General features: G+C 67.2%; 56 protein-coding genes, 2 tRNA genes and 2 riboswitches (2 of these 60 only partly in view). Of the genes, 31 read left to right on the plus strand and 27 right to left on the minus strand.

The window, feature by feature from the left end; genetic code table 11:
* The 4 genes in view from G7B69_RS09145 to G7B69_RS09160 are tightly spaced (at most 10 nt apart) and all read right to left on the minus strand, a layout consistent with a single transcriptional unit that may run on beyond the window.
* A protein-coding gene (locus G7B69_RS09145) for a cation efflux transmembrane domain-containing protein (protein ID WP_166178424.1) crosses the window boundary here: on the minus strand, positions 1–9 show its start. 600 nt of this gene lie to the left of the window's left edge; 9 of the gene's 609 nt are visible here — the first part of the coding sequence; the start codon lies at positions 7–9; its stop codon lies beyond the left edge, outside the window.
* Positions 10–13: 4 nt separating this feature from the next.
* Positions 14–1,417, minus strand: a complete 1,404-nt coding sequence (gene pgmG, locus G7B69_RS09150; RefSeq protein ID WP_166178426.1) for a phosphoglucomutase/phosphomannomutase PgmG — start codon at positions 1,415–1,417, stop codon at positions 14–16.
* Between the two features lie 10 nt (positions 1,418–1,427).
* On the minus strand, positions 1,428–1,706 hold the full coding sequence (locus G7B69_RS09155) for a J domain-containing protein (RefSeq protein WP_166178428.1): 279 nt from the start codon (positions 1,704–1,706) through the stop codon (positions 1,428–1,430).
* Between the two features lie 3 nt (positions 1,707–1,709).
* Complete coding sequence (locus G7B69_RS09160) at positions 1,710–2,516, minus strand: division plane positioning ATPase MipZ (RefSeq protein ID WP_243415098.1); 807 nt, start codon at positions 2,514–2,516, stop codon at positions 1,710–1,712.
* Positions 2,517–2,594: 78 nt separating this feature from the next.
* Here G7B69_RS09160 and panC point away from each other — a divergent pair, with 78 nt between their 5' ends.
* The 4 genes from panC (at position 2,595) to G7B69_RS09180 (ending at position 6,065) form a co-directional block, all read left to right on the plus strand.
* Positions 2,595–3,455 (plus strand): pantoate--beta-alanine ligase, encoded by an 861-nt coding sequence (gene panC / locus G7B69_RS09165; protein WP_166178432.1) that lies wholly within the window; start codon positions 2,595–2,597, stop codon positions 3,453–3,455.
* Positions 3,456–3,555: 100 nt separating this feature from the next.
* Positions 3,556–4,365: a heme-dependent oxidative N-demethylase family protein gene (locus tag G7B69_RS09170; RefSeq protein ID WP_166178434.1), complete on the plus strand. Its 810-nt coding sequence runs from the start codon at positions 3,556–3,558 to the stop codon at positions 4,363–4,365.
* A gap of 12 nt (positions 4,366–4,377) precedes the next feature.
* Positions 4,378–5,136 (plus strand): electron transfer flavoprotein subunit beta/FixA family protein, encoded by a 759-nt coding sequence (locus G7B69_RS09175; protein ID WP_166178436.1) that lies wholly within the window; start codon positions 4,378–4,380, stop codon positions 5,134–5,136.
* Positions 5,136–6,065, plus strand: a complete 930-nt coding sequence (locus G7B69_RS09180) for an electron transfer flavoprotein subunit alpha/FixB family protein (protein WP_166178438.1) — start codon at positions 5,136–5,138, stop codon at positions 6,063–6,065. The genes G7B69_RS09175 and G7B69_RS09180 overlap by 1 nt, the downstream gene beginning before the upstream one ends.
* A gap of 263 nt (positions 6,066–6,328) precedes the next feature.
* On the opposite strand, the gene gcvPB is transcribed toward G7B69_RS09180, so the two are convergent.
* The 13 genes from gcvPB to pepN form a co-directional block, all read right to left on the minus strand.
* Positions 6,329–7,885, minus strand: coding sequence for an aminomethyl-transferring glycine dehydrogenase subunit GcvPB (gcvPB, locus tag G7B69_RS09185; protein WP_166178440.1), 1,557 nt, complete (start codon positions 7,883–7,885; stop codon positions 6,329–6,331).
* Positions 7,882–9,243, minus strand: coding sequence for an aminomethyl-transferring glycine dehydrogenase subunit GcvPA (gene gcvPA, locus G7B69_RS09190; protein ID WP_166178442.1), 1,362 nt, complete (start codon positions 9,241–9,243; stop codon positions 7,882–7,884). Before gcvPA ends, gcvPB begins: the two co-directional genes overlap by 4 nt.
* Before the next feature lie 10 nt (positions 9,244–9,253).
* Positions 9,254–9,625, minus strand: coding sequence for a glycine cleavage system protein GcvH (gene gcvH / locus G7B69_RS09195; RefSeq protein ID WP_166178444.1), 372 nt, complete (start codon positions 9,623–9,625; stop codon positions 9,254–9,256).
* Positions 9,626–10,786 (minus strand): glycine cleavage system aminomethyltransferase GcvT, encoded by a 1,161-nt coding sequence (gene gcvT / locus G7B69_RS09200; RefSeq protein WP_243415099.1) that lies wholly within the window; start codon positions 10,784–10,786, stop codon positions 9,626–9,628. It abuts the gene before it with no gap.
* A 34-nt stretch (positions 10,787–10,820) separates the two neighbouring features.
* Positions 10,821–10,921: riboswitch (glycine riboswitch) on the minus strand.
* Positions 10,922–11,011: riboswitch (glycine riboswitch) on the minus strand.
* 55 nt (positions 11,012–11,066) lie between these two features.
* On the minus strand, positions 11,067–13,100 hold the full coding sequence (locus tag G7B69_RS09205; RefSeq protein ID WP_166178446.1) for a PQQ-dependent dehydrogenase, methanol/ethanol family: 2,034 nt from the start codon (positions 13,098–13,100) through the stop codon (positions 11,067–11,069).
* A 7-nt stretch (positions 13,101–13,107) separates the two neighbouring features.
* The gene (locus tag G7B69_RS09210) at positions 13,108–14,667 is read right to left on the minus strand and encodes a carotenoid oxygenase family protein (protein WP_166178448.1); all 1,560 of its coding nucleotides are present in this window, start codon (positions 14,665–14,667) and stop codon (positions 13,108–13,110) included.
* A gap of 76 nt (positions 14,668–14,743) precedes the next feature.
* A tRNA-Gly gene (locus G7B69_RS09215) sits at positions 14,744–14,817 on the minus strand.
* Between the two features lie 46 nt (positions 14,818–14,863).
* Complete coding sequence (locus G7B69_RS09220; protein ID WP_166178450.1) at positions 14,864–15,400, minus strand: adenine phosphoribosyltransferase; 537 nt, start codon at positions 15,398–15,400, stop codon at positions 14,864–14,866.
* 34 nt (positions 15,401–15,434) lie between these two features.
* Positions 15,435–16,307, minus strand: coding sequence for a cytochrome c1 (locus G7B69_RS09225; protein ID WP_166178453.1), 873 nt, complete (start codon positions 16,305–16,307; stop codon positions 15,435–15,437).
* Positions 16,308–16,337: 30 nt separating this feature from the next.
* Positions 16,338–17,630 (minus strand): cytochrome b, encoded by a 1,293-nt coding sequence (locus G7B69_RS09230; protein WP_166178455.1) that lies wholly within the window; start codon positions 17,628–17,630, stop codon positions 16,338–16,340.
* Positions 17,631–17,646: 16 nt separating this feature from the next.
* Positions 17,647–18,216, minus strand: coding sequence for a ubiquinol-cytochrome c reductase iron-sulfur subunit (gene petA, locus G7B69_RS09235; protein WP_166178457.1), 570 nt, complete (start codon positions 18,214–18,216; stop codon positions 17,647–17,649).
* Between the two features lie 170 nt (positions 18,217–18,386).
* The gene (gene pgeF, locus G7B69_RS09240; RefSeq protein ID WP_166178459.1) at positions 18,387–19,148 is read right to left on the minus strand and encodes a peptidoglycan editing factor PgeF; all 762 of its coding nucleotides are present in this window, start codon (positions 19,146–19,148) and stop codon (positions 18,387–18,389) included.
* Entirely contained in the window at positions 19,141–21,795 is a 2,655-nt protein-coding gene (pepN, locus tag G7B69_RS09245; protein ID WP_166178461.1) for an aminopeptidase N, read from the minus strand. Before pepN ends, pgeF begins: the two co-directional genes overlap by 8 nt.
* A 48-nt stretch (positions 21,796–21,843) precedes the next feature.
* On the opposite strand from pepN, the gene G7B69_RS09250 reads away from it, so the two are divergent.
* Positions 21,844–22,629, plus strand: a complete 786-nt coding sequence (locus tag G7B69_RS09250; protein WP_166178463.1) for a Rossmann-fold NAD(P)-binding domain-containing protein — start codon at positions 21,844–21,846, stop codon at positions 22,627–22,629.
* Here G7B69_RS09250 and G7B69_RS09255 read toward each other — a convergent pair.
* Positions 22,610–23,521, minus strand: coding sequence for a DMT family transporter (locus tag G7B69_RS09255; protein ID WP_243415100.1), 912 nt, complete (start codon positions 23,519–23,521; stop codon positions 22,610–22,612). The genes G7B69_RS09250 and G7B69_RS09255 overlap by 20 nt on opposite strands.
* A complete protein-coding gene (locus tag G7B69_RS09260) occupies positions 23,518–24,513 on the minus strand; it encodes a threonine aldolase family protein (RefSeq protein WP_166178583.1) in 996 nt (331 codons plus the stop codon). The genes G7B69_RS09255 and G7B69_RS09260 overlap by 4 nt, the downstream gene beginning before the upstream one ends.
* Before the next feature lie 53 nt (positions 24,514–24,566).
* On the opposite strand from G7B69_RS09260, the gene G7B69_RS09265 reads away from it, so the two are divergent.
* A complete protein-coding gene (locus tag G7B69_RS09265; protein ID WP_166178465.1) occupies positions 24,567–24,863 on the plus strand; it encodes a GNAT family N-acetyltransferase in 297 nt (98 codons plus the stop codon).
* Positions 24,864–24,908: 45 nt separating this feature from the next.
* Here the strand turns inward: G7B69_RS09265 and G7B69_RS09270 are convergent.
* Positions 24,909–24,983: transfer RNA gene (locus G7B69_RS09270), tRNA-Thr, on the minus strand.
* A gap of 73 nt (positions 24,984–25,056) precedes the next feature.
* On the opposite strand from G7B69_RS09270, the gene G7B69_RS09275 reads away from it, so the two are divergent.
* The 10 genes from G7B69_RS09275 to G7B69_RS09320 all read left to right on the plus strand — a co-directional run bounded on the left by G7B69_RS09275 (position 25,057) and on the right by G7B69_RS09320 (position 34,094).
* Entirely contained in the window at positions 25,057–25,200 is a 144-nt protein-coding gene (locus G7B69_RS09275; RefSeq protein WP_166178467.1) for a hypothetical protein, read from the plus strand.
* 34 nt (positions 25,201–25,234) lie between these two features.
* Positions 25,235–25,921 carry a 2,3-diphosphoglycerate-dependent phosphoglycerate mutase gene (gene gpmA / locus G7B69_RS09280; protein WP_166178469.1) on the plus strand — a complete coding sequence of 229 codons (687 nt, stop codon included), beginning with the start codon at positions 25,235–25,237 and terminating at the stop codon, positions 25,919–25,921.
* Position 25,922: 1 nt separating this feature from the next.
* Positions 25,923–26,420, plus strand: coding sequence for a 5-(carboxyamino)imidazole ribonucleotide mutase (gene purE, locus G7B69_RS09285; RefSeq protein WP_166178471.1), 498 nt, complete (start codon positions 25,923–25,925; stop codon positions 26,418–26,420).
* A complete protein-coding gene (locus G7B69_RS09290; protein ID WP_166178473.1) occupies positions 26,417–27,472 on the plus strand; it encodes a 5-(carboxyamino)imidazole ribonucleotide synthase in 1,056 nt (351 codons plus the stop codon). Before purE ends, G7B69_RS09290 begins: the two co-directional genes overlap by 4 nt.
* Positions 27,469–27,954, plus strand: coding sequence for a dihydrofolate reductase (locus G7B69_RS09295; RefSeq protein ID WP_166178475.1), 486 nt, complete (start codon positions 27,469–27,471; stop codon positions 27,952–27,954). The genes G7B69_RS09290 and G7B69_RS09295 overlap by 4 nt, the downstream gene beginning before the upstream one ends.
* A 72-nt stretch (positions 27,955–28,026) precedes the next feature.
* Positions 28,027–28,917, plus strand: a complete 891-nt coding sequence (locus G7B69_RS09300; RefSeq protein ID WP_166178477.1) for a retropepsin-like aspartic protease — start codon at positions 28,027–28,029, stop codon at positions 28,915–28,917.
* A gap of 39 nt (positions 28,918–28,956) precedes the next feature.
* Entirely contained in the window at positions 28,957–29,883 is a 927-nt protein-coding gene (locus G7B69_RS09305) for a bifunctional riboflavin kinase/FAD synthetase (RefSeq protein ID WP_166178479.1), read from the plus strand.
* 289 nt (positions 29,884–30,172) lie between these two features.
* Positions 30,173–33,148 (plus strand): isoleucine--tRNA ligase, encoded by a 2,976-nt coding sequence (locus tag G7B69_RS09310; protein ID WP_166178481.1) that lies wholly within the window; start codon positions 30,173–30,175, stop codon positions 33,146–33,148.
* Positions 33,145–33,684: a signal peptidase II gene (lspA, locus tag G7B69_RS09315; RefSeq protein ID WP_166178483.1), complete on the plus strand. Its 540-nt coding sequence runs from the start codon at positions 33,145–33,147 to the stop codon at positions 33,682–33,684. The genes G7B69_RS09310 and lspA overlap by 4 nt, the downstream gene beginning before the upstream one ends.
* Complete coding sequence (locus G7B69_RS09320; RefSeq protein ID WP_166178485.1) at positions 33,684–34,094, plus strand: DUF3035 domain-containing protein; 411 nt, start codon at positions 33,684–33,686, stop codon at positions 34,092–34,094. The genes lspA and G7B69_RS09320 overlap by 1 nt, the downstream gene beginning before the upstream one ends.
* A gap of 127 nt (positions 34,095–34,221) precedes the next feature.
* Here the strand turns inward: G7B69_RS09320 and G7B69_RS09325 are convergent, their stop codons facing one another.
* A complete protein-coding gene (locus G7B69_RS09325) occupies positions 34,222–35,517 on the minus strand; it encodes a hemolysin family protein (protein WP_166178487.1) in 1,296 nt (431 codons plus the stop codon).
* Between the two features lie 49 nt (positions 35,518–35,566).
* Positions 35,567–36,355, minus strand: coding sequence for a 3'(2'),5'-bisphosphate nucleotidase CysQ (locus G7B69_RS09330; RefSeq protein ID WP_166178489.1), 789 nt, complete (start codon positions 36,353–36,355; stop codon positions 35,567–35,569).
* Positions 36,356–36,451: 96 nt separating this feature from the next.
* Between G7B69_RS09330 and sucC the strand changes: the two genes are divergently transcribed.
* Positions 36,452–37,651: an ADP-forming succinate--CoA ligase subunit beta gene (gene sucC / locus G7B69_RS09335; protein ID WP_166178492.1), complete on the plus strand. Its 1,200-nt coding sequence runs from the start codon at positions 36,452–36,454 to the stop codon at positions 37,649–37,651.
* Between the two features lie 7 nt (positions 37,652–37,658).
* Here the strand turns inward: sucC and G7B69_RS09340 are convergent, their stop codons facing one another.
* Positions 37,659–39,314, minus strand: coding sequence for a peptide MFS transporter (locus tag G7B69_RS09340; RefSeq protein ID WP_243415101.1), 1,656 nt, complete (start codon positions 39,312–39,314; stop codon positions 37,659–37,661).
* A gap of 155 nt (positions 39,315–39,469) precedes the next feature.
* Between G7B69_RS09340 and G7B69_RS09345 the strand changes: the two genes are divergently transcribed.
* Complete coding sequence (locus G7B69_RS09345) at positions 39,470–39,811, plus strand: GntR family transcriptional regulator (RefSeq protein WP_166178494.1); 342 nt, start codon at positions 39,470–39,472, stop codon at positions 39,809–39,811.
* Positions 39,812–40,001: 190 nt separating this feature from the next.
* On the plus strand, positions 40,002–40,283 hold the full coding sequence (locus G7B69_RS09350) for an integration host factor subunit beta (RefSeq protein WP_166178496.1): 282 nt from the start codon (positions 40,002–40,004) through the stop codon (positions 40,281–40,283).
* Between the two features lie 141 nt (positions 40,284–40,424).
* On the opposite strand, the gene G7B69_RS09355 is transcribed toward G7B69_RS09350, so the two are convergent.
* Positions 40,425–43,247: a TonB-dependent receptor gene (locus G7B69_RS09355; RefSeq protein WP_166178498.1), complete on the minus strand. Its 2,823-nt coding sequence runs from the start codon at positions 43,245–43,247 to the stop codon at positions 40,425–40,427.
* 332 nt (positions 43,248–43,579) lie between these two features.
* On the opposite strand from G7B69_RS09355, the gene G7B69_RS09360 reads away from it, so the two are divergent.
* Together G7B69_RS09360 and G7B69_RS09365 are read left to right on the plus strand one after the other, a co-directional pair.
* Positions 43,580–44,833 (plus strand): MFS transporter, encoded by a 1,254-nt coding sequence (locus tag G7B69_RS09360; protein ID WP_166178500.1) that lies wholly within the window; start codon positions 43,580–43,582, stop codon positions 44,831–44,833.
* Positions 44,830–45,639 carry a CmcJ/NvfI family oxidoreductase gene (locus tag G7B69_RS09365; RefSeq protein ID WP_166178502.1) on the plus strand — a complete coding sequence of 270 codons (810 nt, stop codon included), beginning with the start codon at positions 44,830–44,832 and terminating at the stop codon, positions 45,637–45,639. The genes G7B69_RS09360 and G7B69_RS09365 overlap by 4 nt, the downstream gene beginning before the upstream one ends.
* Here G7B69_RS09365 and G7B69_RS09370 read toward each other — a convergent pair.
* Complete coding sequence (locus G7B69_RS09370; RefSeq protein WP_166178504.1) at positions 45,636–46,820, minus strand: FAD-dependent oxidoreductase; 1,185 nt, start codon at positions 46,818–46,820, stop codon at positions 45,636–45,638. The two genes, G7B69_RS09365 and G7B69_RS09370, sit on opposite strands and share 4 nt — an antisense overlap.
* 116 nt (positions 46,821–46,936) lie before the next feature.
* Between G7B69_RS09370 and G7B69_RS09375 the strand changes: the two genes are divergently transcribed.
* The 10 genes from G7B69_RS09375 to G7B69_RS09420 are packed head-to-tail and all read left to right on the plus strand — an operon-like array spanning position 46,937 to position 54,232.
* Positions 46,937–48,166, plus strand: a complete 1,230-nt coding sequence (locus G7B69_RS09375) for a serine hydrolase domain-containing protein (protein WP_166178506.1) — start codon at positions 46,937–46,939, stop codon at positions 48,164–48,166.
* A 10-nt stretch (positions 48,167–48,176) separates the two neighbouring features.
* Positions 48,177–48,575, plus strand: coding sequence for a carboxymuconolactone decarboxylase family protein (locus G7B69_RS09380; protein ID WP_166178508.1), 399 nt, complete (start codon positions 48,177–48,179; stop codon positions 48,573–48,575).
* Positions 48,575–49,051: a nuclear transport factor 2 family protein gene (locus G7B69_RS09385; protein WP_166178510.1), complete on the plus strand. Its 477-nt coding sequence runs from the start codon at positions 48,575–48,577 to the stop codon at positions 49,049–49,051. The genes G7B69_RS09380 and G7B69_RS09385 overlap by 1 nt, the downstream gene beginning before the upstream one ends.
* Positions 49,048–49,461, plus strand: a complete 414-nt coding sequence (locus G7B69_RS09390; protein ID WP_166178512.1) for a nuclear transport factor 2 family protein — start codon at positions 49,048–49,050, stop codon at positions 49,459–49,461. Before G7B69_RS09385 ends, G7B69_RS09390 begins: the two co-directional genes overlap by 4 nt.
* Positions 49,461–50,210: an SDR family NAD(P)-dependent oxidoreductase gene (locus tag G7B69_RS09395; RefSeq protein ID WP_166178514.1), complete on the plus strand. Its 750-nt coding sequence runs from the start codon at positions 49,461–49,463 to the stop codon at positions 50,208–50,210. Before G7B69_RS09390 ends, G7B69_RS09395 begins: the two co-directional genes overlap by 1 nt.
* A gap of 4 nt (positions 50,211–50,214) precedes the next feature.
* A complete protein-coding gene (locus G7B69_RS09400) occupies positions 50,215–51,360 on the plus strand; it encodes a serine hydrolase domain-containing protein (RefSeq protein WP_166178516.1) in 1,146 nt (381 codons plus the stop codon).
* Positions 51,361–51,370: 10 nt separating this feature from the next.
* Positions 51,371–52,933 (plus strand): phytoene desaturase family protein, encoded by a 1,563-nt coding sequence (locus G7B69_RS09405; RefSeq protein WP_166178518.1) that lies wholly within the window; start codon positions 51,371–51,373, stop codon positions 52,931–52,933.
* Positions 52,930–53,145 (plus strand): hypothetical protein, encoded by a 216-nt coding sequence (locus G7B69_RS09410; protein ID WP_166178520.1) that lies wholly within the window; start codon positions 52,930–52,932, stop codon positions 53,143–53,145. Before G7B69_RS09405 ends, G7B69_RS09410 begins: the two co-directional genes overlap by 4 nt.
* A complete protein-coding gene (locus G7B69_RS09415; protein WP_166178522.1) occupies positions 53,142–53,927 on the plus strand; it encodes an SDR family NAD(P)-dependent oxidoreductase in 786 nt (261 codons plus the stop codon). The genes G7B69_RS09410 and G7B69_RS09415 overlap by 4 nt, the downstream gene beginning before the upstream one ends.
* A gap of 41 nt (positions 53,928–53,968) precedes the next feature.
* Entirely contained in the window at positions 53,969–54,232 is a 264-nt protein-coding gene (locus G7B69_RS09420) for a DksA/TraR family C4-type zinc finger protein (protein ID WP_166178524.1), read from the plus strand.
* A 6-nt stretch (positions 54,233–54,238) separates the two neighbouring features.
* On the opposite strand, the gene G7B69_RS09425 is transcribed toward G7B69_RS09420, so the two are convergent.
* Complete coding sequence (locus G7B69_RS09425) at positions 54,239–55,114, minus strand: ABC transporter substrate-binding protein (RefSeq protein ID WP_166178526.1); 876 nt, start codon at positions 55,112–55,114, stop codon at positions 54,239–54,241.
* Between the two features lie 23 nt (positions 55,115–55,137).
* Positions 55,138–55,173: the end of a FadR/GntR family transcriptional regulator gene (locus G7B69_RS09430; RefSeq protein WP_166178529.1), read on the minus strand. It continues 723 nt past the right edge of the window; only the last 36 of its 759 coding nucleotides appear in the window; its start codon lies beyond the right edge, outside the window — the gene reads right to left on this strand; the stop codon is at positions 55,138–55,140.

Genomic DNA, 55,173 nt, shown 5'->3' on the forward strand with positions numbered 1-55,173 from the left:
CCGGGTCATCCCATCAGTGCCCCGCTTGCGCCCCGCGCTCGAGGCCCGAAGCGGCGAGCTGATCGTCGATCTGGTGCAGCAGGCGCTCGAGGCCCGCCTGGCTGTCGCTTTCGGCGCGGGCGACGAGCACGTCCTGGGTGTTCGAGGCGCGCAGCAGCCACCAGCCGTCCTTCGTGGTGACCCGCACGCCGTCGGTGTCATTGACGTCGGCGTCGGTGCCCGCAAGACGCTGCTTGACCTCGTCGATCGCGGCGAACTTGCGGCTTTCGTCGACCTGGAAGCGCATTTCGGGCGTGTTGATCACCGGCGGCATCGCGCCGCGCATCTCGGTCACCGATTTGCCCAGCCGCGCGGAGGCGGCGATCAGCCGGATCGCGGCATAAAGCGCGTCGTCGTAGCCGTAGTAAGTGTCGGCGAAAAACACGTGGCCGCTCATCTCGCCGGCCAGCGGCGCATGAGTTTCCTTCATTTTGGATTTAATCAGGCTGTGCCCGGTCTTCCACATCAGCGGCTTGCCGCCGAGCTCGGCGACGCGCTCGAACAGCGCCTTGCTGGCTTTTACGTCGGCGATGATAGTCGACCCCGGGCGATTACCTAGCAAGTCTTCCGCATAGATCATCAGCAGCTGATCGCCCCATATGATGCGGCCTTCGCCGTCGATCGCCCCGATCCGGTCGCCGTCGCCGTCGAAAGCGATTCCGAAGTCGAGGTTCTTCTCGGCGACAAGCTTGCGCAGGTCCTCCAGGTTTTCCGGGACAGTGGGATCCGGATGATGATTGGGAAAATTGCCATCGACTTCAGTATAGAGCGTGAAATGCTCCCCCGGCAGCCGCGCGGCGAGCAGCTCGAGCGCCGGACCGGCGGCGCCGTTGCCGGCATCCCAGCCGACCCGCAGGCCGGAGAGCTTGTCGGCAGGAAGGCCCTCGAGGCCGACCAGCAGACGCTCGACATACTCCTCGAGGATCTCGCGCGTCTCGACGGTGCCGGTGCCGTCCAGCCACTCGCCGGCAGCCGCCAGGCGGCCGATCGTCTGGATGTCTTCCCCGAAGAACGGCCGACCCTGAAATACCATCTTGAAGCCGTTATAATTGGCGGGATTGTGGCTGCCAGTTATCTGAATGCCGCCATCCATCTGTTCGGTTGAGGCTTCCGCGTAATAGAGCATCGGTGTGGGCCCCATGCCGATATCGACGACATCGCAGCCGCTGGCGGTGAGCCCTTCGCACAGCGCATGGGCGAGCATCGGCGAACTGATCCGGCCGTCGTAACCGACCGCGACTTTCTTGCCGCCCGCCCGGCGCAACAGCGTGGCGAACCCGCGGCCGATCGCGCGGGCGTCGTCGGGCCCCAGCGTTTCGCCGATGATTCCCCGGATATCGTACTCGCGCAGAACGGTCGGGTGAAACGTGTGGCTCATGAAGGCTCCTTTAAGCGTCGGGTAGTTCGTCCAACAGCAGGTCGCGCGCGGCGGTGGCCTCGTGCACCTGGTCGTTGGTCCCGCCCCGGTCGGGGTGGACCATGGCGAGCAAACGCCTGTGGGCATCGATTATTTCCGCGCGATCGGCATTGGCGCGCACGCCAAGCAGCTTGCGCGCGCGGAACAGCGCCTGCGCGCGCGTCGAGACCTTCGCTTCCCAGGGCCAGCGCCCGCTGGCCATCTTCCAGACGATCAGCGCCAGCACGGCATAGACGATCAGCCGGCCCACGGCTCAGGCGGCCTCGGCGCGATTGGAGAAGCCTGGCAGGTGCAGCTTGGCGACCAGCTCGCGCAATTCCTGCCGCGCGACGAGGTGGCTGGTGCCGAGCTCGCCCAACTGGCCTTTGTCGAGCAGCGTCAGGCCCGAGGGAAACAGCTCGCGGTAGATCACCCGCTCGCTGAGACCCTGCGCCACGCGGAAGCCGACGCGCTTGGAAAGCTCGGTCAGCGCGTCATCGATGCGCCGTTGGTTGCGCGCGTCGACGTGGTGCACCCGGTTGCGCACGACCACCCAATCCATCTCGCGCCGTTCCTTGATCGCTCGCGCCTTGCGCGCCTCGAAGATCAGCTCGGCGTAGAACGACAGGCGGCGGACCTTGAAGGTCTCGGCGTCGACCTGGCCGATCAGGTCGAAATCGACGAAACTGTCGTTCATCGGGGTGACCAGGGTATCGGCGCGGGTGGCGGCGTGGCGCGCGAGCGGGTCGTCGCGCCCTGGCGTGTCGAAGATCACGAAGTCGGCCGGTCCCGCAAGATCGCCTGTAGCGAGCTTGTCGATCGCCGCTTCGAGTTCCTCGACCGAGCCGCCCTCGAACACGGCGAAGTTCACGCCCGGAAGCGTGATGCCGCGGCGGTTCTCGGTCTCGGCGCGGTTCTCGAAATAGCGATAAAGCGTGCGCTGGCGCGGATCGAGATCGATCGCCGCGACGCGGGCGCCCCGATAGGCGAGCGCGACCGCCACGTGCACCGCGGTGGTCGACTTGCCGGTGCCGCCCTTCTCGTTGGCGAATACGATGCGGTGAGGAGCGGGGCTCGGCACGTGCGGAGTGGCTTTCTCTGATCGTTGCGGGCGGCTAGGGGCCGTGTTCCCGTTCGCTCTTATCCAAGGGGTGCGCCCGTGCATACCGTCAACCGCCTCGCTGCCTTGCGCGAAGCTGTGGACACTCTGCGCGGGAAAGGCCCGGTGGCGCTCGTCCCGACGATGGGCGCGCTCCACGAAGGGCACCTGACGCTGGTGCGCGAGGCGCGGGCAAGGGCGGCTTCGGTCGTCGTGTCGATCTTCGTCAATCCAACCCAGTTCGGCCCGAACGAGGACCTCGACGCCTATCCGCGCCAGCTCGAGGCGGATTCGCGGCTGCTCGAGGGCGAAGGCGTCGAGCTCTTGTGGGCGCCGCCGGTCGAGGAAGTCTATCCCGAGGGCTTCGCCACCACGATCTCGGTCAGCGGCGTGAGCGAAGGGCTGTGCGGGGCGACGCGGCCGGGGCATTTCGACGGTGTCGCCACGGTCGTCGCCAAGCTGTTCAACCAGGTGCGCCCCGACCTCGCGCTGTTCGGCGAGAAGGACTGGCAGCAGCTCGCGGTGATTCGCCGGATGACGCGCGACCTCGACCTGACCCGGCCCCATGTCGCCGCGATCCATGGCGTGCCGACGGTGCGCGAGGCGGACGGCCTCGCGTTGTCGAGCCGCAACCGCTACCTCTCGCCCGACGATCGCCAACGCGCGGCCGCGCTGCCGCGGGCGATGCGCGAGGCGATCGCGCGGATCGAAAGCGGCGACCAGGTCTCGGCCGTCCTGCTGGCGCTCAAGCAGGCGCTCACCGGCAGCGGTTTCGCCAGCGTCGACTATGCCGAGCTGGCCGACGCTGAGACCTTGGAGCCGCTGGGACAACTCGGCGATAGCGCGGCCCGCTTGCTGGTCGCCGCGCGGATCGGTGGCACCCGGCTGATCGACAACATGGCGGTCGGCGCGCGCGCTTGAACCGCGCGCCAATCTGCGCTTCACCACGGCGCTGGCATTTCGCGTCGGCTTCGATTAGTTGCGCGCGAAACTTGTTTCGGCAGGAAGGACGCCAAGGCCCGTGACACTCGGCTTTTCGGTCGATGAACTGTTGCCGCGAGCGCGCGGCGGCGGGCCGCTGAAGATCGGGCTGGCTGTACTGACCGAAGGCGAGTGGCTGCAGCCCGAGCCCGATCTTGCGGCGCGCAACGCGGCCTTCGATGCCCATCCCGAGAGCACCCAGGTTACCCCCGACGCCATGGCAGCCGGGGATGAGCTGGCGGCCATGCGCGGAACGACAGGCGGCCTCGAAGGCGCGGCCCGCTCGGCGTGGGAAGACATCTGCCTGCTCACCCGCAGGCCCGACGAACCGGCCTATCGCCTGACCGGCGCGGCGGTCGCTTTCCCAACCGACTGGCGCATCGCGGACAAGCTCGGGCACCCGATGATCGCGCTGCACACGCCGATCCACGGCTATGCCGAGAAGCTCGGCGGGGCGGTCGACCAGTTCATGAGCAAGCTCAAGCCCGGGCGAATCTACGGCCGCTGCAACTGGTTCGTCAGCCCGACGCCGGCCCTGCGCTGGCTCGCCGACGAGCCGGCCGAGGCGCAATTCGCCCACATCACGCCTGAGAACGCCGGCGATACGCTGTTCGTCCGCTCCGAGCGGCAGACGCTGCGCAAGCTGCCCGAAACCGGCGCGATCGTCTTCACCATCGGCATCTACCTCGCCCCGCTCGGCACGCTTTCGCCGGAGAACATGACGCGCATGGCGGAATCGCTCGCGACCATTCCCGAGCCCGAGGCGAAGCGCCGCGGCGCCCCGTACTTCGCACCTCAACTACAGGCCTATGCCGAGCGCCACGGTGCGGCTATCGGCCAAGCGGCTTAGAAGGAGCCCAAGATGAAGGTCCTCGTCCCCGTCAAGCGGGTGATCGATTACAACGTCCGCCCGCGGGTCAAGGCCGACGGCAGCGGGGTCGATCTCGCCAACGTCAAGATGAGCATGAACCCGTTCGACGAGATCGCCGTCGAAGAGGCGATCCGGCTGAAGGAAAAGGGCGTGGCGAGCGAGATCGTCGCCGTCTCCATCGGGCCGGCCAAGGCGCAGGAAACGCTGCGCACCGCGCTGGCGATGGGCGCCGACCGGGCGATCCACGTGCAGACCCCAGAAGATGTTGGCTCCGAGGTCGAGCCGCTTGCGGTGGCCAAGATCCTCAAGGCGATCGCCGACGAGGAGCAGCCCGGGATCGTGCTGATGGGCAAACAGGCGATCGACGACGATTCCAACCAGACCGGCCAGATGCTCGCCGCGCTGTGGGGCCGGCCGCAGGGGACCTTCGCCTCAAAGGTCGAAGTCGCGGGCGACAGCGTGCAAGTCACCCGCGAGGTCGACGGCGGGCTCGAGACCGTCTCGCTCAAGCTGCCGGCGGTGGTCACAACCGACTTGCGCCTCAACGAGCCGCGCTATGCCTCGCTGCCGAACATCATGAAGGCCAAGTCCAAGCCGCTCGCGGCCAAGACACCGGCCGATTACGGCGTCGACACCGCGCCGCGACTCAAGGTCACCCGCGTGGTCGAACCGCCGGTGCGCCAGGCCGGGATCAAGGTCGGTTCGGTCGACGAGCTGGTCGCCAAGCTCAAAGCGCTGGGAGTCGCCTGATGAAGACCCTCGTTCTCGTCGAGCACGACAACGTGCACCTCAAAGACGCGACGCTCGCGACCGTCACCGCCGCCGCAAAGCTGGGCGAAGTTCACCTGCTCGTCGCAGGCAAGGGCTGCCGCGCGGTCGCCGATGCCGCCGCGAAGATCGCCGGCGTCGGCAAGGTCTACCTCGCCGACGATGCCGCCTACGAGCACCAGATGGCCGAAAACGTCGCGCCGCTGGTGGTCGGCCTGATGGACAGTCACGACGCCTTCCTCGCGCCCGCCACCACGACCGGCAAAAACGTCGCCCCGCGCGTCGCCGCGCTGCTCGACGTGATGCAGGTCTCCGACATCGTCTCGGTCGAGGGTGAGCGCACCTTCACCCGGCCGATCTACGCCGGCAACGCCATCGCCACGGTCGAGAGCACCGACGCCAAGCTGGTCATCACCGTGCGCGGCACCACCTTCGACAAGGCCGCGAGCGAAGGCGGTTCGGCGAGCATCGAGGACGTGTCCGGCCCGGGCGACAGCGGCCTTTCCAGCTTCGTTAGCCTCGCCGCCGAAGAGAGCGAACGCCCCGAGCTGACCAGCGCCAAGGTGATCGTCTCGGGCGGCCGCGCACTGAAGGACGCGGCGACCTTCGAGCAGCTGATCGTGCCGCTAGCCGACAAGCTCGGCGCGGCGGTCGGCGCCAGCCGCGCGGCGGTCGATGCCGGATACGTGCCGAACGATTACCAGGTCGGCCAGACCGGCAAGATCGTCGCCCCGCAAGTCTACATCGCCATCGGCATTTCGGGGGCGATCCAGCACCTCGCCGGAATGAAGGATTCGAAGGTGATCGTTGCCATCAACAAGGACGAGGACGCGCCGATCTTCCAGGTGGCCGACATTGGCCTGGTCGGCGACTTGTTCCAGATCGTGCCGGAGCTGACGAGCAAGCTGTGATAAAAGACCTCCCCTGGACGGGGAGGGTCGGGGGGTGCTCGACGCCAGCGTAGCCGTCCCAAAAAAAAGCCTTTCCTACAAGACGTTGCTTGTGGCTTATACTGGGGATGGCCGAATCCAACATCCAACGGCTGCTCGTCTGGCTTTCAGCCGTGCAGGAAGCCGCGCCGTCCAGAACAAGTGTCACCCGTCGCCCGTGCTCGAAAAGTCAGGATTTCCGCGGCTTTCCGAGGCGACACCTGGGTGACAGGGTCCGTAAAGTGTCACCCGCCAACTTCGTAGGCCAGTACCGGCTGCCGCGCCGCCCGCGTTTCATCGAGCCGGCGGCGCGGCGCGAGTTGCGGCGCCTGGTGCAGGCTCTCGTCGCCCGCACGCGCCCGCTCCGCGATGCTCCGCAGCGCCATGATGAACTGGTCGAGGCTCGCCTTGCTCTCGCATTCGGTCGGCTCGACCAGCATCGCGCCGTGGACGACGAGCGGGAAGTACATCGTCATCGGGTGGAAGCCCTCGTCGATCAGCGCCTTGGCGAGATCGAGCGTGGCCACCCCCTCGGCGAAGCCACGATCGCTGAACAGCGCCTCGTGCATGCACGGGCCGGTCTTGCCGAAAGGCGCGTCGAGCACGTCCTGAAGGCTGCGCAGAATGTAGTTGGCGCCGAGCACCGCGTCGCCCGAGACCTGCCGCAGCCCGTCGGCGCCGTGGCTGAGGATATAGGCGAGCGCGCGGGTGAACATGCCCATCTGGCCGTTGAAGGCCGCCATCCGGCCGAAGCTGTGAGGGGCCGCGGCGACGCCGTCTTCTTCCTCGATCAGCTCGAAGCCCCCTGCCACCTTGCGGACGAACGGCAGCGGCGCGAACGGCGCCAGCGCTTCGCTGAGCACCACCGGCCCCGAGCCCGGCCCGCCGCCGCCGTGCGGAGTGGAGAAGGTCTTGTGCAGGTTGATGTGCATCGCATCGATGCCAAGGTCCCCGGGCCGCACGCGGCCGACGATGGCGTTGAAGTTGGCCCCGTCGCAATAGACCAGCGCGCCTGCGGCGTGGACCGCGTCGGAAATCGCCTTCATCTCGCGTTCGAAGAGGCCGCAGGTGTTCGGGTTGGTGATCATCACCGCGGCGACGTCCGAGCCGAGTCGGGCCTTGAGCGCGGCGAGATCGACGCGGCCTTCGGGGGTCGCGGGGATGTTCTCCACTTGGTAGCCGGCGAAAGCGGCTGTGGCCGGGTTGGTGCCGTGCGCGCTTTCCGGCACGAGGATCACCGAACGCGCATCGCCGCGCGCCTCGAGCGCGGCGCGAATGCACAGGATGCCGCACAGCTCGCCGTGCGCGCCGGCCTTGGGGCTCATCGCCACGCTGTGCATGCCGGTGAGCGCGAGCAGCCAGTGCGCCAGCTCGTCGATCACCGCGAGCGCGCCCTGCACGGTCGATTCGGGCTGCAACGGGTGCAAATCGCCAAACCCCGGCATTCGCGCGACTTTCTCGTTGAGCCGCGGGTTGTGCTTCATCGTGCAGCTGCCGAGCGGGAATATCCCGCAGTCGATGGCGTAGTTCTGCCGGCTAAGCCGCGTGTAGTGCCGCACCGTCTCGGGCTCGGACAGACCGGGCAGGCCGAACGGCTCCGAGCGCGCGAGGCCGCCGAGGCGGTCCGCGCCGCCCGAAGGCTCGGGCAAGTCGACACCGCAGGTATCCGCGCCGCCGATCTCGAAGATCAGCGGCTCTTCGAGCATCAACCCGCGGTTGCCGGTGACGGTGACGATCCCGCTTTCTCCGGTCGGCGCGTCGGGCGTGCCGGGCTTCCACCCGCTGGTGTTGGGCGCGTTCATGCCAAGGCCTCCTGCAAGGCCGAGGCCAGGGCCTCGATATCCTCCTCGGTGACGGTCTCGGTCACCGCGATCACGATGCCCTTTTCGCGGCGGTCGCCGTCGGGATAGAGCCGCCCCAGCGAAACGCCGGCGAGGACGCGTTTGTCGGCGAGATCGCGAACGAGCTGGCGCGCGTCGCCGGGCACGACGATCGTGAACTCGTTGAAGAAGCTCTCGTTGAGCACTTCGACGCCCGGCACCTTCGCCAGCCGGTCCGCAGCCGCGCAGGCCAGCCGATGGTTCTCCGCCGCCAGCGCCCGCAAGCCCTTCTCGCCCAGCAGCGTGAGGTGGATCGAAAACGCCAGCGCGCACAGCCCGGAGTTGGTGCAGATGTTGCTTGTCGCCTTCTCGCGGCGGATGTGCTGCTCGCGGGTCGAGAGCGTGAGTACGAAGCCGCGCTTGCCCTCGGCATCGACCGTCTGGCCGCACAGCCGGCCGGGCATCTGCCGCACGTGCTTCGGGTCGCGCACCGCAAACAGGCCCAAGTATGGCCCGCCGAACTGCAGCCCGACGCCGATCGATTGGCCCTCGCCGACGACGATGTCGGCGCCCATCTCGCCGGGCGACTTGAGCGCGCCGAGCGCGACCGGTTCGGTCACCACCGCCACCAGCAGCGCGCCCGCCGCGTGGCAAGCTTCGGCGAGCGCGGTCATGTCGCCGATGCGTCCGAGGATGTCGGGGTACTGCACCACGACGCTGCCGGTTTCGCTGTCGACAGCTTTGGCCAGCGCGGCAAAGTCCGTCTCCGCTAGCAGCTTGGGCTCGGCGTACACGATGATATCGCCGTTGAACTTGCCCATCGTCTTCGCAGTCGAAACGTAATGCGGGTGCAGACCATCCGACAGCAGCGCCTTGCTGCGCTTGGTGACCCGCCCGGCCATCGCGATCGCTTCCCAGCACGCCGTGGATCCGTCGTACATCGAGGCATTCGCCACCGCGCAGCCGAACAGCCGCGCGACCTGGGTCTGGAACTCGAACAGCATCTGCAGCGTGCCCTGGGCGATCTCGGGCTGGTAGGGCGTGTAGCTGGTGAGGAACTCGCCGCGCTGGATCAAATGGTCGACGCTCGCCGGGACATGGTGGCGGTAAGCCCCCGCACCGAGGAAGAACGGCGCGTCGGCGGCGGCCAAGTTCATCTTCGACAGCCGCCGCATGTGCCGCTCGACCGCCATTTCGCCGGCATGCATCGGCAGGCCTTCGACCGGGCCGGTGAGATAGTGCTCACGCGGCACGTCGGCGAAGAGGTCGTCGATCGACTTCGCACCGATGACGTCGAGCATCGCCGAGCGGTTGCCGTCGGTCAGGGGGAGGTAACGCATTATGTGATCCTCAGAGCGACGCCACGAAGGCCTTGTACTTTACCTCGTCCATCAGCCCGTCGAGCTCGCCCTTGTCGGCAATCGTCAGCTTGAAGAACCAGCCGTCGCCTTCAGGCGCGGTGTTGACCAGCGCCGGATCGTCTTCCAGCGCGGCATTGCCTTCGATGACCGTGCCGCTGACCGGCGCGTAGACGTCGCTGGCGGCCTTGACGCTTTCGACCACCGCGGCTTCCTTGCCCTTGGCGACCGTGGCGCCGGCGGCGGGGACTTCGACGAAGACGATGTCACCGAGCTGGCCTTGCGCATAGTCGGTGATGCCGATCGTGGCGCTGTCGCCGTCGACCTCGATCCATTCATGCTCTTCGGAGAAGTAACGCGGCATCTAGGCGGCTCCTTTGCGGTGGTAGCGGTGGGGGACGAACGGCATTGGCACGACGCGCGTAGGCAGGCGCTTGCCGCGCACCTCGAGTTCGAGCTCGGTGCCTTCGGATGAATGAGCGGAGTCGACATAAGCCATCGCAATCGGATGGCTGAGCGTTGGTGAGAAGCCGCCCGAGGTGACGGTGCCGATCCTGGCTTCGCCAGCAAAGACATCCGCGCCCTCGCGCGCGGCCATGCGGCCTTCGAGCGACAGGCCGACGCGGCGGATTGGCGCGCCGGAAGCGAGCAACGTGAGGATGCGTTCGGCGCCCGGGAACCCGCCGGACTGGCGGCGTGCCTGGCTGATCGCGAATTCGAGCCCGGCGCTGACCGGGTCCGTCTCCGCAGTCATGTCATGCCCGTAAAGCGGCAGCCCGGCCTCGAGCCGCAGCGAATCGCGCGCCCCGAGGCCGATGGGCTTGACCTCCGGCAGGGCGCATAGGGCATCGGCGAGCGCCGTGACGTCTTCGGCGCGGACCGAGATTTCGAAACCGTCCTCGCCGGTGTAACCCGAGCGGCCGACGCCGAGCGGACGGCCATCCCAGAAGAACGGACCGGCTTGCATGAAGCCGAGCTCATCCAGCGACGGCATGCCCTCGAATGCGGGCGTCAGCCCCAACCGGCCGAGCGCCGCGGCCGCTTCGGGCCCCTGCAGCGCCAGCAGCGCATGGTCGGCCAGGTGGTTGAGCGTGACCTCGTCGGGCAAGCGCTCGCGCAAATGGCCGATGTCGTCCCACTTGGTCGCGCCGTTGACCACCAGGTAGAACTCGTGGCTGCGGTTGGTGACCATCAGGTCGTCGAGAATCCCGCCGTCCTCGGCGAGCAGCAGCGAATAGCGGATACGGCCCGGCTTGAGCGAAGCGACGTCCGCCGGTAGCAGCGCCTCGAGCGCCTCCACAGCGCCCTCGCCGCTAATGGTCAGCTGACCCATGTGGCTGACATCGAACAGCCCGGCATGGGTGCGGGTCCATTCGTGCTCGGCAAGGATGCCCTCGTACTGGATCGGCATCTCGTAGCCGGCGAAACCGACCATCCGCGCGCCATGTGCGCGGTGCCAGGCGTCGAGCGGCAGCTTGTCGAGAGTTTCGGCTTCGGCGTCTTCGCTCATCTTGCGTCCCGACATGCGATGGCGAAGCCCGGCGTGGGCCTCGTTCTCCATCGCCCCCTCTGTCGGGAAACCTGAGAGCCTGGCCCGGACCTGATCCGGGCGTACACCTTCGGTGGCCTCCTTGCGGAGACGCTTTCCAGAGTGCCCGGCTACCGAACCGCGGTCCGTTGGCCTGAGAGATTCCGGGGCGGTTGCTCCTTCGGCGGCCTGGCTAACCAGACACTCTCCCACGGCTCGGCCGGGGCGAACCCCGGCGGGCGGCAGCCGTTTCGCGCGAAACGATTTGGGGGTCAATCTATTTCGGAGCGTCCCAATCCTGGTTGGCCCGCGCGACGAGGTACTGGTGGACGGCTTCGGCCTGATCCGGCGTGATCACATCGGCGAAGCTCGCCATGCCGTTTGCCGCGCGCTTGCCGCCGAGCACGATGGCGAGGAAATCGGCGTGGGTCTGCGGCGACATGTGGCGCAAGTCCTTGACCCCGCCGCGCGCGGCGACGCCGTGGCAAAGCGCGCAGTTCTGACCGTAGAGTTGCTCGCCCTTTGCCACGACATCGGCGCCGGCCGTCAGCTTGGGCGGCGGAGCCAGCTCGGGCACCTCGATCGACTCTTTCGGCATCGGCGGCAGCTTGGCGTTGCCGCCGAGCTTGAACACCAGCAGGCGCGGCTTGCCGATGAAGAGCTTGGCGTAGTTCGAGCGCTCGACGTGCGCGAGGCCGCCGCCCCAACCGGCGTTGACCGCGATGTATTGCACGCCGTCGATCATGTAGGTGATCGGCGCGGCGATCGGCACTTGCTGAACGGGCATCTGCCAGACCTTCGCCCCGGTGTCGGCGCGATAGGCGGCGAAGGTGGTGCCGATGTTGCCCTGGAACACGAGGTTACCAGCGGTGACCAGAACGCCGCCGCTGCCCTTCTGTTCGTCGGGGGTGCGCCAGACTTCCTTCTGCGTCACCGGGTTTCGCGCCGAGAGCCAGCCGCGCGAATGGGCGTCGGCATATTCGGCGATCTTCTTGCGTTCGGCGTCATAGCCCGAGAAGCTGGTGCCGAGACCGGGTTTGGCCGGATCAAAGCTGTCCGCCGCGGCGTAGGCCATGTAGGTTTCGCTGACCGGCACATAGACCAGTCCGGTGCGCGGGCTGTAGGCCATCGGGTTGAAGTTGTGCGCCCCGCCTGCGCCCGGCGAAACCATGACGGGCACCTTGCCGTAGCGCACGGCGGGGTTCTCGATCGGACGACCGGTCTTCATGTCGATACCGCTGGCCCAGTTGATCGGCACGGTCGCCTTGGCGCTGAGCAACTCGCCCGTCCGGCGGTCGAGCACGTAGAAGAACCCGTTCTTGGGCGCCTGCATCAGCACCTTACGGAGCCTTCCGCCGATCCTCAGGTCAGCGAGGATCATCTGCTGGGTGGCGGTGTAATCCCACTCCTCGCCTGGCGTGGTCTGGTAGTGCCAGACGTATTCGCCGCTATCGACGTTCAGCGCGACGATCGAAGCGAGGAACAGGTTGTCGCCCCCGCCCGGGCTGCGGAAAGTCTGCGCCCACGGCGATCCGTTGCCGACGCCGATGTAAACGAGGCGCAGCGCGGGATCGTAGGCCATAGAATCCCAAACTGTGCCGCCGCCGCCGGCCTTCCACCATTCGCCGGTCCAGGTCTTGGCGGCCATCGCCATGGTCTTGTCGAAACCATCGGCGGGGTTGCCGGGGACGGTGAAGAAGCGCCAGGCCTGCTTGCCGGTCTCGGCGTCGTAGGCGGTGACGTAGCCGCGCACGCCCATCTCGGCGCCGCCGTTGCCGATCAGCACCTTACCGGCATAGACCCGCGGCGCGCCGGTGATCGTGTAGTTCTTCGAGTTGTCGACCGTCAGCACCGACCAGACCGGCTTGCCGCTCCTGGCGTCAAGTGCGATCAGCCGCCCGTCGAGCGTGGCGACGTAGATCTTGCCGTTCCACGCCGCGAGCCCGCGCGAGACGATATCGCAGCAGGCCAGCTTGCCGAACTTGAGCGGCACTTGCGGATCGAACCGCCACAGGACCTTCCCGCTCGCTGCGTCGTACGCGGTCACGATGTTCCACGGCTGCACGTTGTAGAGCACGCCGCCGATCTCGAGCGGACTCGCTTCCATCCCGCGCTCGGTCTGGAGGTCGGCGTACCAGGCGAGTCCGAGCTTTCCGACATTCTTGTCGTTGATCTGGCTGAGCGGACTGAAGCGCTGCTCGTCGAACGTGCGGCCGACCATCGTCCAGTCGGCAGACGGCGCCTGACCGGCGGCGGTCAGCATGAGCGCGAAGGCGACCGCCAGCGCGCGGGCGAAGTGCTTTCGGATCATCGGCGGCTCAGACGGCGGGCAAGTCGCGGGCGTCGGCCCAGAAGCCATGCACCTGGCCGACGACCTTGAAGGGCATCTTGACCCTCGCGACCGGCCCCGCGGCGACATCCTTGGTGTCGACCAGAATCAGGTCGGAGCGGCCAGCCTCCTTGATGCTGCTGCCGACGCCGATCAGGTAGCCATCCCCTTCCGGCGCGTCGTGCTTGCGCGGCACGAAGGTCATTTCCGACAGCGCGTAATCCGGCACGGTGACCATCTGCGAGGTCTTCGTCGCGTGGTCGAAGATCGCCCACCCGCGCCCGGCATTCAAATAGCCCCAGCGGTACGGCAGCGTGTGGAAGCGGTCGTCCTGCCGCGAGAGCACGCCGGTGATCTCGGGATAGAGTGTTTCGACCTGGTAGGTGTCGTTGCTCTTGCGGCTGAGGTCGATGGTGAAGCGGCGGATGCGGCCCTGCGCCTTCACCGGATCGAACGGCTCGTGGACGCTGGGGAAGAACGGGAACTGGTTGCCCTCGCCGCCATCCATGTCGAGCGTCACCTTCTCGCCGTCGGACCAGGCGCCCATCACGTGAGTGCAGAACAGGTTGGCGCCCTTGAACCAGCGCACATCCTTGCCGTCGCCGCCGCGGCGCAGCACGCCGATATAAACCGGCAGCGTCGAATCGTAGGCGAAGTGGACGCCGCCGGCCTGCATCTGCGGCAGATTGGCGGCCATCTGCGTGACCATCAGCACGACGTGGCGCTGGGTGACCGCGAAGTCGTGCATCATCGCCGCGTACGGCGCCTGTACCGTGACGCCCCAGTTGACGTTGCCGTCCCTGTCCGCGCTGAACACGCGGACGTCCTTGCTGGCGAGCCCGTTCGCCTCGTAGCCGAAGCTGACGTACTCGCCGGTCATGGGGTCGATCTTCGGGTGCGCGGTGTGCGTCTGGCTGCCGAGCTTGCCGCCGAAGGTGTAGTAATCGTCCTTCGTCTCGAGCGTCCACGGATCCATGTAGACCGGCGGGCTGTCCTCCTTGAACACCAACAGCTTCTTGTGGTGCACGAACAGCTGGGTGTTGGCGGTGCCGCGGCTGAGACCCTTGACGCTCGGATCGTCGGTCATCGGGTTGCGGTACATCCCGAACAGGCTGGCCCGCGCCTCATGCTGCGCCTTCCACCGCTGGGTGCGAGCGTAACGAGTGCGGTAGTCGACGTGGCCGGCCTTGATGCGGAACATCGAGACGTGGCCTTCGCCGTCGAACGGGATGTCGCCGGAATACTGCGCAGGCTTCGGATACTGCGGATCGGGCCCGACGCGGTAAAACACGCCGTCCAGGTCGGTCGGCAGGTGCCCTTCGACCTCGCAGTCGTAGAGGTCGATTTCGGCGCGGTTGTTGGCGCTCGGCGCACCGCCGCCGAAGGCGCGCGGGTCGGACGGAAAGTCGACCTGCGGGCTGGGGGTGGCGGCCATGGCCGGAGCGGATACGCCGGCCAGCGCCGCGCCGGTGCCGAGCGTCGCCGCGCCCAGAAAGGCGCGCCGGCCGAGCTCGGGGCCCATGTTCGCTTCGTCGGGATTGTTAGCCACGGTCGTCTCCTCGTCCGCCGACATTGTTGTCGGAATCAAATGGCCGCGCAAGGCGTCATTTGGCGGGCGGAGGAGATGGAGCGGGTAAGGGGAATCGAACCCCTCTAGCTAGCTTGGAAGGCTAGTGCATTACCACTATGCTATACCCGCTTAGGGGGCGCCAGTGCCACCAAGCACGGCGCGGCGTCAAGCGCCCTCAGTGCCCTTCGAAGTCGATCAGCGCCCACGGTTCGACCCCCGCCGCGCGAAGTTGCGCGCCGCCGCCGAGCTCAGGCAAGTCGATCACGAACAGCGCGTGCTCCACCAGCGCGCCGGCATCGCGCAGCAGCTGCGCCCCCGCAAGCGCCGTGCCGCCGGTAGCGAGGAGATCGTCGACCAGCAGCACGGGCTCGCCATCGACGATCAGGGTTGGATCTAGCTCGATCCGCGCCTGGCCGTACTCGAGCGCATAGTCGACGCCGATCGTCGCCACCGGCAGCTTGCCCGCCTTGCGCAGCGGCACGAAGCCGAGCCCAAGCCGGGCGGCGATTGCCGCGCCGAAGATGAACCCGCGCGCCTCGATCCCGGCGACGGCCGAGGGCTGCATCGGTCGCGCCGCCGCGACGAGGTGATCGATGGTCGCCGAAAGCCCCTCGGGGTGCGCGATCACGCTTGTGATGTCGCGGAACATGATGCCGGGCGCCGGGAAGTCCGGAACCGTGCGCACCAAGGCCTTGATCTCGGCCGGAGTCATCGGCGCGGCGCTCCCGGCGGGAAGCGCGGCTCGATCAATCGCGGCGGACCCGGGCCCGGGCCCAGACCTGCTTCTTGGCGAGGAAGGCCAGCACCGTCGCGAACAGCAGGAAGCCGAGCACCGGCCAGCCGGTCTGGTGGCGCTTGCCGAGCGAAGGTTCGGCCGTCCACACGAGGAAGGCCGCGACGTCGGTGGCCATCTGGTCGACTGTCGCCGGGGTGCCGTCCTTGAAGGTCACCTGACCGTCGCTGGTCAGCGGCGGCGGCATCGCCAGGTTGAGATTGGCGAAATACGGATTGAAATAGAGGCCCGGCGGCGTCTGGAAGTCCGGGAACTCCTGCTTCAGCGACTTGCCGTCCTCGTTCTTGTAGGTCGCCGGGTCGGTGAAACCGGTCAGCAGCGAATGAATATAAGCCGGCCCCTCGTGGCGGGCCTTGGCCATCAGCGACAGGTCCGGCGGGATCGCGTTGTGGTTGGCGGCGCGCGCAGCGATGTCGTTGGCGAAAGGCTTGGGGAAGTAGTCGGTCGGCGTGCCCGGCCGGGTCGTCTCCTCACCGGTGTTCGGATCGATCCCAGGAACGGTCCACGAGGCCGCTTCGGCCTTCACTTCGGCTTCGCTGTAGCCGAGCTCGGCCAGGTCGCGGAAGGCGACGTGGTTGAGCGAATGGCACGCCTTGCAGACTTCCTTGTAGACTTGGTAGCCGCGCTGGAGCTGGCGGTTGTCGAACTTGCCAAAGGGACCGTCGCTGGAAAGATGCAGCGCGGCGGGGTGCCGGTGGAACTCGGTCTCCGCCGTTTTCTCCTTGAGGTACCCTTGCGACGCGACGGTGTAGGCGCCGGTCGCAAACGCCCACAGGACGCCGACGGCGAAGAACAGTCCGACAAAGAACCCGATGATACGGACCATGATACGTGTCTTTCCCCTAAATCCGTTCGCTTACGTCGCCGGCGTGGTATTTTCGCCGAGCACCGCCTTCTTGTCCGAGCCGAGCACCGCCTCGGTGATCGAGAACGGCAGCGGCTCGGGCCGCTCGAATGCCGAAACGAGCGGGATGATCACCAGGAAGTGCAGGAAGTAATAGGCGGTGGCGATCTGGCTGATCATCACGAAGGGCTCTTCAGCCGGCGAGCCGCCGCAGTAGCCGAGCACCAGCAGGTCGATCACGAGCACCCAGAAGAACTTGCGGAACGTCGGCCGGTAATGCCCCGAGCGGACCGGCGAACGGTCGAGCCAGGGCAGGAAGAACCACACCAGGATCGAGCTGAACATCGCCATCACGCCCATCAGCTTGGCCGGGACGAAGAAGAAGTCGGCGGTGAACGCGCGCAGGATGGCGTAGTATGGCCAGAAATACCATTCGGGTACGATGTGGGCCGGCGTCGCCATCGGGTTGGCCGGGATGTAGTTGTCGGGGTGGCCGAGCGCGTTGGGCATGAAGAACAGGAAGGCGCAGTAGAGGATCAGGAACACACCCAGCCCGAAGCCGTCCTTCGCCGTGTAGTAGGGGTGGAACGGCACGGTATCGCTCTCGCTCTTCACCTCGACCCCGGTCGGGTTCGACGAGCCGGGAATGTGAAGCGCCCAGATGTGCAGGATGATCACGCCGGCGATCACGAACGGCAGCAGGAAGTGCAAGCTGAAGAAGCGGTTGAGCGCGGCATTGTCGGGCGCGAAGCCGCCGAGCAGCCAGATCTGCAGCGGTTCGCCGACGAACGGGATCGCGCCGAACAGCCCGGTGATCACCTTGGCGCCCCAGAAGCTCATCTGCCCCCACGGCAGCACGTAGCCCATGAAGGCGGTCGCCATCATCAGCAGGAAGATCGTCACGCCGAGCAGCCAGACCATCTCGCGCGGCGCCTTGTACGAACCGTAGAAGAAGCCGCGGAAGATGTGCAGGTAGACAACCACGAAGAAGGCCGAGGCGCCGTTGGCGTGGGCATAGCGCATCAGCCAACCCCAGTTGACGTCGCGCATGATGTGCTCGGTCGAATCGAAGGCGACCAAGGCGTTGGGCGCATAATGCATCGCCAGGATCACCCCGGTGACGATCTGCAGCACCAGGCAGAAGCCGGCGAGAACGCCGAAATTCCACGCGTAGTTGAGGTTGCGCGGCACCGGATAGCCGCCGCCGATCGCGTTGTAGACGAGGCGCGGAAGCGGCAGCTTTTCGTCCAGCCAGCGCATGAACGGCGCCTTGGGTTGATAGTGCTGGGCCCAGGGGAAGCTCATCTTTGTTTCTCTCGCCTCAGCCGACCACGATCTTGGTGTCGGTTTCGAATTTGTATTCCGGCACTTCGAGGTTCTTCGGCGCCGGGCCTTTGCGGATACGCGCCGCGGTGTCGTACTGCGAGCCGTGGCAGGGGCAGAAATAGCCGCCGAACTCGCCACGGTTCTCGCCTTCGCCGGCGCCGAGCGGGACGCAGCCGAGGTGGGTGCAAACGCCCATCGTGATCAGCCAGTTGAGCTTGCCGTCCTTGGTCCGCTCCTCGAGCGACTGCGGATCGCGCAGATCCGACAGCGGCACCGCGTTGGCGGCGGCGATTTCTTTCGCCGTCAGGTTGCGCACGAACAGCGGCTGCTTGCGGAACATCGCCTTGATCGCCTGGCCGGGCTTGATCGGCGTCAGATCGACCTCGGTCGTGCTTTCCGCGAGCACGTCCTTGGAAGGCGCCATCTGGCTGACCAGCGGGACGAGCGTGATGACAGCGCCGGCGCCGGCCGCGCTGACGGCTGCGATATTGATGAAATCCCTGCGGCGAACGCCGTCTTCGGTGGCCAGCGTCTCGGAATCCGCGGTGCCGGTGTCAGTCGCCATTTTCCTGCCTTGCCTGCGGCCCCGCGCGAGATGGTGGCGGAGCCGGAAATCCGATGCGTCACGCGGCCGGAAGATGCCCCCGGGCCGGCGACTTGGCGCGGCTGATAGACGACGCTGTCGGCGATGCCAACAGGCATTTTGGCAGCTTTGTGACGGCTGAGGAAATCGCCTTAGAGCCGCAGCCCGATCAGCGAAATCTGCCGGCCGTAAGCCGGCTCGCCGCGATGGGTCGCGCGGCGGTAGGAAAAGAACCGCTCCGCGTCCGGATAGGTGTCGAGGCCGAGGCGATCGACAGCAGCGATCCCGGCGCGTTCGAGGCGGGCGTTGGCATAGCCTTCGAGGTCGAACTGCCAGTGGCCGGGCCGGCCGGGAGCGAAGAACGACTCGTCCGCTTGGGTAAAATGGCTCCGGAACGCATCGTCCACTTCGTAGCTGGCCTGGCCGATAGCCGGGCCGATCGCGGCGACGATACGCTCCCGGCGCGCGCCGAGGCCGGCCATCTCGCCGACGACCGCCTCCAGCACACCGGCATGCGCGCCGCGCCAGCCGGCATGCGCCGCGCCGACCACGCCCGCCTCGACGTCCGCCAGCAGCACCGGCGCGCAGTCGGCGGTGACCACGCCGAGCAGCACGCCCGGCCGGTCGGTCGCCAGCGCGTCGGCGCGTGGGCGGTCGGCCTGCGGCCACGGACGGACCACGGTGACCGCGTCCGCCGAATGGACCTGGTAGACCGTCGCCAGCGCCGTGCCGGGAAGCACCGCGGCAATGGCACGCCGGCGGTTTTCGGCGACCGCTTCCGCGTCGTCGCCCGCGCCATGGCCGACGTTGAGGCCGGCGACCACGCCCTCGGACGCCCCGCCGCGCCGGCCGAGGAAGCCATGCGGGATTCCGCCGAGGGCGGCCGACCGGATGACCTCGACCGGGTCAGCCAAGGCTGCGGGTCACCTGCTCGTAGGTGTCGCGCGACAGCTTGGGCGCTGCGGCGATGCGCTCGAGCTCGCCGCGCATCAATGCCGCGCGGCCCGGCTCGAGCCGGCGCCAGCGTCCGAGCGGCGTGACGAAGCGCGCCGCAGTCTGCGGGTTGAGCGGGTCGAGCGCGAGAATGAGGTCGGCGATGATCCTGTAACCCTCGCCGCTCGCCGCGTGGAAACCTTGCGCGGTGCCGGTGAACGGCATGTAGAGGGATCGCACGCGGTTGGGGTTCTTGAGCGTGAAGTCGGGATGTTCGGCCAGCGCCTTGACCTGTTCGAGCACGCTTGGGTGGAGCGAGCTCGCCTGTAGCGCGAACCACTTGTCGATCACCAGCGCGTTGCCCCGGAAGCGGTTGTAGAAGTCGAGCAGCTTGTGAGTGCGCTCGGGGGTTTGCAGGCCGGTGAGGACCATAAGCGCACCTTGGCGGTCGGTCATGTTGTCGGCCGCATCGTATTGCGCCGCCGCCATCTCCGCGGCTCGCCCGGGCACGCCGGCGGCGAGGTAGACCAGCGCCTGGGTCTTGACCTTGCGCGCGCCCTTGGCGGCCGCATCGCGCGTGGTCGGCACGGCGCTCGCCCCGGCGTGCAGCGAGGCGAATTCGCTTTCGAGCCTGGTGCCGAGCCAGGCCTTGAGACCCTCGCGCTCGGCCCGGATCGCCGCCGGATCGGCGACCAGCATCTGCTCGGCGAGATAAGTCTCGCCCGGCAGGATCAGCAGCTCCCCGCGCATCAGGTCGTCGAGTTGGCCGTCGCCGAGGACCGCCGCGAACGCGGCCCCGATCGCCTCGCGCCCCGCGTCGCGTGCCTTGTCGTCGAGCGAGCCGCTCAGCAGGGCGCACAAGTGCCGCACGACGAGGTCCTGCATCGCCTCGTAGCGGGCGAAGGGGTCATCGTCGTGAGCGGCGAGGAATACCAGGTCGTCGTTCGAGACCTCGCGCTCGATCGCCACGGGGGCCGAGAAGGTGCGGTTGATCGACAGCACCGGCGGTTCGGTGAACCCGGTGAAGCTGAAGCTTTGTTGAGCTTCGTTCAGGGTAACCAGTTGTTCACCATGATGTTTCCCGGTTTTCCTGTCGAACAGCGCCACCTTGAGCGGAATCGGCATCGGCTTCTTGTCGGGCTGGCCGGGCGTCGGCGGCACCGTCTGCGACAGTATCAGCGTGGCCGTATCGCCGCCATGTTCGAGCACGACCGAAACCTTCGGCGTGCCGGCCTGCGAGTACCACAGGCGGAATTGCTTGAGGTCGAGTCCCGCGCCTTCCTCGATCGCCTCGATGAAATCCTCGCAGGTCGCGGCCTCGCCGTCATGGCTTTCAAAGTAGTGGTCGGTGCCCTTCCGGAAGCGTTCCGGCCCGGCGAGCGTTCGCATCATGCGGATGACTTCGGCGCCCTTGTTGTAGACCGTGGCGGTGTAGAAGTTCGAGATCTCCTGGTAGCTGTCGGGCCGGATCGGATGAGCGAGCGGTCCCGAATCCTCGGGGAACTGGACCGAGCGCAGCACGCGCACGTCCTCGATCCGCTTGACCGGCTCCGAGCCCATGTCGGCGCTGAACAGCTGGTCGCGAAGCACGGTGAAGCCTTCCTTCAAGGAAAGCTGGAACCAGTCGCGGCAGGTCACCCGGTCGCCCGACCAGTTGTGGAAGTACTCGTGCCCGATCACGCCTTCGATGCCGTCGTAGTCGCCGTCGGTGGCCGTCTCGGTGTCGGCCAGCACGTACTTGGTGTTGAAGATGTTGAGGCCCTTGTTCTCCATCGCACCCATGTTGAAATCGCTGACGGCGACGATGTTGAAGGTGTCGAGATCGTACTCGCGGCCGAAGGTCTCCTCGTCCCACTTCATCGAGTGCTTGAGCGACTGCATCGCGTGGTCGGTTCGCTCGAGATCGCCGTCGCGAACCCAGATGCCGAGATCGACCTTGCGCCCGCTCATCGTGGTGAATGTGTGGCGGTTGGCGACGAGATCGCCGGCGACCAGCGCGAAGAGATACGAGGGCTTGGGCCACGGATCGTGCCACTCGGCCCAGTGGACGCCGTCGTCGGCTTCGCCAGTGGCCACTTCGTTGCCGTTCGACAGCAGCACCGGGAACTGGTCTTTCGGCCCTTCCATGCGGACCTTGTAAGTCGAGAGCACGTCGGGCCGGTCGGGAAAGAACACGATTCGGCGGAAGCCCTCGGCCTCGCACTGAGTGCAGAGCATGCCGTTCGAGGCGTAGAGGCCCATCAGCTTGCTGTTGGCCGATGGATCGATCTCGGTGGTAACCTCGAGCAGATGGCTGTCGCCGGGAAGCGGCACCATCAGGTCGTCGCCGTCCATCGACCATGAGTTGATCGGCTGACCATCGACGAGCACCTCGAGCGGGGTCAGCCCATCGCCGTTGAGGCGGATCATCGGGTTCGGCTCGGCCTTTGCGTTGCGATGGACGGTGAGCGTCGCTTTCACCCGTGTGTTCGCCAGCCCGAGCCGGAAGTCGAGGCTCACCTCGGGGACGAGCCAGGGGAACGGCCGGTAGTCCGCGCGGCGGATCAGCGGCGGCTCCTTCGGCTCGGGCGCGGCGTCGGCCATCTGCGGATTGCCGTCGGGCGTGGCGGGGGTGCGGGCGATATCCATAAGGCGTTCGGGTCTTCCTGCTTGACGTTATCCGGCTAGAACGCGGGCGTGGCACATCTGTTCATATTCGGCCTCGGCTATTCTGCGAAGCGGATCAAGCGTTCGTTGGAACGCATGGGCTGGTCGGTCGAAGCGAGCGGCAGCGAGGCCGATATCGACTTCGCGGACGACGCGGCGGTGCGCGCCGCGCTCGGCCGGGCGAGCCACGTGCTGACGTCGGTGCCGCCGAGCGATCATGCCGATCCGGTGCTCGCAAGCTATGGCGACGCGCTGGCGCACGAATGGCTCGGCTACCTCTCCTCGACCGGCGTCTACGGCGACACCGGCGGCGCCTGGGTGGACGAAAGCGCCGCGACCGGCAGCGGCCGCCGCTCGGCGCGCGCCGAATGCGACGCCGCGTGGCTCGCTCGCGGCGCGCGCGTGTTCCGCCTGCCGGGCATCTACGGCCCGGGGCGCAGCGCCATCGAGCGGGTCCGCGACGGCAAGGCGCACCGGATCGACTTGCCAGGGCAAGTCTTCAGCCGCATCCATGTCGACGACATCGCCGCAGGCGTGGTCGCCGCCCTCGACGCGCCCCCCGGCCCATACAATCTCGCCGACGACCTCCCGGTCAACCAGAACGCGGTGATCGAGGAGGCCTGCCGCTTGCTCGATGCGGCACTGCCGCCGATGCAATCGCTCGAAGAGTCCGGACTCTCGGCGCAGGCGCTGGCTTTCTATTCGGAGAACCGCCGCGTCGCCAACGGCAAGGCAAAACGGGTGCTGGGCTGGTCGCCGCGCTTCGCCGACTACCGCGCCGGGCTGCGCGACTGCCTCAGACGCTCTTTGCCCTGAGCGCGACCAGCAACCCGACAAGCGACAGCGCGCTGCCGGCGACCGCCAGCGTGGTCCACTGATAGCCTTCGAGCAAAGTCGAGATCAGCATTGCGACGATCACTACCAGCACGTTGTGGTAAGCCGCTCGGCCCGCGCCGATCTCGCGAATGAGACCGTAATAGAGCGGGAAGGTGACGACCGACCCGGCGAACGCCAGATAAGCGGTGCCGAACCAATAGGCCTCACCCGGCATCGGCGGCGGAGGCCCCGCCATGATCCATGCCAGGCCAATGTCGAACGCGGTACCGTACAGCATGCTCCACGCGATCAGCGCCAGCAGCGGGACCGAGCGGCCGGTCTTGTTGGCCTGGATGATGTTCGAGACCGACGCCGCAAGCATCGCCCCGATGGCCAGCCAGACGCCCGCGCCGACGTTGCCGCCGACCCGCGCCCCGCGCGCCTCGTTGACCAGCAACAGCGCGATTCCCGCCATCGCCACCGCGCTGCCTAGTGCGAAGCGGCGGGTGATCGGCTGCTCGAGCACAAGCCGCCCGAGCACGGCGTTGGGGACGATCATGATGCCGACCATAACCGCGACGATCCCCGAGGTAAGGTGCCGCTCGGCCTGGTAGACGAGGCTGTAGTTCCCGGCGAACTGGCACAATCCGACCGCCACCGCGAGCAGGTGCGCGCGCGCCGGCATCGCCAGCCGGCTGCGCGTGGCCATGGCCAGCCCGAACATCGCCGGCGTCGCGAGCATGAACCGGTAGGCGACCGACCATTGCGGCGGCACACCGTGGATCTGCCCGGTGATGACGAACCAGGTCGAGCCCCAGATCAGCGAGATCGTCAGGAACGGCAGCGCGACGCGCGGCCGCAGCAGCGCGTGCGGGGGGGCGGGAGCGCTCACAAGCCGGCGATGGCCTGCCCGAGCAGCTCGGCATGCTCGGCGCGAGTATCCCACGAGGCGACGAAGCGCGCCGCGTCGGGTCCCCAGTCGTAGAACCCGAAGCCTTGGCTGCGCAGCGCCGCGCGCTCCTCGACGGTGCAGGCGAGGAAGACCTCGTTGGCCTCGACCGGGTGCAGCAGGCGCTCGCCCGCGCCCGATGCGATCGCGTGCGCAGCGGCATTGGCGGCGGCGGCGTTGTGCAGCCAGGTGTCGCCGTCGAGCATGGCGAGGATCTGCGCGGCGAGGAAGCGGCCCTTGCTCTGCAGGTGCCCGGCGCGCTTGCGGCGGTAGCGAACCATGTCGGCCAGCGAGGGGTCGAAGAATACGATCGCCTCGGCGTTCATCGCCCCGTTCTTGACGAAGCCGAAGCTGAGCACGTCGACCGGCCCGGCCACTTCGGCGGCGGGGCGGCCGATGTTGACGACGGCGTTGGCGAAGCGCGCGCCGTCCATGTGCAGCTTGAGTCCGCGCGGCCCGGCGAGCATGTCGATTCTGGCCAGTTCGCCCGGTGCGTAGCAGCAGCCGTATTCGCTCGCCTGGGTAAGCGAGATGGCGAACGGCTGGACCTGGTGGACGTCGGGCCGGATCGCATCGAGCACCCGGGCGATCCCGGCCGGGTCGAGCTTGGCATGATCGCCGTCGGCCAGCAGCAGTTTCGCGCCGGCGAGATAGAACCCCGGCGCGCCGCATTCGTCCATCTCGATATGGGCTTCGCGGTGGCAGACCACGCCGCCGTGCGGCGGGACCAGCGCCGATAGCGCCAGGCAGTTCGCCGCCGTCCCGGTTGCGACCCACAGCACCGCGACTTCGCGCTGGAAAACTTCCGCAAAGCGGTCGTCAAGCTCGGCCGAAAGGCGATCGGTGTCATAGGGCGAATCGGCCGCGTCAGCCGCCTGCATCGCTGCCCACACCCTGGGGTGGACGCTGGCCGCATTGTCGGACAGGAACTGCATGCGGAACGCCATGGCCGGGCCGTCGGTTCGACGCAAGAAGGAGACTTTTGCCGATGCCCGAGATTTTTCGCGAGGACCATACCAGCCACGGAGCCTATCGCGCCGACGTCGAAGGCGCGAGCCGCCAGGCCGAACTGACCTGGGTCGCCCGTGGCGACGCGCGGATTGCCAACCATACTTACGTCCCGCACGAAGCGCGCGGCAAAGGCATCGCCGCCGCGCTCGTCGACGCCCTGATCGCCGATGCCCGCGCGCAGGGTTTCAAGATCGTCCCGCAATGCAGCTATGTCGAAGCCGCGTTCCGCCGCCATCCGGAATGGGCGGACGTTCTCGCCGATACGCCAAGTTGAGAAGGGGCCCGCGGCCTCAAGTAGCGCAGCGATAGGCCAACAAGATGGTGCTGCTGGAGAGGATTGAACTCTCGACCTCACCCTTACCAAGGGTGCGCTCTACCACTGAGCTACAGCAGCTTACCGGGAACGGCGGCGCCTTAGCCCCCGCCGCCTGCTTGTCAAGCACGGGCGGCTGCGGCAGGCAAGCGGCATGAGCCGGACCGGCGACAAGCCAACGCGGGAGGAACGCCTCGCCGCCAAGCTGCGCGAGAACCTGCGCCGGCGCAAGGCGCAAGCGCGGGCATTGGAGACGAACGAACGGCCCACTCTTCCCAAAAAGGACCCGACTGGCTAGGGCGTGGCGCTCCCCACTCGCAGGAGCGCTTTCCTTGCCCACGTTGATCCTCGTCCGCCACGGCCAGAGCCAGTGGAACCTGGAAAACCGCTTCACCGGCTGGTGGGACGTCGACCTGACCGAGAAGGGCATCGTCGAAGCGATCGCCGCCGGCGTGCTGCTGGCGCAGAAGGCCTTGCTGCCCGAGGTCGCCTTCACCTCTGTCCAGCTGCGCGCCATCAAGACGCTCCATCTCGCGCTCGAAGCTTGCGGGCGGCTGTGGATACCGGAGACCAAGGACTGGCGCCTCAACGAGCGGCATTACGGCGGCCTGACCGGCCTCAACAAGGCCGAAACCGCCGAAAAGCATGGCGAGGAACAGGTCCACCTCTGGCGCCGCAGTTTCGACGTGCCGCCACCCGATCTCGATCCCGGCAGCCAATTCGATCTCGGCAAGGACCCGCGCTACGCCGGCATTGCGATCCCGCGCACCGAAAGCCTCAAGCTGACGATCGAGCGCGTGCTGCCGTACTGGGAAAGCGATATTCGCCCGGTGCTGGCGAGCGGCAAGACCGTGCTGATTTCGGCGCACGGCAATTCGCTGCGTGCGCTGGTCAAGCACCTTTCGGGAATCTCCGACGCGGAGATCGCCGAGCTGGAGATTCCCACCGGCGAGCCGATCGTCTACGACTTCGACAACGCCATGACCCCGGGCGAGCGCCATTACCTGAGGGACCGCTAGGATGTCCGCATCAGTCGCCCCAAAAGTCGCCATCGTGATGGGCAGCCAGTCCGACTGGCAGACCATGCAGCGCACCGCCGAGGTGCTCGACCAGCTCGGCGTGGCCTACGAGGCGCGGATCGTCTCGGCCCACCGCACGCCGGAACGGATGTACGCCTTCGGCCGCGGCGCGGCCGGCGAGGGCTTCAAGGTGATTGTCGCCGGCGCCGGCGGGGCGGCGCACTTGCCGGGCATGCTCTCGTCGCTGACGCACTTGCCGGTGCTCGGCGTGCCGGTCGAATCGAAGGCGCTCAAGGGCATGGATAGCCTGCTGTCGATCGTGCAGATGCCGGCCGGCGTCCCGACCGGAACCCTGGCGATCGGCGAGGCCGGGGCGACCAACGCCGGCATTCTTGCCGCCTCGATCCTCGCGCTGTCGGACGAGGCGCTCTCGAAGCGCCTGCAAGCCTGGCGCGCCGAGCGCACCGCGGCCGTGGGCGAGACCCCGACCGGCGAATGATCCTTCCGGGCGCGACGATCGGAATTCTCGGCGGCGGCCAGCTCGGGCGCATGCTGGCGATCGCCGCGGCGCAGCTCGGCTATCGCTGCCACGCCTACGACCCGAACCCCGGCAGCGGTGCAGCCGAGGTTTGCGCTGAATTTACCTGCGCGCCGTGGATCGACCGCAACGCGCTCGGCCTGTTCGCCGCCGCGTGCGACGTCGTGACGTTCGAGTTCGAGAACGTCCTCGCCGGCCCTCTCGCGGCCATCCCGCCCGGCAAGCTGTGGCCGCCGGTCAAGGCGCTCGAGGTCGCGCAGGACCGCCTCCATGAAAAGGCCTTTGCCGAGAGCTGCGGCGGGCGCCCGGCCCCTTACGCGGCGGTGGATTCGGCCGAAGACCTCGCCGCGGCCATCGAGCGGATCGGCACGCCGGGCATCCTCAAGACCCGCCGCGAGGGCTACGACGGCAAGGGCCAGTGGCGCATCGACAGCCCTCGCGACGCCGAGGGGCTGCGGTTGCCGGGCCCCAACCTGATCTACGAAGGCTTCATCCATTTCGCGGCCGAGTTCTCGGTCATCCTGGTGCGCGGCGCGGACGGCGAGGTGCGCTTCTGGGACAGCCCGCACAACGTCCATCGCAGCGGGATCCTGACAACCTCGGCCCTGCCCGCGCCGCCCGCCGTGGTCGAGCAGGTTCCCGCCGCGCGTGCGCTGGCCGGGAGGATTGCCGAGGCGCTCGACTATGTCGGGGTGATGACCTGCGAATTCTTCGCCACGGACGCCGGCCCGGTGTTCAACGAAATGGCCCCGCGGGTGCACAACTCGGGCCACTGGACGATCGAGGGCGCCGAGACGAGCCAGTTCGAGAACCACGTCCGGGCGATCTGCGGGCTGCCGCTCGGCGACTCGCGCACCGTCGCCCCGCGCGTGGCGATGGAGAACCTGATCGGCCGCGACGTCGAGCGCGCGAGCGCCATCCTCGCCGAGCCCGGCGCCCATCTCCACCTCTACGGCAAGGCCGAAGCGCGCGAGGGGCGCAAGATGGGGCATGTCACGAGGATCGGGCGGTGAGCAAACCCCGCGAGGTGGTCTTCGTGGTCGCCCGCGCCGACGACGGCACGATCGCCAAGCATGGCGAGGTGCCCTGGCGGATCAGGGAAGACCTGCAGCGCTTCGTCGCCCACACCAGAGGCATGCCGATGATCATGGGCCGCAAGACCTTCGAGAGCCTGCCCGGCCTGCTCCCCGCCCGCCGCCACATCGTGCTCACCCGCGACCGCGCGTGGTCGGCCGAGGGCGCCGAAGTCGTGCATTCGGTCGACGATGCGCTGGCGCTCGCCGGTGACGGAGACGTCACGGTGATCGGCGGGGTCGAGGTGTTCGACCTGTTCATGCCTTACGCCACCCGCATCGAGCTGACCGAAGTCCACGAGCACACCGGCGGCGAAACGATCATGACCTACCCCGGCAGCGACTGGGTCGAGACCGCCCGCGAGGAGCGCCCCGCGGGCCGCTGGCCGGCGCACAGCTTCGTCACGCTGCGCCGCCAGTAGCCGGCCCATTCACCGACGGTTCACTCACGACTACAGATGTAGTCTGCACCGGTTGTTGGGGGGAAGGGTTTCATGTCGATAGTCGGAGCGATACTCGCAATCGCCGCCGCGCAGGCTGCCGAGCCGCAGGTCGTGCAGGTCAGCCGGGCGGCGACACCTGATGTGGCCTTCGAAGGCACCTGCGCCGTCGCGCCGCTCGAACTTTCGGCCGGGCAGCCGGTGGTCGCGGTCACGGTCGATGGGCACGGTCCCTATCGCTTCGTGATCGACACCGGCGCGCAGGGCGCGGGACGCATTTCGACGGCAGTTGCAGAACAGCTCGGTCTCGAAGCCGTGGGCGAAGTTCGCGCGGCGGCGCCCGGCGGCACGTTTTCGACGCGCAAGATCTATCGCGCGGGCAAGCTTGGCGTCGGCGCCATCGTCTTCTCCGACGCGGATCTTGCCGAAATGCCGGTCCTTCCCGGCCGCACCGACTGGGACGGCGTGCTCGGGATCGACCTGTTCCACCAGCTCACGCTGACGCTCGATTACGGCAAGGCCGCGCTCAAGCTCTCGCGCGAACCCGTGACCGGCGGCGTTGCCGCGAGCTTCGATCACGCGATACCGGCGATCCCGCTCAAAGAGGGCGACAAGGAAATCGCCGTCGATCTCGACACCGGCAACGGCGCCGCGCCGCTGTTCGTCAGCGAGGCAATCGCGAAAGCAGTGCCCCAATCGGGCCCGGCGACCGAGCGGGGCAAGGCACGCACCAGCTTCGGCGAATTCTCCATCATGGAAGCTCCGATTTCGCTGCCGGTGACGGTCGGCGGCGTTGCCTTGCCGATCGTCAAGCTCGCCTGGCCCTCGGCGCGCGGCGAGGGGAACCTCGGCTCGCGCGGCCTGGCGGGCATGCAGCTCACGGTCGATCACGCAGGCGGCCGGGTGGCAATCCGCCCGTCGGCCGACGCGCCGAGCTGCGGGTAGCTTGCTCCCATCGGGCGCGCTTCCTATAGCCGCGGCTCGATGATCCGGCTCGACCACCGCCAGCCCGTCCCCGAGAGCTTGCGCGGCCCGATCGTCGCGCTGGGCAACTTCGACGGATTCCACCTCGGCCACCAGGCCGTGGTGCGCGAGGCGGTCGAATGGGCGTGGGAGGCCGGCCGCCCGGCGATCGTCGCCACCTTCGACCCGCACCCGGTGCGCCATTTTGCCCCGCACGTGCCGCCGTTCAGGCTGACGACGCTCGAGCAGCGCGAGGAGCTGTTCGCCGCCGCCGGGGCCGATGCCATGCTGGTGTTCCATTTCGACGACGACCTGGCGGGCACGACGGCCGAAGACTTCGTCACCCGGCTGCTCGGCGAGGGCATCGGCGCAAGAGGCGTGGTCACCGGAGAGGACTTCACCTTCGGCAAGGGCCGCGGCGGCAACCTCGCGGTGCTGCGCGAGACCGGCGCACGGGTCGGCATCGAGGCGCGCGCGGTGGGCCCGGTGATGGACATGGGTCGCCCGGTCTCCTCGAGCCGCATCCGCGACGCGCTCAAGGCCGGCGATTGCGAAGAGGCCGCGCGCCTGTTGACCCGCCCCTTCGCCATTCGCGGCGAAGTGATCCACGGCGACAAGCGCGGCCGCGAGATCGGCTATCCGACCGCCAACATGGAGCTCGGCCCTTACGTGCGCCCGCGCTTCGGGATCTACGCGGTGACCGGGCGAGTGCTCGTCACTGGCGAAGAGCTCAACGGCGCCGCCAGCCTCGGCGTGCGGCCGATGTTCGACCCGCCGCAGGAACTGCTCGAGCCCTATTTCTTCGACTTCGCGGGCGAGATTTACGGGCAGGAGATCGAAGTCGCGCTCCGTCACTTCCTGCGGCCCGAGGCGAAATTCGATTCTCTCGAGGCCTTGCAGGTGCAGATGGCCGAAGATTGCCGGCGAGCACGCGCCCTGCTCGGCTGATCCGGGGCTTTCACGAGGGTGACACTTTACGGACCCTGTCACCCGGCCTGTAGGAGAAAACCCAAGCATTTCCGCGGGTTTCAGGGCAGGGCGACGGGTGACACATTGTATGGCGCGAACGGGTTGGGTGAGCAAGCAAAGCAAGACGGCGAAGGACTGGCGGAGCGACTCCATCAGTCGAACATAAGCAGAACATAGACGTGTAGGAAAGCGATTTCCGCTTGCGCCTCCGCGCCTGCTGCGCGAACAAATTGCGCCCCGGCGCTCCCGCCGCTAAGGCGCGCGCTCCATGTCCGAACCGCGCGACTACCGACCGACGGTCTTCCTGCCGAAGACCGACTTCCCGATGAAAGCCGGCCTCCCCGAGAAGGAGCCGGGCATCGCCGCGCGTTGGGAAGCCGAGGGGCTCTACCAGCAGGTCCGCGAGAGCCGAAAGGGGCGCGAGAAGTTCATCCTCCACGACGGCCCGCCTTACGCCAACGGCGACATGCACATCGGCCACGCGCTCAACCACGTGCTCAAGGACATGGTCGTGCGCACGCAGACGCTGCTCGGCAAGGACGCGCCCTACGTGCCCGGGTGGGACTGCCACGGACTGCCGATCGAGTGGAAGGTCGAGGAGCAGTATCGCAAGAAGAAGCTCGACAAGGACCAGGTTCCCGCCAAGGAATTTCGCGCCGAGTGCCGCGCCTATGCCCAGCACTGGGTCGACGTGCAGCGCGAGCAACTGAAGCGCCTCGGCATCGGCGGCGACTGGGACAATCCCTACCTGACGATGCAGTTCGACAGCGAGGCGACCATCGTCGCCGAGCTGCTCAAGTTCGCCGAGACCGGCCAGCTCTACCGCGGGGCCAAGCCGGTGATGTGGAGCCCGGTCGAAAAGACCGCGCTGGCCGAGGCCGAGGTCGAGTACGAGGACATCGTCTCGACCCAGATCGACGTAGCGTTCGAGATCGTCGAGAGCCCAATCCCCGAGCTGGTCGGCGCGCACGCGGTGATCTGGACCACCACGCCGTGGACGATTCCGGTGAACCAGGCTTTGGCTTACGGGCCGGAGGTTGAGTACGTTCTCGTGGACTGTTGGTTCGCGGTAAAGGAAGATGGCCAAGAGTTTAGCGGGCCGTCAGGCAAAGCGATGGGCTTTGCGGCTCGAGAGCTGCCTTGGTTCCGGGAAGGGCCAAGGTTCGTCGTCGCTGCCGGTTTGTTGTCGGCGCTCGAAGAGCGCGTGAACCGTTCGCTCGACGATATCGACTTCTCGCCATTCGATGTCGGTAAACCCAAGTTCGTGATGGACGTCGAGAAGACGTTCAAAGGCTCCGACCTCGCCGGCACCGTAGCGCGCCACCCGATGCACCACCTCGGCGGGTTCTTCGCCGAGCCGCGGCCGTTCCTGCCGGGCGAGTTCGTCACCACCGACAGCGGCACCGGCCTGGTCCACATGGCGCCCGACCACGGCGAGGACGATTTCGAGCTGTGCCGCCATTACGGCCTGCTGCCGCAGTTCGTCGTCGAGGCCGACGGGCGCTATCGCGACAACTGGCCGTGGCTGCCGCGCACCGACGAACGCTCGATGAGCGTGATCAACCCCAAGTTCAACGCGCCCGACGGGCCGGTCTGTTCGGACTTGCGCGCGGCTGGTGCTCTCCTCAGTGCGTCCACCGATTATCGACACAGTTATCCACATAGCTGGCGCAGCAAGGCCAAGGTGATCTTCCGCTGCACCCCGCAGTGGTTCGTGCCGATGGATCACCCGCTCAACCGCCAGATCTCGCTGTGCGACGTCGAGGAAGCTATCCGCTCCGAGCAAGGCGAGAACCGCACCTTGCGCGGCATCGCGCTGGCCGAAATCAATCGCGTCCAATTCTACCCTGAGAAGGGCCGTAACCGCATCGGCTCGATGGTCGAGGGACGGCCCGACTGGGTGCTCAGCCGCCAGCGCGCGTGGGGCGTGCCGATCACGCTGTTCGTCGACAAGAAGAGCGGCCAGTACCTGGTCGATCCGGCGGTCAACGCGCGGATCGTTGCCGCGGTGCGCGAGCACGGCGTCGACGCGTGGAGCGACGAGGCGGCGCAGGAGCTGCTCGGCAACGACTACAAGGCCGAGGACTACGAGCGCATCGTCGACATTCTCGACGTGTGGTTCGATTCGGGCTCGACCCACGCCTTCGTGCTCGAGAGCGGCCGCTGGCCGGACCTCTCGTGGCCGGCCGACCTCTACCTCGAGGGCTCGGACCAGCATCGCGGCTGGTTCCAGTCCAGCCTGCTCGAATCCTGCGCGACGCGTGGCCGCGCGCCGTACGACGCGGTGCTGACCCACGGCTTCACCATGGCCAGCGACGGCAAGAAGATGTCGAAGAGCCTCGGCAACACCGTCGACCCGAACAAGGTGATGGAGACCTACGGCGCCGACATCATCCGGCTGTGGGCGCTGTCGGTCGATTTCACCGAGGACCACCGGATCGGCGACGAGATCCTCAAGGGCGTCGCCGACCAGTACCGCAAGCTGAGGAACACCTTCCGTTACCTCCTCGGCGCGCTCGACGGCTTCGCGGACAGCGAGCGGGTCGGCGTCGAGGCGATGCCCGAGCTCGAACGCTACGTGCTCGCCCTGCTCGGCCAGCTCGACGCCACGCTGCGGGCCGCAGTCGCCGAGTTCGACTTCAACACTTACGTTCGCGCGCTGACCGACTTCTGCAACGAGGACCTGTCGGCGTTCTACTTCGATATCCGCAAGGACAGACTCTACTGCGACGCCCCTGGCGACCCGCGCCGCCGCGCCTACCGCACGGTACTCGACACGCTGTTCCACGCGCTGATCCGCTACGCCGCTCCGGTGCTGGTGTTCACCGCCGAAGAGGTTTGGGGTACGCGCTACCCCGACTCGCGCAGCGTGCACTTGCTCGAATGGCCGGAAGTCCCCCGGGCCGCAGCCGACACGGCACGATGGGCCGCGCTGCGCACGCTGCGCCAGCAGGTCACCGAGGCGATCGAACCGCTGCGGCGCGAAAAGCAGGTCCGCTCGAGCCTTGAAGCCAGGGTCGTGGTTCCGGCAGAGGAAGTCCCGGCCGGCGTCGACGACGATTTGCTCGCCGAACTGTTCATCAGCGCAACCGTTTCGCGTGCCAGCGGATCCGGTGTATCGGTGAGCCCGTCGGAAGACGCCAAATGCGGCCGCTGCTGGCGGCTGCTGCCCGAAGTGCCCGAGGACGGCGCGCTGTGCGCTCGCTGCAGCGACGTGGTGCAGGAAATGGATCAGCCCGCATGACCAAGACCGTTCGCAATCGCCTGCTGGGCTTTGTCCTCGCCGCAGTGATCTTCGCCGTCGACCAGGCCCTCAAATGGGTGGTCGATTACCCGCTCAACATGCGCATGGGCGACACGATCGACTGGTTGCCGTTCTTCGCCTTCACCCGCACGCACAACCACGGCGTCTCGCTCGGCATGTTCACCGCCAATTCGCCCGAGATGCGCTGGGGCCTGGTCGCCGTCACGGGCCTGATCGCGATTGGCGTGACCGTGTGGTTGCTGCGCGAACGCAAGCTCGGCGACATCCTGCCGCTGGGAATGGTCCTCGGCGGCGCGCTCGGCAACATTCGCGACCGCGTGCGCCTAGGCTACGTGCTCGATTACGCCGATTTGCACTTCGGCGCCATTCGCCCGTTCCTGATCTTCAACGTCGCCGACGCGTGCATCACCATCGGGGTGCTGATAATCCTTGCCCGCTCGCTGTTCATGCGCGAGAAACCCGCCGAGACGCAGAGCGACGCCGCCAAGGCGGACCAACCCGCGGAGACCCATTGATGCGCTTTCCCTACCGTTCCAGCCTGGTAATCGCCGGCGCCATGTCGCTCGCCGCCTGCGCCAGCCAAGGCCTCGGCAACCGCGACCGGCCCGACGAATTCGCCGTCCAGCGCCAGGCGCCGCTGGCCGTGCCGCCCGATTTCGCGCTGACCCCGCCGCAGCCCGGCGCCCCGCGCCCGGCCGAAGGCACCGCCGCGCAGCAGGCCCTCCAGGCGCTGTTCGGCGGCCCGGCCCCGCGCAGCGCGGTCGAAACCAGCGCGCTCAATCGCGCCGGCACCGCCGACCCGGGCATTCGCTCGGCGGTCGGCTCGCCGACGACCTTCACGGTCGACAAGGGCACCACGACGCAAGCCATCCTCGCCGCGCCCGAAGGCGACGGCCAGGCGGCGAGCGCGAGCATCCCCGGCTGATCTTTCGTTTTTCGCACGCCCATCCGGGCGCGCGATCCTCGGCGCTGCTTCCTTTGCTTCGCTGCGGGACCCGTGCGGGCGGCCGTTCGGCCTTGCAGTCCGCCGGTCGCGGACCGTTCCAGCGAAGCTATTTCGCTTCGCTGACCAGCAATTTGTCGATCTTGCGGCCGTCCATGTCGACGACCTCGAAGCGCCAGCCCTGATCGGTGAAGTGCTCGCCCTCGAGCGGCAGGCGCTTGAGCATGTACAGCACGTAGCCCGCGGCGGTGGCGAACTCGCGGTCTTCCGGCAGGTCGAGACCGAGCCGCTCGGCCAGCGCGTCCGCCGTCATCCCGCCGGCGATCAGCAGTGTGCCGTCGTCGCGCTCGACGAGGTCGGGCTCGTCGCCTTCGTCCTGATGGCTGGCAAACTGGCCGGCCATCGCGGTCAGCAGGTCGGCCGCGGTGACGATGCCGTCGAGGTGGCCGTATTCGTCGTGAACCATCGCCATGCCCAACCCCGAACTTTGCAGGATGCGCAGCGCGTCCATCGCGTCGAGCTGGTCGGGCACCACCTCGGCCTTCTTCATCAGCCGCGCCAGCCGCACCGGCTTGCCGGAAAGCAGCAGCGCCAGGACCTCGCGCACCTTGATCACGCCTACGACCTTGTCGACCGACCCTTCGGCGACCGGCAGCAGCGAATGCGGCGAGGCCGCGATCTTGTCGCGCATCTCGGCCTCGCTCGCGCCAAGGTCGAGCCAGTCGATCTCGGTCCGGGGGGTCATCAGCTCGCGCACCACGCGCTCTCCCAGGCGCATGATGCCCGAAAGCATCGCCCGCTCGTCTTCCTCGATCACCCCGGTGCGAGTCGCCTCGGCGAAGATCATCTGCAGCTCCTCGGCCGTCAGCCGGTGATCTCCCTTGTGATGCAGGCCCATGGCCTGAAGGATCAGCGAAGAGGAAGTGTCGAGGAGCCACACGAACGGCGCGGCGATACGGGCAAAGAACGCCATCGGCCGCGCCATGACGAGCGCGATCGGGACCGCCGCGCGCAAGGCAATCTGCTTGGGAACGAGCTCGCCGACGACGAGGCTGAAGAAGGTCGTCAGGCCGATCACCAGCACCAGCGCGACAGTGTGCGCCGTCTCGGCTGATAAGTCGAACACGGCGAGGCGCTCGGCAACCGGTCCGCCCAGGGTCGCACCCGAAAACGCGCCGGCGACGACGGCTACGAGGGTGATCCCGATCTGGACCGTCGCCAGGAACTTGCCGGGATCGGCCGCGAGCGCCAGCGCAGTCCTCGCCCCGCGACTCCCCTTCTCGGCCGCCATGCGCAGCTTGGCGGTTCGCGCCGAGACGATCGCCAACTCCGACATCGAGAAGACCCCGTTGATCAGGATCAGCCCGGCTAGGATGGCAAGGTCATACCAGGGAAAGGAGGACATCGCGCGGCGGGAGCTAGCAGACTTGCGCGCCCGCGCGAAGCGTCCGCTCCTACTTGCCCCGCTTGATGTACTCGCGCGCCCGCGTGGCCAGCCGCTCGACCGCCGCCTGGTGGATCGCCGGCGCGCTCACCAGCAGGCCGAAGGCGCGCGGATCGCGCTTGTTGTAGGCGAGCGCCTTGCCGAAGGCGTCGGTCACCGCGGCGCCGGCCTCGCGGGCGATCAGGGCGGCGGCGGCGACGTCCCATTCGAAGCCCCAGCGCAGCGTCGCCACCAGGTCGGCCTCGCCCGCCGCGACCATCGCTATCCTGAGCGCGATCGAGTTGGGCTTGTCGACCATGGTCAGGTCCTTGTCCTCCTTGGGGAGCGAATCGGCCGGGACGCGTGCGCCCGGCAGCGTCTCGCGCGTGCTTGCCTGCAGGCGCTCGCCGTTGCGCCAGGCGCCCTGGCCCGCGGTCGCGCTCCACGTCTCGCCGCGGGCCGGGGCGACGAGCGAGGCGAGCAGCGGCTTGCTCTCGCTGACCAGCGCCACCGAGACCGCCCAGCCTTCGCGCCCGCGAATGAAATCGCGCGTGCCGTCGATCGGGTCGACCAGCCAGCACAGTCCTTTCTCGAGCCGCTCGGGATGGTCGACAGTCTCTTCCGACAGCCAGCCGGCAGCGGGCAGGAGCGCCCGCAGCTCGCGCTTGAGGAAGGCGTCGACTTCGAGATCGGCGGTGCACACCGGGCTGCCGGGGGTCTTCTCCCAGGTTTCGAGCGCGTGCCCGTGGCCGGGCCACTGCCGCAGCGCCATGTCCCCCGCTTCGCGGCAGATGTCCTCGAGGCGCTCGCGGTCGATCATCGCGGGCGCAAGTGGACGCGCGCAGAACGCATTGCAAGGGGGGCGCGCTGTCCCTATGCGGCCCGCATTCCCCTCCCAGCAGAGCGAAAGCGCCCGATGAACATCCACGAATACCAGGCCAAGGAACTGCTCGCGAAATTCGGCGTCGGCATCCCCGCCGGCTATCCGGCGCTAAGCGTCGAGGATGCGGTCGCCGCGGCCAAGCAGCTGCCTGGGCCGCTCTATGTGGTGAAGGCTCAAATCCACGCCGGTGGGCGCGGGAAGGGCAAGTTCAAGGAGCTGCCCGCCGAAGCCAAGGGCGGCGTGCGGCTGGCGCATTCGATCGACGAGGTCGCGGCCAACGCCAAGGAGATGCTGGGCAACACGCTGGTGACCGTGCAGACCGGCCCGGCCGGCAAGCAGGTCAATCGGCTCTACGTTACTGACGGCGTCGACATCGCCAGCGAATACTACCTTGCGCTGCTGGTCGACCGGAAGAGCGGTCGGATCGCGATGATCGTCTCGACCGAAGGCGGGATGAGCATCGAGGACGTCGCCCACCAGACGCCCGAGAAGATCGCCACCATCACCATCGACCCGGCGACCGGGTTCATGCCGCATCACGGCCGCGCGGTCGCCTTCGCGCTCAAGCTCAAGGGCGATCTCGCCAAGGCCGCGCAGAAGCTCGCGCGGCAGCTCTACGACGCCTTCGTCGCGCTCGACTGCGCGATGCTAGAGATCAACCCGCTGGTCAAAACGCAGGGCGGCGAACTGCTGGTGCTCGACAGCAAGATGAGCTTCGATTCGAACGCGCTGTTCCGCCACCCCGACGTCGAGGCGCTGCGCGACGAGACCGAGGAAGACCCGATGGAGCTCGAGGCGAGCAAGTACGACCTCGCCTACATCAAGCTCGACGGCGACATCGGCTGCATGGTCAATGGCGCCGGGCTGGCGATGGCGACGATGGACATCATCAAGCTCAACGGCGCCTTCCCGGCGAATTTCCTCGACGTCGGCGGCGGCGCCTCGAAGGAGAAGGTCACCGCGGCGTTCAAGATCATCCTCTCCGACCCGGCGGTGAAGGGCATCCTCGTCAACATCTTCGGCGGGATCATGCGCTGCGATACAATCGCCAAAGGCATCGTCGCCGCGGCCAGGGAAGTCGAGCTCGACGTGCCGCTGGTCGTCCGCCTCGAGGGCACCAACGTCGAGCAGGGCAAGGCCATCCTCGCCAATTCCGGCCTGCCGATCATCTCGGCCGAGGATCTCGGCGACGCCGCGAAGAAAATCGTCGCCGAGGTCAAGCAGGCGGCTTAGGCGGCGGTCAGCCTTTCGTCTGCGGATGCATCCCGGCGATCTGCGGCTCGCCCGCCTCGCCCTGGCCGAGGAGGTCGTCTCCGACATCGTCGTCGCGCAAGGTGGCAAGGTGCATCAGGCGTTTGACCAGCGGTGCCACCACCAGCACGGCCACGCCGAGGCCGAGCCCGATCCAGCCGATCTTGGCGTACATCGTCAGCGATGCTTCCTTGGTCATTTCGCCGCCTTCGCCGCCGATCGCCTGGCCGATCTTGCCGGCGACGAACTCACCGCCAGCGGTGGCAAAGAACCACGCTCCCATGATCAGCGAGGCCATATGGCGCGGCGCCAGCCGGTTCATCGCCGATAGCCCGACCGGCGAAAGACAGAGCTCACCGGTCGTCTGAAGGAAGTACAGCACGAACACTAGTATGGCCGGGATCATCGCCCCGCCGAGGAACTCGGCGCCCCAGACGAGAACCAGGAACGAGAGGCCCACTTGTGCCAGCCCGAGGCCGAACTTGGCCGGCGTCGACGGTTCGAGCCCGCGCCGCCCGAGCGCGGTCCACAGCCAGGCGAACAACGGGCCGAGGATGACGATGTAGATCGGGTTGATCGACTGAAACAGCGAGGTCGGAACCCCTCCGCGGTCGACGAAGCGATCGGTGAACAGGTTGAACGAGCCGCCCGACTGTTCGTAGATGCCCCAGAAGACCGGTTCCAGCGCGATCAGGAAGATGATGGCGAACAGCCGGTCGCGAGTCTCGCGATCGTGCTTGAACGCTTCGACGAGCACATAGATCAGCAGCCCCACGCCCGAGACCATCAGCAGGCCGCCGATCACGTTCTGATACTGGATCAGCAGCCAGATCGCCACGACCGCCAGCACGCCGATGACGTAAAGCAGGCTTTCGAGTCTGAGGCCCATGGCCGGCTCTGCCAGGCGCACCGGATCGGGCGGCTCGCCGCGGCCGCGCAGCGCCGGCTTGCCGATGACGAAGATGATCAGGCCGCAAACCATGCCGATGCCCGCGAGGCCGAAGCCGTAGCCCCAGCCGATGGTCTCGCCGAGATAGCCGACGAGGATCGTGCCGAGCGCCGAGCCGACGTTCACGCCCATGTAGAAGATCGTGTAGGCGCCGTCGCGGCGCACGTCTGTTAGCCGGTAAAGCTGGCCGACGATGACCGAGATGTTGGCCTTGAGGAAGCCGGAGCCGACTATGATGAACGAAAGCGCCAGCCAGAACACGTTGATCGTCGGATCGCCCTGTCCGCCGTTGCCCTCCACGGCCATCAGCAAATGCCCGAACGCCAGCAGCACCCCGCCGAACAGCACCGCCTTGCGCTGGCCGAGGTAGCGGTCGGCAATATACCCGCCGAGCACCGGCGTGATGTAGACAAGGCTGGTGTAGGCGCCATAGACCAGGTTCGCCTTGCCGTCGCCGAACAGCCACCACTTGGTGAGGTACAGAATCAGCAGCGCGCGCATCCCGTAGTATGAGAAGCGCTCCCACATCTCGGCGTAGAACAGCACGAACAGCCCGCGCGGATGGCCGACGACTTCCTCACGCTGGCGGGTGGCGATGATTCCGCCGAGCGCCAGCACCGCGAACAGGGCAATCGCCGCGATCGCCGCGATCCAGTCGCCTTCTTGCCAGCGGTCGATCGGCAGGAATGAAGTCACGGTCGGTCCCCTTACTGGCGGCCCCGGCGGGCTCTCGCACGGCAACCTAACGGCATAATACCCGCTGTGAAGCGTATTTCGTTTCAGGCGAAACCGCTGCCCGCCCGAGACTGATCCTTGACGCGCGTAGCTGTATTATGGCACTGATGCACCCCATGAGCGACGCCACCCGCCCGGTCTATCTAAAGCTGCGCGACCTGATCGCGGCGGCGATCATCGAAGGCCGCTACCGCGAAGGCGAGATGCTGCCCTCGGTGCGCGCTTTCGCCGCCGAACAGGGCGCCAATCCGCTCACCGTCGCCAAGGCCTACTCGCAATTCCAAGCCGACGGGCTGATCGACGTCCAGCGCGGAGTGGGCATGTTCGTCACCCCCGGAGCCGCCGCGCGGCTACGCGAATGCGAGCGGCGCCGCTTCCTCGAACACGAATGGCCGGCGATCCGCACGCGGATGGATCGGCTCGGCATCGATACCGCGGCTTTGCTCGACGAGGCCTGACGGCGGCGCGCCGGTGCCGAGTTATTCCTAACATTTGTTCATTCGCCCGATTGCGCTCAGACTTTTAGTCTGGCAATCAGCCGGTTGCATGTCGCCTTACGGCCACCGGCCGAAGGTTACGGCATGGGTTTCTATATGTGCGGCCGGTCCCGGCTGCGCTCGACCTGGCGATCGGGGGGGAAAGGTACAGATGATTAGATCGGAACTTCTGCAGACCTTGGCATCGGATAATCCGGACCTGCGGCCGGAAGAAATCGAACAGGTCTTGACGATATTTTTCGACGAGATCGCCAAGCGCCTGGCAGAAGGCGGACGCGTCGAACTGCGCGGCTTCGGAGCATTCTCGACGCGGGGGCGCGATTCGCGCACGGGGCGCAACCCGCGCACCGGCGAGACGGTCGAGGTGCCGGCCAAGCGGGTGCCCTATTTCAAGCCGGGCAAGGAAATGCGCGAGCGGCTCAACGCCCGCTAGATCGACCAGCCCTGTGAAGCGCGACGGCCCGCCCTGCGCGGGCCGTTTGCGTTTCCGGGAGCGCTTTGCTTTCCTCGGGGCAAAGAAAAAGGGCGGCGCGATCGCTCGCGCCGCCCTTTCTGGTGACGAAGGCTAGTTGCCTCAGCCGCGCTCGCCCTGCGGCGCGACAACCGGAGCCGGCGGAGCCGCGCAAGCGGTGTCCATCGTGACCACCGAACCGTCGAGGCACTGCTTGTAGGTCGGCACCGGCGCCTGCGGATTGATCACCGGTTCCGGAGCTGCGGCCGGCGCCGGCGCTGCAGCGCGGGTGCCACCGAAGTTGCGCCGGACCGTGACCGCCCAGGTGCGCGGCAGGCCGGGAACGGCGGTAACTGCACCGAGCGACTTGGTGACGTCGCTGACGCTCAGGAAGTAGTACTTGTCGAACACGTTCTGAACCTCGAGCGACACGCGCCAATCTTCGTCGGCCGAGGTGTAGCTGAGGCGGGCATTGCCGAGGAAGCGGCTGTCGACGCGGCTCCACGGGCTGTTGGCCGTTTCGGTGAAGATCGCCGAACGATACGATCCGTCGAAGCGCATGCCGACCGTGCCCGGGCCGATGTCGTAATCGTACTGGATGCCGAAGCTATAGGTCCACTTGGGCGTGTACGGGAACGTCTCGGTGCCGTGCAGACCGGCCGGAGCGACCGAGGCCTTGTTGTACTTGATGTCGATGTAGCTCAGCGAACCGTCGAGCGAGAGCCCGTCGACCGGGAAGATGCTCGTCTCGAGCTCGAAGCCCTTGACCTTCGCCTTGCCGACGTTGGTCGGCCGGATGCACGGCGACGACGGACAGGCCGACAGGGTGAAGATGATGTCCTTGTAGTCGTTGTAGAACGCGGCACCGTTGAGACGGACGCGGCGGTCGAAGAAGTCGCTCTTGAAGCCCACCTCGTAAGTGATGAGGCTCTCCGGATTGAACGGCTTGATCTGGTTGCACGGCGGCGCCGGAATGACGGTACCGTCCGGGTTATAGGTGAACGGTCCGCACTCGCCCGTCGACGGGCCGAAGAACGGCCGCGGGTTCACACCGCCGCCCTTGTAGCCGGTCGCCACGGAGGCATAGATCAGGAATTCGTCCGAGATGCGGTAGTCGGTGACCACGCGCCAATCCCAGCGCGAGCCCTTGAACTTGCCCGCGAGGTCGAAGATCCCGGTGAGCAGGCAGTTCGGGGTATTGCCGATGCCCGTGGGGCCGGCTGTCGGCGCGCCGAGGAAGAATTCGCAGGCAGGCACGCCCGGAATGAACATGTTGTCGGCTTCGCGGAACGGCACCGTCCCGTCCGGATTGCGCCGGAAGTAGGTGTAGGTCTTCTCATCCCACGAACGGCGCACGCCGCCTGAGATGCTCCACGCCTCTGTCGGGTGAAGCGTGCCGTTGAAGAACAGCGCCTTCGAGGTCGAAGGCGTGGTGTCCGGACCGTGGATGAAGTCGATCCCGGCATAGTTGAGATCGACGCGGGCGGTGTAGCTGCCCTGCTGGTCCATGTAGAACCCGCCGAGCGTGTATTCGAAGAAGCCGTCGCCAAGGTCACCGTTGAGGCGAAGCTCCTGGCTCCAGGCACGGTGGTCGAGACGGTTGTCGAGCTGCGCCAGCGGGACCGGCGACGCGTCCTGGTCCTGGCCGAACTTGGTCGTGTATTCACGCCACGACCCGATATAATAAAGCTGCAGATGGTCGGCCAGGTCGATGCTGACGTTGCCCATCACGCCCCAGCCGTTGAAATCCTGGTTCTGGAGCGCCGAATAGGGCTTGTACGGCGACTGCGTCGTCGGCGCCGTCCCATCGAGGAAGTTCGCGTAGCTGATGAAGCGGGAGTCGCCGCCGTACACGCTCGAGCTGAGCGCGTCGCAGCTGTACGGACCAGCGGGCACGAAGCGGCAATCGAACGGAATCGCGGCCCCGTTCTTGCCCGGAAGCCACGCAGGCTGGCCGGGGCCTGCGCCCGCCCGGAGGCCAGCGTTCGCGTCATTGGGTGACGCGGACGGAATGAAGACCGGATGGGTCGCGCTTTGCGGCAGGCCCGCGGCCAGCAGCACCGTCGGCTGCGGCTCCGAACGCTCATGCGTGTAGTCGCCCGAGAGATTGACTTCGATGGCCGAGGTCGGCGTCCAGCGCAGCGCTATGCGTCCGGCGACGATCGACTTGCCGCCCTGCGTGCCCACCACCGGGTAGGCGCCACGGGCATTATTGGCCGGGACGTTTTCATTGGGATGCGCGACGCCGTAGTCGAGCAGGTCGAGATAGCCGTCACGGGCCTGGCCGACACCGGACACACGCGCGAACAGGTTATCGTTGATACGGAAGTTGCCCATGCCGCGGATTTCGACGCGGTTGAACGAGCCGTAGGTCGCTTCGATGTAGCCCTTGTCGCTGCCGGTCGGCTTGGCGCTGAACAGCTTGATCGCGCCGCCGATGGCGTTCTTGCCGGCCAGCGTGCCCTGCGGGCCGCGAAGGATTTCGATGCGGTCGAGGTCGATCAGCTCGAGCAGTGAACTCGACAGGGTCGGAATGTAGACATCGTCGATATAGATGCCGACGCCGGGATCGAGCGCGTAGTTGAAGTCGGTCTGGCCGACGCCGCGGATGTAGGCGATCAGGCCGGTGCCCCCGTTCTGCGGCTGCGGCGTCAGGGTGACGTTCGGCGCCTGGGCGGCGACATCGGCAATGTTGGTCTGGCCGCGCGCCTCGAGCATTTCGGCGTTGACCGCCGTGATTGCGATCGGGGTGTCCTGCAGGTTCGCCTGGCGGAATTCCGCCGTAACGACGATTTCGGTGTTCCGCGCACCAGTCGTGTCGTCGGAGCTATCCGCACTGGTGGTGGTCGTCGCCGCAGCGGCGCCTTGGTCCTGCGCGTAAGCCGGGCTCGCAAGCGCCGACACGATCGCGAGAGACGAAACGAATCCGAAGCTCTTCAAAGTCATCAGGTATCCTCCCAATGCGGGCCTCTGCTGGGCCCGACATGCAATCACCTGCTCAGCGACCCTCCCGGCGTTTGGACCGGGGATGAGCATATTCCTGGGAAGAAATGCGGCGCAGATGCACGTCTGCCGCAGGCTCCCTCCACATCTCAATCCTAACGACTGTTAGATGTCAGGCAAGCACGACCGCGCACGGATTGTTGGTAATCCGCCGCATTGTCGCAAAGAAGCAACACTTGTGTGGCCGCCCGCTTGCGATTCCTTGCGTGAACGGAGCGCTTGCCTTCGCCTTCGCGCCACGTCACGCTGGCGCGGAGACAAGGGAGAGAGCACGGATGGCCAGCGTGACGAAGGACCGGGCGCCGACGCACAGCGGCGGTTATGAGCTGGCAGTGGTGCTACTGCTCGGGCTGGCGTTCGGCTTTGCTTATTTCGACCGCATGGCGATGACGTTCCTCTCGCCCTACGTGGTCAAGGACCTGGGACTCTCGAACACCCAGGTTGGCGCGCTCGGTTCGGGGCTCTCGGTCACCTGGGCGCTGGGTGCCTATCTGATCGGCCGCTGGTCGGATGCGGTCGGGCGGCGCAAGCCGTTCCTGCTCGGGGCGATGGTGATCTTCTCCTTCTGCTCGGTGCTGTCGGGCCTCGCCCCCGGTTTCTGGACGCTGTTCGCCAGCCGGATGGTGATGGGCGCCGTCGAGGGTCCGTTCCTGCCGATCTGCCTGGCGATCATCGCCGCGGCGAGCTTGCAGACCCGTCGCGGGCTCAACGTCGGCATCGTCCAGAACGGCTTCGGCTCGCTGATCGGCACCGCGATCGCCCCCATCGTGTTGGTCTGGCTGGCTGACCACTACGGTTGGCGCAGCGCGTTCTATCTCGCCGGCGTGCCGGGCCTAGTGCTGGCCCTGCTCGTCTGGCGCTACATCCGCGAGCCGGAAATGCCCGCGCGGGGGGCCGACTATTCACCGCCGCCATTGCTGCCCCTGGCGATGTTGGCCAACCGCAACATTGCCGTCTGCTCGCTGATCAGTTGCCTGATGGTCGGCAGCCTGGTGATCGGATCGATCTTCCTGCCTCTGTTCTTCACCGGCCCGCGCGGCTGGGAGCCCAAGACGATGGGTTGGGTCATGGCGGTGCTCGGCCTGACCCCCGGCCTCGGCGGCGTGCTGGTGAGCTGGATCTCGGACAAGGTCGGCCGCCGCCCGCCGATGATCGCCGGCTGCTTTCTCGCCGCGATCTGCCCGTTCGCCGCGCTGTGGTTCGGCGGCTCGATCCCGGCGCTGGCGGCGATCATGTTCGCCAGCTGGCTCGGTATCGGCGTTTTCCCGCTGTTCATGGGCGTGGTCCCGGGCGAGACGCTTGGCCACGCCAAAGCGGGGACCGCGATGGGCCTCGTCGTCGCCGTCGGCGAGCTCAGCGGGGGCTTCCTCGGCCCGCTCGCGGGCGGCGCGCTGGCAGACCGCTTCAGCCTCGAGGCTCCGCTGCTGATCCAAGGGGTGTTCGCGCTGCTTGCGGGAGTTGTGGCGTTCGCGCTGATCGAGACCAACCCGCGCGTGCTCGCCGGCCGAACCGTGGGAGTGACTGCATGAACGACTTCGAAACCGTCGTCTGCGACGTCGAGACGACAATGAAGTACGTCGTGCGCGGCGAGAAGGCGATCTTCCACGCCGGCGAGCGCGAGAAAAGCTACTGGCCGGTCGACGAGCATCCGGTGATCGTGCACGACGTTCGACCGATCGCGGACAAGCTCTCGTTCGACCGCAACGGCTTCGTCCTCGTCGATGAACCGACCGACGTCACCGCATTCACCGATGCCGCCGAGCTCGCGCGCTACCAGCGCCAGACCGAGGCGCTCGTCCGGCGGCTCACCGGGGCCGACAAGGTGGTCAGCTTCGGGCCGATGATTCGCACCAACGCGAGCGGCGCGCACGGCCACAACCAGCCGGCGTTCGGCGCTCATGTGGATTACGGCGCCCGTACGGTGGCCGACTTCACCCGCGACCTGCTGCCCACCGACGAAGCGGAGCGGCGGCTGCAGCGCCGGCACATGCTGATCAACGTCTGGCGCCCGATCGTGATGGTCGAAAGCGCTCCGCTGGCGGTGTGCGACGCTAGCACGGTCAAGCGCGAGGACCTGTTCGACAGCGAAGTCGTCGGCGGGCTCGGCGACTTCAGGCGCCGCTCGCTGTGGGGCTTCAACCTGGCATGGAACCCCGGCCACCGCTGGTACTGGGTGCCGCACATGCAGCCGTGGGAGGCTCTCGCCTTCAAGCTCTACGACAGCAACCTCGAAGCCACCCAGTTCACCGCCCACAGCGCGTTCGAAGACCCCAACACTCCGCCCGACGCGGCCCCGCGTCAAAGCGTCGAGATGCGCACGATCGCCTACCTCTAGCGTTCGGCCGGGCTGCTCGTCTCGAGCCCCTTGGTGAACATCAGCCGCTCGAGCCGATAGTCGGCGTCGCGGACCATCCGCCGCATGCCTTCGAGGGCCGCCTCCAGCTTCGCGCCGCCGCCGCAAGCGTGGAACACAAAGTCCTTGTAGGCGCAGGCCTGCGGGCTGGTCCTCTCGAGGAAAATCGCTCGCCTTTCATCGGCCCAGGTGTCGAGTAGCCCGGTGTCGGCGCCATCGAGCAGGATCGCGGCAAGTGTGGGCCACAGCGCGTAAACGTCGAACAGCCCGGTCGTCAGGCCGAACCCGCCGGTGGGGTTGGTCACGTGCGCCGCGTCGCCGGCCAACACGACCCGGCCCACACGGAAGCGCTCGGCGCAGCGCTGGTGCATCTTGTAAGGCGAGGACTGGACCAGCTCGTAGCCGCCCTCCCCCGGCAACAGGTGGCTGTAAGCCTCCGGGATGCGCTCGGCGTAAGTCTCCACCGGCAGCGCCGCGTCTTCCATGTAGGTGCAGCGCCACAAGCCTTCGCGGGTGATCTTGACGATTACCGCGCCCCACTGGTCGTCGACCACCATCGTCGATTGCCAGTAGCCGCCGCTTTCGAAATCGTGCCGCAGGTTGGTGGCGACGAAGCGCTCGGGCCAGGTCATGCCGTCGAACGCGAGGCCCAGATCCTTGCGCACCGCGCTGCCCGCTCCGTCGGCCCCGACGACGTACTTCGCGCGCAGCTCGAGCGGACCTTCTGGTGAAGTCGCGCGAACGGTGACTCCGTCAGCGTCTTGCGCCAGCCCCGCGAAGGCGGTCTGCCAGTGGATCGCGGCGTTGGGCATCGCCTCGAGCCGCCGCCGGCAGATCTCCGCCAGCCGGTCCTGCCCGAGCTGGATGTTGTAGTTGAAGCGGGTGACGCGCGAGAGAACCTTGAGGTCGTAAGGCAGTCGCTCCCCGCTCTTCTTCACGAACCACAGGTAATCGTCCTTGGTATAGCCGATCCGCTCCGCCTCCTCGCGAATGCCGAGGCGTTCGAGCCCGTCGAGCATCGACCAGTGATAGACGCAGGCGCGCGGCGAATCGTTGATCCCGGCCTCGGCCTCGAGCAGGCACACGTCGACCCCCGCTTGCGCGAGACCGAGCGCCGTTACGAACCCCGTGGGGCCGCCGCCGATGACGATTACGTCGTGCATTCGGCCAGCATTGCGCATTCCTTTATCACACGCAAAGTCCCTTTCGCGCAGCCCTCCACTCCCCTAGCAGTAACGTCCGTTAGAGTCGCAACGGCTCAACGACAAAGGAGAGAGACTTGGCGTTGGCCGAATTCCACGAGACGATTGCCGTGCGCGGCGGCGAGTACCCGCTGCGCGGCCGCTACGACGAACGCTTCCGGCCGGTGGTCGACGCGTTCATCGAGAACTTCCGCGTCGAGGAGGAGCTGGGCGCGGGGGCTTCGGTGGTGCTGGACGGTGATACCGTGATCGACCTGTGGGGCGGCTGGGCGCGCGCCGATCGCAGCGAGGACTGGGACGAGCACTCGACCGTCTGCATGATGAGCGTGGCCAAGGGCGTCACCGGCATCTGCTTCAACATGGCGATCGACCGCGGGTTGATCGACCCGAACGAGCGCATCGCCACCTACTGGCCGGAGTTCGCGCAGAACGGGAAGGAAGACATCACCGTGCGCATGGTCCTCGACCACACCGCGGCGATCCCGGTGCTGACCGACGACGTCATGTATCCCGGCGGGTTCTTCGATTACCCCGCCTACATCAGGGCGCTCGAGGTGCAGCACCCGCTGTGGCAGCCGGGCACGCGTGCGGCCTACCACGTGCACAACCAGGGCTTCCTGCTCGGCGAGATCATGCGCCGGGTAACCGGCATGACGATTGGGCCGTTCCTCAAGGAGAACGTCACCGAGCCGCTCCACGCCGAATACTACATCGGCGGGATGGACGAGCAGCAGCAGGCGCACGTCGCCGAGGTGCTGCCCAACACCGGCGCGCGGCTGTTCGCGGCCAAGGATGCCGCGGTGCCGCCCAAGCCGACCACGCCCGAAGGCTGGCAGGACGGCGCGGTGCTGCGCAGCTTCGCCTTCCTGCAGAATCCGCAGGAGCCGTGGCACACCACCATGAACAGTCCGATCTGGCGCACTTGCGAGATCGCCAGCGGCTCGGGCCACGGCAACGCCCGCGGCGTCGCCCGCATCTACGGCGCGACCGTTGGCGAAGTGGATGGCATTACGCTGATGTCGAAGGACCGACTCGAAGCCATGATTACCGAGCAGCACAATCAGATCGAGCTCCTGCAGGAACGGCCCTATCACCAGGCGATGGGCGTGCTGCTCAACACCCCCGAGGCGGTGTACATGGGCCCGAACATGCGCAGCTTCGGCCACCACGGCCTCGGCGGCTCGATCGGTTTCGGCGATCCGGACGCCAGGCTCGGTTTCTCGTACTGCTGCAACCAGATGCACGCCGTCGGCACCAACGGCCCGCGTGCGCGGCGGCTGATCGACGCGGTTTACTCCGCCCTGTGAAGGACTGACGATGGACAAGGACCTCTACGACAAAGGCATGCAGATCCGCCGCGAGGTGCTCGGCGATGCTTATGTCGACCGCGCGCTCGCCAAGTCGAACGCCTTCAACGACCCTCTGCAGGAGCTGGTCACCACGTACTGCTGGGGGTGGAACTGGGGCCGCGAGGGCCTCCCTCGCCGCGACCGCAGCCTGATCAACCTGGCGATGATCGCCGTGCTCAACCGCCCGCACGAGCTCAAGGTCCACGTGCGCGGCGCGCTCAATAATGGGCTCAGCCGCGAGGAAATCCGCGAGGTGCTGCTGCAGGTCGGCATTTACGGCGGCATCCCGGCGGCGGTGGACAGCTTCCGTATCGCCAACGAGGCCTTCGCCGAGATCGACGCCGAGGGCAGCGAGGAGCTCGCCTGATGGACGATGTCGCCCGCTTGCTGATCGAGCGCGAATGCGGCCGGCTGCCGCTGCTCTTCGCGCGCTATGCCGACAACGGCGACCACGCCAGCCTGGCGCAGCTGTTCACCGAGGATTGCGAGTTCGCCCGCCCGTTCCAGCCCGACCATCCGTTCTACGGCCGCGACCGCGTTCAGGCGATTTTTCGCGACCGTCCGCCGATCCTGGTGCGTCATATCGTCACCAACGTGCTCATCGAGGTGATCAGCGAGACCGAGGCGCGCGGGACGAACTACCTGGCGATGCTGTCGTGCCACAGCTCGACCGAGCCGCCGCAAGAGGCCGGCGGGCTCTATGTCGGCGGGTTCGAGGACCATTACGTCCGGACCCCCGGCGGCTGGCGCTTCAAGAGCCGCTACGGCCACGTCGCCCTGCACCAGGGCGGTGCGATGCCGACCATTCCGCCGCCGAGCGACGAAGCCAGGGGATTGAAATGACCGTCACCGCCCAGAACGGCAACGAGCAGCTGGTGCTCGATTTCTTCGAGGTGCTGTCTTCGGGCGACCTCGAGAAGCTGCGCGCATTTTACCACGACAAGTCGGTGTGGGAGCCCAAGGTCAAGAACATCGCCGGCGCCGGCATGCATGTCGGCATGGACATCATCGACAAGTTCCTCGCGCCCGTCCGCGGCATGTTCGAGCCGGGCGATCCCAAGGTCCACGTGCAGAACATCTTCTCACAGGGCCCATGGGTCTGCGTCGAGAGCTTCTCGACCGGCAAGACGCTCGACGGGCTGGTCTACGAGAACGACTACTGTTGGGTGTTCGAGGTCTCGAACGGCAAGATCGATGCGATGCGCGAGTATATGGACAGCCATTACACCGCCAAGCTCTTCGGGATGGACTGATGCGGTTCGAGCGCAGGCCGATCCTGATCTCGGGCGCCGGACGGGGGCTTGGCGAGGGGATCGCCAGGCATCTGGCGTCAGAAGGCGCCATCGTTGGCGTCGCCGACGTCAACGGCCAGACGGCGCATGACGTCACGCGGGCGATCAACGATGCCGGCGGCAAGGCCTTGGCCTACGAAGCCGATCTCGGGCGGCGAGACGCGTTCCTCGACGTCGCCAAGGAATTCGCGCGGCACGCCGGTCCGCTGCGCGCGGTGATCAACAATGCCTCAGTGCTGGTCTACGAACCGATCGAGCAGGTCACCGAGGAAACGCTCGACAAGATGCTCTCGGCGGGCCTCAAGAGCGTGTTCTGGGGCGTCCAGGCCTTCCTCGCGCACCGTGACGAGAGCCAGACCGGTAACATCATCAACTACTCTTCGCCGGTAGCCTATCGCGGGCGGCCGAACACCGGCGCCTACACCACGATCAAGGCCGGCATCGCCGGGCTGACCAAAGTCCTCGCCGGCGAGCTCGGCCCGCGCGGGGTCCGCGTCAACGCCATCGCGCCGGGCAGCGTGCCGACCCCGGCTACCGAAGGCTTCGTGACGCCCGAGCAGTACGAGCAGCGGGCAAAGAACATTCCGCTGCGCCGCAACGGGACGCCCGAGGACGTCGCCCACGCGGTTGCCTTCCTGCTGTCCGACGAAGCGGCGTTCATCAACGGGGCCATGCTCGCCATCGACGGCGGCATCATCGCGGCGGGGTAAGGCAGTGACGGCAATCTGGCAGCAACGCCTGGACAAGCTATGTGAGGTCATCCTCGCCGACGTCGCGCGCGGGGACTATTTCGGCGCGGTGCTGATCGTCGGGCGCGGCGGCCATATCGTCTTCGCGGAGGCGCTCGGGGCGGAGGACTCGGCGGGCGAGCGGCCGCTGCAGCTCGAGAGCGTGTTCTCGATCTTCTCGGTCACCAAGGCTTTTACCAACGTCCTCATCATGAAGGCGATCGAAGAAGGCCGCTTCGCGCTCACCACCAAGGTCAAAGACGTGCTGCCGGAGTTCACCGGCAAGCCGCGCGAGGACGCGACCTTCTACCACCTGCTCACCCACACCGCGGGCATGCCCGGCGTGTGGACACCCAGGCCGGACATGTACCTCGATCGGCTGCAGGAGCTGTTCGAAGCCTCGATCGAAAACGTCCACGGCGACGTCCCGCCGGGCACGCGCTGCGATTATTCGCCGCTGGTGAACCACGTGCTGCTCGGCACCGCACTGGTGCGGACCGATCCCAGGGGCCGCAATTTCCGCACGCTGCTGCACGAAGACCTGTTCGCCCCGCTCGGAATGGACAGCACCAGCATGGGGCTGCGCCCCGATCTCGCCCATCGCCACGTCAAGCCCGACATGCGCGGCACGGTGCCGATCAAGCACTTGAGCCGCAACATCGAGGGCGACCATGCGCTGTTCGAGGATCCCGATGTCGAGGCGCCGCACGTCGGCTGCGCCTCGACCTGCGAAGATCTCCATCGCTTTGCCGAAATGCTTCGCCGCGGCGGCGAGCTGCACGGCAAGCGGATCCTCTCGCCAGCCATGCTCAAGCTGGCGCGGCAGAACCACAGCGGCGCGATGCCCAACGAGCTCTACAAGCGCGTGGCCGAGAACGCCGGCTGGGAAGTCCCGCCGGCCAACCAGGGGATCGGCTTCCAGGTGCGTGGCACCGGCGTGTTCCACCACTTGTTCGGCACGCTCGCCAGCCCCGAGACGCACGGCAACTACGGCGCGGGCAGCACGATGTTCTGGGTCGACCCGGTCGCCGACGCCAGCTTCGCATTTTGCAGCGCCGGGGTGATGGCGCAGGCGGCGAATATCGAGCGCTGCCAGAAGCTCAGCGACCTCGCCCTTTCCGCGATGCTCTGAAGGAACGCCAATGGCCGACGCCGACATCGTGGTAATCGGATCGGGCCACAACGGCCTCGTCGCGGCGGCCTATCTCGCCGTCGCCGGCAAGCGCGTACTGGTGCTGGAGCGCAACGCTTGGTTCGGCGGCGGCGTCGTCACCCGCGAACTGACCCGGCCGGGCTTCAGGCACGACCAGCATTCGATGAGCCACATCTTCATCCAGGCCAATCCGTTGCTCCTGAACGACGACCTTGGCCTCAAGCGCAAGTACGGCCTCCAGTACGTCTTCCCCGACGTGCCGATGATGAGCGTGTGGGAGGACGGGACCACGCTGCCGCTCCATCGTGACGCCAACACCTCAGCGGCCGCCATCCGCAAGTTCAGCGCCAGGGATGCCGAGACCTTCCTTGAGCTGTCGCGGCAGGCGGCCGAGTGGCTGCCGATGATCCAGGCCGGGCTCTATTCGCCGCCGATGCCCTTGGGCGCGCAGACGGCGATGATGGACCAGAGCGCCGAAGGCCGCGAAATCTGGCGCACCACCCAGGTAAGCACCTTCGACCTGATGGAAGAGCTGTTCGAGCACGACAAGGTCAAGGCGCACTTCGGCCGGGTGGCCGGCGAAAACCTCGTCAGCCCCGACGAGAAGGCGACCGGGATCGGCGCCTACGTGTTCCTCGGCTTCCTCGAGAAATTCGGCTTCGGCGTGCCGGTCGGCGGCTCGGGCAAGCTGACCGACGCGTTGATCGCCTGCATCGAGGATCATGGCGGCGCGGTGCGGGCGAGCTGCACGGTGCGCGAGGTCGTCACCGACGGCTCTCGCGCGACCGGCGTCGTCCTCGATGACGGCGAGCGGCTGTCGTGCAGCGATGGCGTCATCGGCGCGATCCACCCGCACCACCTGCCCGAGATGGTCCCTTCGGTCCCGGCTCAGGTCGCGAAGAACGCCATGCGCACGCACATCACGCCGGCCGCCTGCTTCACCGTCCACGCCGCGCTCGACGCGCCGCTCAGGTTCAAGGCCGGCGACCTGTCGGCCGTGATGTACGAGCTGATGCCGGCGAGCTACGAGGACATGCGCCGCGCCTTCGACGAGCTGCGCTACGGCGAGATGAGCCCCACGCCGCTGGTCGGCGTCGGGCAGCTGACCCAGCATGACCCCAGCCGCGCGCCCGAAGGCAAGGCGATCTTCCACGCGTGGGACTACGTTCCCTACGACCGCCCCGACGGGCGCAGCTGGGACGAGGCCAAGGGCGAATTCGCCGAGGGCGTGATCGCGCGGATGTCGAACTACATCGAGAACGTCCCCGAGGTGGTGCTCGACTACCATTGCGACTCGCCGGTCGATATGGAGCGCACATCCCCAAGCTTCTTCCGCGGCGACCTCCACGGCATCGCCACCACCACTTACCAGTCGGGCAGCCACCGCCCGACGCCCGAGCTCGGCCAGTACCGCGTGCCCGGGGTCGAGCGGCTCTACCTCGTCGGCCCGTTCCAGCACCCCGGCGGCGGCGTGTTCGGCGCCGGCCGCGCGACGGCGATGGTCATGGCCGAGGACCTCGGCATCGATTTCGACGGGATCCGGGTCGGATGAAGATCTACGCCGCCGACAAGAGCGAGCTGATGCAAGTGACCAAGGTCGAGCGCCAGGGCGACAACCTGGTGCTCAAGGGCAAGGTCTTCGGCACGATGCCGATGGCCGCCACGCTCACCCCCGAGGAAGCGCGCGCCTTCCGCAAGCTGCTGACGCCAAAACTGCTGTGGTTCATCCTCACGCTGCCCTTCCGCAAAGGAGCCAAGACATGAAGCGCCACGAAGGCAAGACGATGCTGGTCACCGGCGCCGCGGGAGCGATCGGGTTCGCCACCTGCGAGATCCTCGCTCGCGAAGGCGCCCGCGTGATGCTGGTCGACATCGACCAGCCGAAGCTGGAGCAACGCGTGGTCCAGCTGCAGGCGGCCGGCCATGATGCTCTCGGCTTCCATGCCGACTGTGCCGACGAAGGGCAGGTCCGCGCCTACGCCGAGGCCGCGCACGGCGCGTTCGGCCATGTCGACGGGTTTTTCAACAACGCGGGCATCGAAGGCACCCTCGCGCCCACGCACGAGTATCCGGTCGCCGAGTTCGACCACGTGCTCCACGTCAACTTGCGCGGCATGTTCCTCGGCCTGCGCTACGTGCTTCCGGGCATGGCCCGCCGCGGCAAGGGCGCGGTGGTCAACACCGCCTCGATCGGCTCCGAGCGCGGGCTCGCCGGGGCCTGCGCCTACAACGCCGCCAAGCACGGCGTGGTCGGCCTCACCCGCACCGCGGCTAGCGAAGTCGCGCAAAAGGGCGTGCGAGTGAACTGCGTCGAGCCCGGCGTGATCGAGACCCCGCTGCTCGTCGGCATGCTCGAGCAGATGTTCGACAATGTCGAGGCCGGGATGAAGAAGCTCGGCGAAGTCGCCACGCTCAACCGCGTCGGCCAGCCCGAGGAAGTCGGCCAGGTGGTCAGCTTCCTGCTCTCGGACGAGGCAAGCTACGTCAACGGCGCCCGCTGGGAGATCGACGGCGGCGCGCTGGCGACGATCCGGAACGATATCTGAGCCCGACGTTGCTTCACCATGAGCAACGAGGCTGACAGGTGATGGCCGGCGGCTGGACGCGTGACGGCGCGGTGCAGGACCAGATCGACGACACGGTGAAGGACGCCGTGCAGCGCGCCCGCGCCGAAACTCCGGCGGGCGAAAGCGCCACGCACTGCGACGACTGCGGCGAAACGATCCCGAAGAAGCGCCGCGACGCGCTGCCCGGCGTGCGAAGGTGCGTCGCGTGCCAGAGCGAGCGCGACGCCCATCGTGTGGCCGCGGGCATCAACCGCCGCGGCAGCAAGGACAGCCAGTTGCGCTAGGCGCGATTACGCGGCGGCGATCGACATGATCGAGTGCTCGTAATCGCGCACGCCGGGGTCGCCGTCGAAGATGCCGCGCTCCTCGATCCACGCCTGCGATTCCTCGAAGGTTTCGCGGCTGTAGGGCTCGAACACGATGCGCTCGCCCGGGCCCCAGCGGCCGGTATCCATCTGCTCGTGGAAGCGCACCGGGAACTCGTTCTTGTAGTAGTGGGTGTAGAGCTCGGGCCTAAGGTCGATGTCGTGCTGCGCGCGGCGCAGCGCGGCGAAGTACTTCTTGATGTCGGCCGGGTCGGAGCCTTCCTTGACCATCGAGGCCATCATGAAAGTGCTGTCGATGATCTTCCTGAAGCCGAGCTGTTCGAGGAAGTAGTACGGCCCGCTGAACAGGCTGGCGGCGGGGATCTTGCGGTCGATCAGCAGCTCGAGGCGGCTGAACAGCATCCCGTCGGCGAACGAGAGGTTGATCTGGTCGGTCTTGAGGTAGGTCTCGAGCGCCTGGATCGTCGAGTAGTGGCTGCCCGACTGATAGCCGACCGAGATCGGCACTCCGGCGAGGTCGCGCGGGTGCTTGATGTCGCTCTCCGGCGGCGCGAAGATCGCACATGGGGAAACCGAATAGGCGTCGGCGTAGAGCAGGCCGTGGCCCGCCGCGGCGGCAACGTTGACCGTCCAGTGGCAGGCGCACGAGACGTCGCCTTCGCGGCCTTTCTCGAAGGTCTGGTAGGCGCCGAACTTGTCGCCCTGCTGGTGGTTCTTGGCGTCCTTCGAATCGAAGGTCTCGCGGAACTCGTAGTCGAGCCCTTCGGCGGTGAAATAGCCCTTCTCCTCGGCGACCCACTCGTGGAGCCGGAAGTGCGGCTGGATGACAAACTTGGACATGGAGCGACTCCTGTTTTCGATCTTCAGCAACAGTGGGGCGCGTCGGCTTGGTCTTCGCT

Origin of the sequence: Croceibacterium segetis, assembly GCF_011320115.1 — a bacterium.
GTDB lineage: Bacteria > Pseudomonadota > Alphaproteobacteria > Sphingomonadales > Sphingomonadaceae > Croceibacterium_B > Croceibacterium_B segetis.

Coding starts and splice junctions, on each gene's coding strand:
- G7B69_RS09220 (WP_166178450.1), bottom strand. CDS start 15,400: ATGACTCCGGCCGAGATCAAGGCCTTGGTGCGCACGGTTCCGGACTTC.
- G7B69_RS09425 (WP_166178526.1), bottom strand. CDS start 55,114: ATGTCCAAGTTTGTCATCCAGCCGCACTTCCGGCTCCACGAGTGGGTC.
- G7B69_RS09225 (WP_166178453.1), bottom strand. CDS start 16,307: ATGGTCCGTATCATCGGGTTCTTTGTCGGACTGTTCTTCGCCGTCGGC.
- gcvT (WP_243415099.1), bottom strand. CDS start 10,786: ATGTCGGGACGCAAGATGAGCGAAGACGCCGAAGCCGAAACTCTCGAC.
- G7B69_RS09320 (WP_166178485.1), top strand. CDS start 33,684: ATGCGCTTTCCCTACCGTTCCAGCCTGGTAATCGCCGGCGCCATGTCG.
- gcvPB (WP_166178440.1), bottom strand. CDS start 7,885: ATGAACGCGCCCAACACCAGCGGGTGGAAGCCCGGCACGCCCGACGCG.
- G7B69_RS09420 (WP_166178524.1), top strand. CDS start 53,969: ATGGCCGGCGGCTGGACGCGTGACGGCGCGGTGCAGGACCAGATCGAC.
- G7B69_RS09345 (WP_166178494.1), top strand. CDS start 39,470: ATGAGCGACGCCACCCGCCCGGTCTATCTAAAGCTGCGCGACCTGATC.
- G7B69_RS09300 (WP_166178477.1), top strand. CDS start 28,027: ATGTCGATAGTCGGAGCGATACTCGCAATCGCCGCCGCGCAGGCTGCC.
- G7B69_RS09410 (WP_166178520.1), top strand. CDS start 52,930: ATGAAGATCTACGCCGCCGACAAGAGCGAGCTGATGCAAGTGACCAAG.
- gcvPA (WP_166178442.1), bottom strand. CDS start 9,243: ATGCGTTACCTCCCCCTGACCGACGGCAACCGCTCGGCGATGCTCGAC.
- G7B69_RS09355 (WP_166178498.1), bottom strand. CDS start 43,247: ATGACTTTGAAGAGCTTCGGATTCGTTTCGTCTCTCGCGATCGTGTCG.
- pgmG (WP_166178426.1), bottom strand. CDS start 1,417: ATGAGCCACACGTTTCACCCGACCGTTCTGCGCGAGTACGATATCCGG.
- pepN (WP_166178461.1), bottom strand. CDS start 21,795: ATGGATATCGCCCGCACCCCCGCCACGCCCGACGGCAATCCGCAGATG.
- G7B69_RS09175 (WP_166178436.1), top strand. CDS start 4,378: ATGAAGGTCCTCGTCCCCGTCAAGCGGGTGATCGATTACAACGTCCGC.
- G7B69_RS09230 (WP_166178455.1), bottom strand. CDS start 17,630: ATGAGCTTCCCCTGGGCCCAGCACTATCAACCCAAGGCGCCGTTCATG.
- G7B69_RS09265 (WP_166178465.1), top strand. CDS start 24,567: ATGCCCGAGATTTTTCGCGAGGACCATACCAGCCACGGAGCCTATCGC.
- G7B69_RS09380 (WP_166178508.1), top strand. CDS start 48,177: ATGGACAAGGACCTCTACGACAAAGGCATGCAGATCCGCCGCGAGGTG.
- G7B69_RS09415 (WP_166178522.1), top strand. CDS start 53,142: ATGAAGCGCCACGAAGGCAAGACGATGCTGGTCACCGGCGCCGCGGGA.
- G7B69_RS09275 (WP_166178467.1), top strand. CDS start 25,057: ATGAGCCGGACCGGCGACAAGCCAACGCGGGAGGAACGCCTCGCCGCC.
- G7B69_RS09390 (WP_166178512.1), top strand. CDS start 49,048: ATGACCGTCACCGCCCAGAACGGCAACGAGCAGCTGGTGCTCGATTTC.
- G7B69_RS09330 (WP_166178489.1), bottom strand. CDS start 36,355: ATGATCGACCGCGAGCGCCTCGAGGACATCTGCCGCGAAGCGGGGGAC.
- G7B69_RS09305 (WP_166178479.1), top strand. CDS start 28,957: ATGATCCGGCTCGACCACCGCCAGCCCGTCCCCGAGAGCTTGCGCGGC.
- gcvH (WP_166178444.1), bottom strand. CDS start 9,625: ATGCCGCGTTACTTCTCCGAAGAGCATGAATGGATCGAGGTCGACGGC.
- G7B69_RS09395 (WP_166178514.1), top strand. CDS start 49,461: ATGCGGTTCGAGCGCAGGCCGATCCTGATCTCGGGCGCCGGACGGGGG.
- G7B69_RS09370 (WP_166178504.1), bottom strand. CDS start 46,820: ATGCACGACGTAATCGTCATCGGCGGCGGCCCCACGGGGTTCGTAACG.
- G7B69_RS09205 (WP_166178446.1), bottom strand. CDS start 13,100: ATGATCCGAAAGCACTTCGCCCGCGCGCTGGCGGTCGCCTTCGCGCTC.
- G7B69_RS09350 (WP_166178496.1), top strand. CDS start 40,002: ATGATTAGATCGGAACTTCTGCAGACCTTGGCATCGGATAATCCGGAC.
- lspA (WP_166178483.1), top strand. CDS start 33,145: ATGACCAAGACCGTTCGCAATCGCCTGCTGGGCTTTGTCCTCGCCGCA.
- G7B69_RS09385 (WP_166178510.1), top strand. CDS start 48,575: ATGGACGATGTCGCCCGCTTGCTGATCGAGCGCGAATGCGGCCGGCTG.
- purE (WP_166178471.1), top strand. CDS start 25,923: ATGTCCGCATCAGTCGCCCCAAAAGTCGCCATCGTGATGGGCAGCCAG.
- G7B69_RS09260 (WP_166178583.1), bottom strand. CDS start 24,513: ATGCAGTTCCTGTCCGACAATGCGGCCAGCGTCCACCCCAGGGTGTGG.
- sucC (WP_166178492.1), top strand. CDS start 36,452: ATGAACATCCACGAATACCAGGCCAAGGAACTGCTCGCGAAATTCGGC.
- G7B69_RS09365 (WP_166178502.1), top strand. CDS start 44,830: ATGAACGACTTCGAAACCGTCGTCTGCGACGTCGAGACGACAATGAAG.
- G7B69_RS09310 (WP_166178481.1), top strand. CDS start 30,173: ATGTCCGAACCGCGCGACTACCGACCGACGGTCTTCCTGCCGAAGACC.
- G7B69_RS09180 (WP_166178438.1), top strand. CDS start 5,136: ATGAAGACCCTCGTTCTCGTCGAGCACGACAACGTGCACCTCAAAGAC.
- G7B69_RS09405 (WP_166178518.1), top strand. CDS start 51,371: ATGGCCGACGCCGACATCGTGGTAATCGGATCGGGCCACAACGGCCTC.
- G7B69_RS09325 (WP_166178487.1), bottom strand. CDS start 35,517: ATGTCCTCCTTTCCCTGGTATGACCTTGCCATCCTAGCCGGGCTGATC.
- G7B69_RS09290 (WP_166178473.1), top strand. CDS start 26,417: ATGATCCTTCCGGGCGCGACGATCGGAATTCTCGGCGGCGGCCAGCTC.
- petA (WP_166178457.1), bottom strand. CDS start 18,216: ATGGCGACTGACACCGGCACCGCGGATTCCGAGACGCTGGCCACCGAA.
- G7B69_RS09360 (WP_166178500.1), top strand. CDS start 43,580: ATGGCCAGCGTGACGAAGGACCGGGCGCCGACGCACAGCGGCGGTTAT.